Origin of the sequence: Kitasatospora sp. NPDC005751 (genome assembly GCF_040630835.1) — a bacterium.
GTDB lineage: Bacteria > Actinomycetota > Actinomycetes > Streptomycetales > Streptomycetaceae > Kitasatospora.
In genome coordinates, this window is the sequence record NZ_JBEXYC010000062.1 from 1 (window position 1) to 41,095 (window position 41,095).

Genomic DNA, 41,095 nt, shown 5'->3' on the forward strand with positions numbered 1-41,095 from the left:
GGGGCGACGGTGAGTTCGGCCGGGAGGAGGCGGTTGGTGATCCGCCCCGCCGCGTCGATGTCCACGTAACTCGGGGCCCGTCAGCCGGGCCTCGGGGTTACTTGAGCTGGTCTGCGGTGTACTGGCCGCTGTCCACCAGGACCTTCCGGTAGTTGTCCTTGTCGACGCTGACCGGCTGGAGGAGCTGGGCCGGGACGGTCTTGACGCCGTTGTCGTACTGGCTGGTGTCGTTGACCTCGGGCTTGCCGCCGGTCAGCAGTGCGTCGCCCATCTGGACGGCCACCTTGGCGAGTTGGCGGGTGTCCTTGTAGACCGTCTGGGTCTGCTCGCCCGCGATGATCGACTTCACCGACGCCAGTTCCGCGTCCTGACCCGTGACGACCGGCAGCGACTTCCCGGCGCCGTAGCCGACACCCTTGAGGGAGGAGAGGATGCCGATCGAGATGCCGTCGTACGGCGAGAGCACGGCGTCGACGCGGGCGGCGGTGTACGACTTGCTCAGCAGGTTGTCCATCCGGGACTGGGCGAGACCGCCGTCCCAGCGCAGGGTGGCGACCTGGTTGAAGGCGGTCTGGCCGCTCTGGACCACGAGCTTCTTGTCGTCGATGTACGGCTTGAGGACGCTCATCGCGCCGTTGAAGAAGAAGTTGGCGTTGTTGTCGTCCGGCGAGCCCGCGAACAGCTCGACGTTGAACGGGCCCTTGCCGTCCTTGAGTCCGAGCTTGTCGACGATGTAGCCGCCCTGGAGCACGCCCACCTTGTAGTTGTCGAAGGTGGCGTAGTAGTCGACGTTGCCGGTGCCGCGGATCAGCCGGTCGTAGGAGATGACCGGGATGTGCGCGTCGGCGGCCTTCTGCAGCACGTTGGTGAGCGAGGATCCGTCGATGGCGGCGATCACCAGCAGTTTGGCACCCTTGGTGATCATGTTCTCCACCTGGGAGACCTGGTTCTCCACCACGTTGTCCCCGTACTGCAGGTCGGTCTTGTAGCCCTTGGCCTGGAACTCCTTGACCATGTTGGTGCCGTCGGCGATCCAGCGCTCCGACGACTTGGTCGGCATGGCGATGCCGACGAGGCCGCCCTTCGCGTCCCCCTTGGCCGGACCGTCGCCGGCGCCGCTGGCGCTCTGGCCGCAGGCCGCCAACGACAGGATCAGGCCCGCGGCGACGAGGCTCGCCGAAATCTTCCGCACAGTTCCTCCAGTGATGGTTCCGCGACCGGCACAGAGCGACCCTGGCTGGGCGACTGGGAGCGGTCGGGCGGGGCCGGCCGGGGACGGGGCCCTCGTGCTGTGGGGCACCGGGGTTACGGTCGCCGTGGCCTGGCGTGACAAGAGTGTTAACGCTCACATCGGCGGAGTCAAGGGTTGCCGGTGCATCGTTGGATCCCCGGGGCGGGACAACCTCCTCGCCGGGCGTGGAGCCGGGGCCGCGGGCCGTTGCCGACGGCCGTCGGTTGGTCCACGTTCCACCGCCGCGCGGCCGGGGCGGCGGTCAGCGGGTCCGGCGCCCTCTCGGTCCGGCGCCCGGACGCCCGGTGGGGAGGAGCGCCTCCGCCGGCCCGGAGGTGACGCATCGGTGGGGGCCCGGTCGCGTACTGTGGTGCGCAGCCGAGGAAGGGGACTGCGAGTGGGAACCGACAGCACCGGGACGGAACAGCGCCAGCCCGTGATGGCGGATGTGGCGAAACTGGCAGGCGTGTCCCACCAGACGGTGTCCCGGGTGCTCAACGGCGCCCCGCACGTCCGGCCGGACACCCGCGAGCGCGTGCTGGCCGCCATCCGGGAGCTGGACTACCGGCCCAACTCGGCCGCCCGGGCGCTGGTGACCCGCCGCTCGCAGACCCTCGGCGTGGTCAGCTTCGACTCGACCCTCTACGGTCCGGCCTCGATGCTGGACGGCATCGAGCGGGCCGCGCGCAGTGCCGGGTACTTCGTGAGCGTGTCCAGTCTGCGGTCCCTGGACGGCCGTTCGGTCCAGGAGGCCGTCGACCGGCTGCGCGACCAGGGCGTGGAGGGCGTCCTGGTGATCGCACCGCAGACCTCCGGCGTCAGCGCGGTGGCCCGGCTCTCCAGTTCGGTGCCGGTCGTCGCGGTCGGCTCGGGCAACCAGACCCGGGTGCCCATGGTGTCGGTGGGCAACCGCGCCGGTGCCGGGGAGGTCACCGGGTACCTGCTCGACCTGGGCCACCGCACGGTGCACCACGTGGCAGGGCCGGCGAACTGGCTGGAGAGCCAGGACCGCGAGGAGGGCTGGCGCGGTGCGCTGCAGGCGGCCGGAGCCCCGGTGCCGGCCGTCGAACGGGGCGACTGGAGCGCCCGCTCCGGCTACCAGGCCGGCCTGCGGATCGCGGAACTGGCGGATGTCACCGCCGTCTTCTGCGCCAACGACCACATGGCCCTCGGCCTGCTGCGCGCCCTGCACGAGGCCGGGCGGTCGGTGCCGGACGACATCAGCGTGGTCGGCTTCGACGACATCCCGGAGGCCGCCTACTTCATCCCGCCGCTGACCACCGTGCGGCAGGACTTCGGCGAACTCGGCCGCAGAGCCCTGGAGCTGCTCGTCGGAGAGCTGGAGGGCGTCACGCCCGCGCGGGCCCAGGTGAAGATCTCTCCGGAGCTGGTGCTGCGCCGCAGCGTGCGCCCGGTCGCCCGGCGTTGAAGCGGCGGGGGTCCGCGAGCCCCTGACCGCCCGGTGTGCCGGCGCGATCCCGTGAACTTTCCCTTGACACCAGGATTGTGAGCGCTAACAATTCCTGTGAGCGTGAACAACAGCGCCCTTCCCACTCCGCCGGCGAGGCGCTGAAAGCCCCGCTTCCCCGCGCCGCCGGCGGCCACTCGTTCCGTCCTCCTGAAGGCCTCCTGAGGGAGAGGCAGCGGAACGGATCCTGTCGTCGGCGCGCCCTGCCCTGCCCCGGATCTGGGCCGCGCCGGCGACAGGTGACAACACCGGTCGTACGAAGGATGAGGAAGTGACCGTGACTCCTGCCGCCCAGGACTCGGAGAGATACGTCGTAGGCGTCGACTTCGGAACGCTCTCCGGCCGCGCCGTGGTGGTCCGCGTGCGCGACGGTGAGGAACTGGGCACCGCCGTCCACGACTACCCCCACGCCGTCATCGAGGACCGCCTGCCCGGCACCGGCCGCCGCCTGCCGCCCGACTGGGCGCTCCAGCACCCCGAGGACTGGCGCGAGGTGCTGCGCACCGCCGTCCCCGCGGCCGTCGCCGCCGCCGGCGTCGACCCGGCCGCGGTGATCGGCATCGCCACCGACTTCACCGCCTGCACGGTTCTCCCGGTGCTCGCCGACGGCACCCCGCTCGCCGAGACCGGGCACTGGTCCGGCCGCCCGCACGCCTGGCCCAAGCTGTGGAAGCACCACGCCGCCCAGGGCCAGGCCGACCGGATCAACGCGCTGGCCCACGCCCGGGGCGAGAAGTGGATCCTCCGCTACGGCGGGAAGATCTCCGCCGAGTGGCAGTACGCCAAGGCCCTCCAGGTCCTTGAGGAGGACCAGGCCGTGTACGACGCGTGCGCGCGCTGGATCGAGGCCGCCGACTGGATCGTCTGGCAGCTCACCGGCGCCGAGAGCCGCAACGCCTGCACCGCCGGCTACAAGGGCATCCACCAGGACGGCGGCTACCCGGGCGAGGACTACCTCGCCGCCCTGCACCCCGACTTCGCCGACTTCGCCCGCACCCGGCTGGAACACCCGCTCGCCCCGCTCGGCTCCCGGGTCGGCTCGCTCACCGCGCGGGCGGCGGAGTGGACCGGCCTGCCCGCAGGCATCGCGGTCGCTGCGGGCAACGTCGACGCGCACGTCGCCGCCCCCGCCGCGCAGGCGGTCGAGAACGGCCAGCTCCTCGCCATCATGGGCACGTCCACCTGTCACGTGATCAACGGCGCCGCCCTCGCGGACGTCCCCGGGATCTGCGGCGTGGTCGAGGGCGGCATCGTCGAGGGCGCGTACGGCTACGAGGCCGGCCAGAGCGCGGTGGGCGACATCTTCGCCTGGTGGCTGCGCCAGGGCGTTCCCGCCGACTACCTCGCCGAGGCCGAGGAGAACGGCGAGGACCTCCACCAGCTGCTCACCCGGAAGATCGCGGACCAGCCGGTCGGCGGCCACGGCCTGGTCGCGCTCGACTGGATGAACGGCAACCGCTCGACGCTGGTCGACCACCACCTCTCGGGGGTGATCGTCGGCCTCACCCTGGCCACCCGGCCCGAGGAGGTCTACCGCGCCCTGCTGGAGGCCACCGCCTACGGCACCCGCGTCATCGTCGAGGCCCTGGAACAGGGCGGCGTCCCCGTCACCGAGTTCATCGTCACGGGCGGTCTCAAGAAGAACGACCTGCTGATGCGGATCTACGCGGACGTCCTGCGCCGGCCGGTCTCCGTCGCCGCGTCGGAGCAGGGCCCGGCGCTCGGCTCCGCGATCCACGCGGCCGTCGCCGCCGGGGCCTACCCCGACGTACGGGCCGCGGCCGCCGCGATGGGCCGGGTGCGGCGCGGGGCGTACCAGCCCGACCGGGCCGCCGCCGACGTCTACGACCTGCTCTTCGCCGAGTACCGCGCCCTGCACGACCACTTCGGCACCGGGCCCGACAAGCTCCTGCACCGCCTGCGCGACATCCGCAACGCCGCCCTGACCACACCGAGCGAGGCCCCGTGAAAACGTCCATCGACCTCATCCGCCGCCAGGTCAGCGACCTCCACCAGGAGCTGGTCCGGTACAACCTGGTGGTCTGGACCGCCGGCAACGTCTCGGCCCGGGTCCCGGGTGAGGAGCTGCTGGTCATCAAGCCGAGCGGGGTCTCCTACGACGAGCTGACGCCTCAGAACATGATCGTCTGTGACCTGGACGGGAACGTCGTCGAGGGCGGGTACGCGCCGTCCTCCGACACGGCGGCGCACGCCTACGTGTACCGGCACATGCCCGAGGTCGGGGGAGTGGTGCACACCCATTCCACCTATGCCTGTGCCTGGGCGGCCCGGGGTGAGGCGGTGCCGTGCGTGCTGACCGCGATGGCGGACGAGTTCGGTGCGGAGATCCCGGTCGGCCCGTTCGCCCTGATCGGGGACGACTCGATCGGCCGGGGCATCGTGGAGACCCTGGAGGGTCACCGCTCGCCCGCCGTGCTGATGAAGAGCCACGGTGTGTTCACGATCGGCAAGGACGCGAAGGCGGCGGTGAAGGCCGCCGTGATGTGCGAGGACGTGGCGCGGACCGTGCACCTCTCGCGCCAGCTCGGTGAACCGGCGCCGATCGCCCAGGCCGACATCGACCGCCTCAACCACCGCTACCAGAACGTCTACGGCCAGCAGCCCGCCGGCCACCGAGGAGCCGAACCCCGATGACCGAAGCATTCGCAGGCCGCGAGGTCTGGTTCCTGACCGGCAGCCAGGCACTCTACGGTGAGGAGACGCTGCGCCAGGTCGCGGAGCAGTCCCGGCGGATCGCCGACATCCTGGACGGCGACGCAGCCGTCCCGGTGCGGATCGTCTGGAAGCCGGTCCTCACCGGCGCCGACGCGATCCGCCGGATCTGCCTGGACGCGAACGCCACGGACGACTGCATCGGCCTGATCGCCTGGATGCACACCTTCTCCCCGGCGAAGATGTGGATCGCCGGCCTGGACGCCCTGCGCAAGCCGCTGCTCCACCTGCACACCCAGGCCAACGTCGAACTGCCCTGGCAGAGCATCGACATGGACTTCATGAACCTGAACCAGGCCGCCCACGGCGACCGCGAGTTCGGCCACGTCCAGACCCGCCTCGGCGTCCCCCGCAAGACCGTCGCCGGACACGTCAGCGACCCGGCCGTCGCCGCCAGGATCGCCGCCTGGGCCCGGGCCGGTGCCGGCCGCGCCGAACTGAGCACCCTCAGGCTCGCCCGCTTCGGGGACAACATGCGCGACGTCGCCGTCACCGAAGGCGACAAGGTCGAAGCCCAACTGCGGTTCGGCGTCTCGGTCAACACCTACGGCGTCAACGACCTCGTCACCGCCGTCGACGCCGTGGACGACAGCACGGTCACCCGGCTCGTCAAGGAGTACCAGGACAGCTACCACCTCGCCCCCGAACTGCGCGCCGACGGCGAGGAGCACGCGGCCCTGCGCTACGCCGCCCGGATCGAGGCCGGCCTGCGCCACTTCCTCGAACAGGGCGGCTTCCACGCCTTCACCACCAACTTCGAAGACCTCGGCGCACTGCGCCAGCTTCCCGGCCTCGCGGTCCAGCGGCTGATGGCCGACGGCTACGGCTTCGGCGGCGAGGGCGACTGGAAGACCTCCACCCTGCTGCGCACGCTCAAGGTGGTCGGTGCGGGCCTGCCCGGTGGCACGTCGTTCATGGAGGACTACACCTACCACCTGGAGCCGGGGCGGGAGTTGATCCTGGGCGCGCACATGCTGGAGGTGTGCCCGTCGATCGCTGCCGCCAGGCCTTCCTGCGAGGTCCACCCCCTGGGCATCGGCGGCCGGGAGGACCCGGTCCGGTTGGTCTTCGACGCCGAGCCCGGTCCCGCGGTGGTGGTCGGCCTCGCCGACCTGGGCGACCGCTTCAGGCTGGTCGCCAACGAGATAGACGTGGTCGAGCCGCCCGCGCCACTGCCCAACCTGCCCGTCGCCCGTGCGGTCTGGAAGCCGCGCCCTGACCTGCGAACCTCCACCGAGGCCTGGCTGACCGCCGGCGCCCCCCACCACACCGTGCTCTCCAGCGCGCTGGGCACGGAGGAACTCGACGACCTCGCCGAGATGCTCGGCGTGGAACTCCTGGTCATCGACGACGACACGAACATACGCCGGTTCACCAAAGAACTGCGCTGGAACCAGGCCTATCACCGCCTGGCCCAGGGCTTCTGACCCCGCCCGTCCCGACCCCGTCCGTCCCGAAGCCGTCTGCCCCGAAGCCGTCTGTCCCGAACCCGTACGTCCCGAGCCGCCGAACGCCGGTCCGGTGCGTCCGGCGTCCGGCCGCCACCCACCCAGCCGCATGGAACGGAGCAACCCCGTGCCGAGAGAAGCACTCGTCTCCCGCAGCGAGTTGACGGTGTCCCAGGAGGTCGCCGCGATCCTGCCGGACGGGCGACGCGTCATGCGCTGGACCATCGGGTCCCCGGCGGGGGCCACCGCGGAGGTGCTCAGCCTCGGCGCCCGCCTCCAGGCCCTGGACGTGCCCGACCGGGACGGGCGGCGGGCGAACGTCGTCCTCGGGTGCGACGGCGTCGGGGACCTGCTCGGTGAAGCGGCCTACCTCGGGGCGACGGTCGGCCGCTACGCCAACCGGATCGCGGGCGGCACGGTGCCGGTGGACGGTACGACCCACCGGCTGCGGACCCAGCCGGGCGGCCACACCCTGCACGGCGGTCCGGACGGGTTCGCCACCCGGCTCTGGGACGGCGTGCCGGTCCGGGAGGGCCGGCACGCCGGGGTACGCCTGCGCCTGCGGAGCCCGGACGGCGACCAGGGGTTCCCGGGGGAGCTCCGCGCGGAGGTGACGTACCTGCTCGACCCGGCCGGGCAGCTCCGGATCGGCTACCGGGCGCGCGCGGACGCCCCGACCGTCGTCAACCTCACCAACCACGCGTACTTCAACCTGGCGGGCGAGGGCAGCGGGACGGTGCTCGACCACCTGCTCCGGGTGGACGCCACCGGCTACCTGCCGGTGGACGAGGGCCTGATCCCGCTCGGCCCGGTCGAGTCCGTCGCCGGCACGCCCTTCGACCTGCGCGAGGCGGCGGTGATCGGCGAGCGCGTCGCGGTCGAGGCCCCCCAGGTCCGCGCGGCCGGAACGGGCTTCGACCACACCTGGGTGCTCGACGGGACGGGCTTGCGCCGGGTGGCGGTGCTGAGCCACCCGGCCAGCGGCCGGCAGGTCGAATGCCTGACGACGGAGCCGGGCCTCCAGGTCTACACCGGCAACCACTTCGACGGGTCGCTGACCGGCCGCTCCGGCCGTCCGTACCGGGCGTACGCGGGCATCGCACTGGAGACGCAGCACTTCCCGGACTCGCCCAACCGTCCCGAGTACCCGTCCACCGTCCTGCGCCCGGGAGAGGAGTTCCGCTCGACGACGGTGTACCGCTTCTCCGCGGCGTAGCGAAGCCGCGCAGCGGTGAACGGGGGCGGCGGGCCGGACGGGGCTCGCCGCCCCCTTGTCGGCGTCCCACCCCGCGCTGGTCAGGCCGTTGATCCGGCCTCGTGGTTCGCGTGCTCGAAGCGCTCCGGCATCTGCCCGCGCCCGACGACGCCGGAGCAGGGCCGGGTGAGCGGTTCACGGGGTGTTTGGTCGGGTGAACGGGCGGCGAGCCCCTGGCGGGACGTCCGGGCAGCGGGCAGGGCGTTGCCGAGCTGCGTCCAGTTCACCAGGTCGCGGCTGCGGAAGTCGCTGTGGGACGGGGTGGCCGTGAAGCCCGCCGGACGCTCCCGCCCCGCGGGACCGAGCCGTTGACCCGGCCCGCCACCGGTGGAGTCAGCGGGCCCGGAGGAGGTGTTCGAGGGCGAGCTGGTCCAGCTGCTCGGAGGCCATGCCGCGCCGGGCGGCGGCCTCGACGTCGTACTCCTCGAAAGCGGAGCGGTCGGCCAGCAGCCCGGCCAGGCCGTCCTGGGCGGTGGGGAGCGCGAGTTGGGGCAGCCGGGATGCGGCGAGCGCGGTCCGGACGTCCGGGTCGGCCCGGAAGGCGCGGGAGCGATCGGCCAGCAGCAGGTAGTTGCGCATGCAGCCGGCGGCCGAGGCCCAGACGCCGTCGAAGTCCTCGGTGCGCGGCGGCTTGAAGCTGCTGGGCGCGGCGCTGACGACGGTCCGCCCGATCGTGGCGGATCCCACCCTGTTGCTGGCGGGGCGAGCGGGACGCAGGTGACGCCGAGCAGGCCCGGTGCGCCCAGGGCGCCGGCGCGCGCCCCGGCACCGCTGGGTCTCCGCGCGCCCGGGCCGGCGAGGAGCCGGGAAGGAGCCGCTGTCGAGCAGCCGGAAAGCCTTCGAAACATTCGATCGGCCGACCCACCCCGCGGTGCCCGCAGATCCGGCCGACGCTCCGTCAACCGGTCCGGGGCGGCGCGGTGCTGCTGCGCTCGACCAGGCTGGTGGCCAGGTCCACCCGCCGCGTGCCGGGTCGCACCCCGCGCGCCAGGTCGATCACCAGGCGGGTCGCTGTCTCGGCCATCTCGGTCAGCGGCTGGCGCACGGTGGTCAGCGGCGGCCCCACCCAGCGGGCCAGCGGAAGGTCGTCGAAGCCGACCACGCTGAGGTCCTCCGGAATGCGCAGGCCCAGCTCCCTGGCGGCCTCGTAGAGCCCGAGCGCCTGGAGGTCGTTGCCGGCGAACACGGCGGTCGGCCGGTCGGGCAGCGCCAGCAGCTCCAGGCCGACCCGGCGCCCGGACTCGTGGTGGAAGTCGCCCGCCCGGACCAGCTCAGGGTCGTACGGTACGCCCGCCATGTCGAGCGCCGCCCGGTAGCCGTCGGCCCGGGCCCGGCTGCACATCATCCGGGCAGGGCCGCCGATCAGGCCGATCCGGCGGTGGCCGAGGTCGAGCAGGTGCCGGGTGGCGGCCAGGCCGCCGTCCCAGTTGGTGGTGCCGACCGCGGGAACGTCCTGGCCGGGGTCGCCGGCCGGGTCCATCACCACGAACGGGATGTTCCGGCCGGCCAGCTGCTCGCGCTGGGAGCGGTCCAGGTCGGACAGCACCAGCACCACGCCGGTCGGGCGGCGGGCGAGCACCCCGTCCACCCAGGACTGGCCGGGGCTGAGCCGACCGGCGGACTCGGAGAGCACGATGCTCAGACCCTCCTCGCGCACCGCGTTCTCCACGCCGCGGATCACCTCCACCGCCCAGGCGCTCTCCAGCTCGTGGAAGACCAGCTCCAGCAGCGGGCTCACCTGCCGGCTGCCGCGCCGCCGGTAGCCGTGCCGGTGCAGCAGTTCCTCCACCCGCTCCCGGGTGGCCGGGGCGACGTCGGCGCGCCCGTTCAGGACTTTCGAAACTGTCGGCGCGGAGACCCCGGCCTCCAGCGCGATCTCGGCGAGCGTCGCCGCTCTGGTCACGGGTTCCTCCTGCACTGCCCCGGCTGGGCGAACTCCGTCGTGGGTGACCGTACGGCACGGATGCTAGCCCGTCGACCGGCCGGATCCGATTCGGCCGGACCTCTTGACGGAGGGTCAGGACGGTCCTAGGTTTCCCACAACATTCGGCAATATACTCGAAACATTCGATCGAGGCAGGGTATGCGATTGAGATTCGCCGCAGTCATCGCGGCCAGCGCGCTCCTCCTGGGCACGACCGCCGCCTGTGGATCCGGCGAGGCCTCCTCCGACGCGGGCTCCGGGACGATCCACGTGCTCGTCTACGGTGACGCCGCCAACAAGGTCGAGAAGCAGCTCGTCGAGACCTTCAACCGGACCTCCAAGGTCAAGGCGGTGCTCGACACCGTCCCCGGCGCGGACTACCAGCAGAAGCTGCAGACCGTGATCAACACCTCGCGCGCCCCGGACGTCTTCTTCAACTGGGGTGGCGGATCCATCCAGCCGTTCGTCAAGGCGGGCCTGCTGCTCCCGCTGGACGGGTTCATCGCAGCGGACCCGGGCCTGAAGGACAACTTCCTCCCCTCGGTGTTCGACTCGGCGGTGGTGGACGGCAAGCCGTACGGCGTGCCGATGCGCGGCACCCAGCCGGTGCTGCTCTTCCACAACAAGAAGGTGCTGGCGGACGCCGGGCTCACCCCGCCGACGACGTGGGACGACCTGCTCGCCACCAGCAAGGCGCTGAAGGCCACGGGCGTCACCCCGATCGCGCTCGGCGGCGGCGACCGGTGGCCCACCCTGATGTGGTTCGAGTACCTGTACGACCGGATCGGCGGCCCCGGTCTGTTCCAGCGGGCGCTGGGCGGCGACCGCGAGGCCTGGGCGGGCGAGGACAGCCGCAAGGCGCTGGCCGCCCTCCAACAGCTCGTCGACGCCGGCGCCTTCGGGAGCAACGCCGACTCCGTGAAGTTCACCGACGGCGGCTCCCCGGCGCTGGTCGCCAAGGGCAAGGCCGCCTTCGAACTGATGGGCTCCTGGTACTACTCCACCCAGCAGGACGCCCACCCCGACTTCGCCGCGTCCGGCCTCGGCTACACCGGATTCCCGGCCGTGAGCGGGGGGAAGGGCGACCCGGCCGCCGTGGTCGGCAACACCAACAACTTCTACTCGGTGCTCAAGAAGACGAAGCACCCGGAGGCCGTCGCGGCCTTCCTCAAGCTGATGTACTCCGACGAGTTCGTGAAGGCGCAGCTCGCCATCGGGAACCTGCCGACCACCACCAGCACCGCCGACTTCCTCGACCTCTCGGCCAGTCCCGCGTACTCCAGGGCCCAGTACGAGCTGGTCAAGGCCGCGCCGTCGTTCCAGCTCTCCTGGGACCAGGCCTACCCGCCGGCCGCCATGACCCCGATGTACACCGCCGTCCAGCAGTTCTTCGCCGGCAGGACCGACGCCGACGCCTTCATCAAGGCCATGCAGGCCTTGCCGACCTCATGACGCGCGGTGCGAGGTCCGGCCCGGGCGTGACCCGCCCGGGCCTCGCCTGGGCGGTGCCCGCGGGGGTGTTCTTCCTGCTGTTCGCGATCGTGCCGCTGCTGCTGGTCGTGGTGCTCTCCTTCACCAGCTGGGACGGCATCGGCGAGCCGCGCTTCAACGGCCTGGACAACTGGGCCGCCCTGGTCCACGACCCGGTGATGGCCCAGTCCGTCGGGACCACCCTGCTGCTCACCGCCCTCGGGGTGGTGACCCAGACCCCGGTCAGCATCCTGCTCGGCGTCTGGGCCGCCGGGCCGCAGCGCAACCGGGCCGTCCTCTCGGCCGTCTACTTCGTGCCGCTGCTGCTCTCGGCGACCGCCGTCTCGGTGGTGTGGCGGGCCGTCCTCGACCCCAACTTCGGCGTGCCGGCCCAGCTCACCTGGCTGTTCGGCGACGGCAACCTGCTCGGCAGCAGGAGCGGCGCGATCGGGGTGCTGACCTTCGTCGGCATCTGGCAGTTCACCCCGCTGCACGCGCTGCTCTACCAGGGCGGCGCCCGGGCCATCCCGCCGGTGCTCTACCAGGCGGCGGCGGTCGACGGGGCGGGCACCGTGCGCCAGTTCTTCCACATCACCCTGCCGCAGCTGCGCAACACCGTCATCACCTCGGTGATCCTCATGGTGGTCGGCGGCCTGACCACCTTCGACACGGTCCTGATCCTCACCCAGGGCGGCCCCGGCACCGACACCACCGTCACCGCCTACTACATGTACCAGAAGGCTTTCAAGGGCTTCGACTTCGGCACCGGGTCGGCCATCGCGCTGGTCCTCGTGGTGGTCGCCACCCTGATCTCGCTCGCGGTGGTCCGGATCTCCGGCTACGACCGGATGCGCGGCACGGCGGAGGGCCTGTGACGCGCCGGCGCCCCAACCTCCTGGCCGGGTTCGGCTCCCTGGGGTGGCTGCTGGTGGTCGGCCTGCCGCTGTACGTGCTGCTGATCGCCACGTTCCGCACCCGCGCCGACTACTCCACCGAGGGTCCGCTGAAACCGCCGGTGCGGTGGACCCTGCGGAACTACCTGACCGACTTCTCGAACGGCTTCGGCAAGGACTTCCTCAACACCCTGACCGTGACCGCCGGCGTGGTCGCGATCGTGCTGCTGGTCGTCCCGCCGCTCGCCTACGCCATCGTGCGCGCCCGCGGCCGGGCCACCGGCTGGGTGTTCCGGCTGTTCCTGCTGGGCCTGGCGATCCCCGCCCAGGCGGTGATCGTGCCGATGTTCTACGTGATCAGCAAGACCGGCCTGTACGACCGGCTGATCGGTGTCGTCCTGCCGACCGCCGCCTTCTGCCTGCCGGTCTGCACCCTGGTGCTGACCGGCGCGATGCGCGACATCGGCCCCGAGCTGTACGAGGCGATGGCGGTGGACGGCGCGACCCCGGCGCGCGTCTTCCGCCAACTGGTGCTCCCGCTGTCCAGAGGCGGGCTGTCCTCGATCGTCGTCTTCGCCGCGCTCCAGGCCTGGAACGGCTTCCTCTTCCCGCTGATCCTCACCCAGTCCGACTCCACCAAGGTCGTCACCCTCGGCCTGTACGAGTTCCAGACCGAGCACGGCGTGGACGTGCCCGGCCTGCTCAGCGCCGTCGTGCTGTCCATGCTCCCCGTCTTCGTCGTCTACCTGTTCGCCCGCCGCGCCCTGGTCCAGGGCCTGATGGGCGTTGGAGGAAAGTGAACGACCGCCGCACCCCCGAAGCCGTCCCCGCCTGGCGGGACGCCACGCTCTCCCCGGAGGCCAGGGCGGACGCCCTGATCGGGGAGATGACCCTGCGCGAGAAGGCCGCCCAACTGGTCGGGGTCTGGGTGGGCGCCAGCGCCGAGGGTGGCGAGGTCGCCCCGCACCAGCACGACATGGAGCAACCGCCCGACCTCGACACCCTCCTGCCCTACGGGCTGGGCCAGCTGACCCGGCCCTTCGGCACCGCGCCCGTCGACCCGGCGCTCGGCGCGCTCTCGCTGCAGCGCACCCAGCGGCGGATCGCCGCCGCCAACCGCTTCGGCATCCCCGCACTGGCCCACGAGGAGTGCCTGGCCGGCTTCGCCGCCTGGGGTGCCACCGCCTACCCCGTGCCGCTGTCCTGGGGCGCCACCTTCAACCCGGAGCTGGTGCGGACGATGGCCGCGGCCATCGGGCGGGACCTGCGGGCCGTCGGCGTGCACCAGGGCCTCGCCCCGGTGCTCGACGTCGTTCGCGACGCCCGCTGGGGGCGGGTCGAGGAGACGATCGGTGAGGACCCGTACCTGGTCGGCACCGTCGCCACCGCCTACGTGCAGGGCCTGGAGTCGGCCGGGATCGTCGCCACCCTCAAGCACTTCGCCGGGTACTCCGCCTCCCGTGCCGGACGCAACCTCGCCCCCGTCTCGATGGGCCCCCGCGAGCGCGCCGACGTCATCCTGGCGCCCTTCGAGATGGCCGTCCGCGAAGGCCGTCCCCGTTCGGTCATGCACGCCTACACGGACACCGACGGCCTGCCCTCCGCCGCCGACGAGGCCCTGCTCACGGGACTGCTCCGGGACACCTGGGGCTTCACCGGCACGCTCGTCGCCGACTACTTCGGCATCGCCTTCCTCAAGACGCTGCACGGCGTCGCCGAGTACTGGTCCGACGCCGCCGCACTGGCCCTGGCCAGCGGAGTGGACGTCGAACTGCCGACCGTGCAGACCTTCGGACAGCCCCTGCTGGACGCGGTCGGGGCCGGAGCCGTACCGGAGGCGCTGATCGACCGGGCGCTGCGCCGTGTCCTGGTGCAGAAGGCCCAGCTCGGCCTCCTGGACGCCGACTGGGACCCGGTGCCCGCCGCCCTCGCCGGCACCGACCCGGGCGAACCCGAGGCGTTGCGCGGCCTGGTCGACCTCGACCGGCCCGCCAACCGCGCACTCGCCGCCGAACTCGCCGAGCAGGCCGTGGTACTGCTGCGCAACGACGGCCTGCTGCCCCTGCGCGGCCCCGCCCGGATCGCGCTGATCGGGCCGAACGCCGACGAACCCACCGCCGTGCTCGGCTGCTACTCCTTCCCCGTGCACGTCGGCGCGCAGCACCCGCGGACCCCGGCCGGCATCGAACTCCCCACCCTGCGGCAGGCGTTGGAGGCGGAGTTCGCCGGCAGCCAGTTGCGTACGGTGCGCGGGGTGACGGTCGACGGCGAGGACACCGGCGGCATCGCCGAGGCGGTCCGGGCCGCCCGGCGGGCCGACGTGGTGGTGCTCGCCCTCGGGGATCGGGCCGGGCTCTTCGGCCGCGGCACCAGCGGCGAGGGCTGCGACGCCGCCTCGCTCGAACTGCCCGGCAGCCAGCGGAAGCTGCTGGAGGAAGTACTGGACGCCGGCACGCCGGTGGTGGTCACCCTGCTGGCCGGGCGGCCGTACGCGCTCGGGCGCGCGGTCACCGAGGCGGCGGCCGTCGTGCAGTGCTTCTTCCCCGGGGAGGAGGGCACCCGGGCCCTCGCGGGCGTGCTCAGCGGGCGGGTCGAGCCGACCGGACGGCTACCGGTCTCCGTGCCCGCGCACCCCGGCGTCCAGCCCTCCACCTACCTGGCCGCCCGGCTGGCCCAGGCCGGCGACGTCTCCAGCACCGACCCGACACCCGCCTACGGCTTCGGACACGGTCTCGGCTACACCGAGTTCACCTGGGCCGGCCTCACCGTGGAGGTGGCCGAGACCGGTACCGACGGCGAGTTCCGGCTCGCCTTCGAGCTGCGCAACGCCGGCGCCCGGGCGGGCACCGAGGTCGTGCAGCTCTACCTGCACGACCCGGTGGCCTCGGTGGTGCAGCCCGTGCAGCGGCTGGTCGGCTACCGGCGGATCCCGCTCGACGCGGGAGCCGCCTGCCGGGTGGTGCTGGCGCTCCCCGCCGACCTGGCCTCCTTCACCGGCCGCGACGGCCACCGGATCGTCGAACCCGGCGCGCTGGAACTGCGGATCGCCGCCTCCAGCACCGACGCCCGCCTCACCGTGCCGCTGCGCCTGACCGGCCCGGTCCGCCCGTTCGACCACACCCGCCGGCTCCACCCGGCCGTCACCGTCCAGGACCTTCCACCCACCCCCACCCCGTAGCGGAGGAACCACCGTGCGCCGATCGAGCCGCAGGCTGTCCCTGCTCATGGCACCCGCGCTGACCACCGTCCTTCTCGCGCTCGACCCCGGCGGCGCCCACGCGGCCGGACCCGCCCTCACGACCAGCGGCTTCTACGCCGACCCCGACTCCAGCGCACAGCGGTGGGTCAACGCCAACCGGGGCGACGGCCGCGCCGCCGCGATCCAGGCGTCGATCGCCAACGTGCCGTCGGCCCGCTGGTTCGGCAACTGGAGCGGCGCCGTCGGAACGGCCACCGGTGACTACACCCGCGCGGCGGCCGCCGCCGGCAAACTGCCCGTCCTCGTCGCCTACGACATCCCCGACCGGGACATCTGCGCGGGCCAGTCCGGCGGCGGGGCGGGCAGCGCCGCCGAGTACCGGACGTGGATCGCCGCCTTCGCCGCCGGCATCGGCAACCGGCCGGCGGTGGTCGTCCTCGAACCCGACTCGCTCGGCGACGAGAGCTGCATGAGCCAGGCCCAGATCTCCGAGCGCAACGCGCTGCTGAGCGGCGCCGTCGCGCAGTTCAACGCCAAGGCGCCGAACACCCTCCTCTACCTGGAGGCCGGCAACCCCGCCTGGCTGAGTGCCGAGACCATGGCCCGGCACCTGGCCGCGGCCGGGGTGGCCGGAGCCCACGGCTTCTCCCTGAACGTCTCGAACTACCTCACCACCGCCCAGAACGTGGCGTACGGCAACGCGGTCAACGCGGCGCTGAAGTCGACGAAGGGCTTCACCAAGCCGTTCGTCGTCGACACCAGCCGCAACGGCAACGGGTCCGACGGCGCGTGGTGCAACCCGGCGGGACGCCGGATCGGGACCCCCACCGGGTGGGGCGGCGGCGCCGAGATGCTCCTGTGGATCAAGGTGCCCGGCGAGTCGGACGGCAACTGCGGTGTCGGCACGGGATCGACCGCCGGACAGTTCCTGCCCGAGGTCGCCTACAAGATGATCTACGGCTACTGACCGCGGACCGGTGAGGGGCGGCCCCGCGGCCGCTCCCGAGCCGAAGCGCGCGCCGGCACCGGAACCGTTCCCCGGCTCCGGTGCCGGCGCGCACGGCTGCCCGGACCCGGGCGCGGCGGGCGGGCCCCGGCCGGCAGGACGTAGGCGTCGAGGCCTTCCGGCCGCGCGGTCGCCGGGACGGCGCGAGGCGGCGGACGCTTCGAGACCCATGCGGGTGCGAAGCGTCCGCCACCTCGGGGCCGGCGGCGGCCGGCCGTGGCGCAGCGGGGTCAGGCGCAGGCCGCGCCGTTCAGGGTGAAGCCGGTCGGAGCGGCGTTGCTGCCCGAGTAGCCGGCCTGGAAGCCGAGACCCACGGTGGCGCCGGGTGCCAGGGTGCCGTTCCAGCCGGCGTCCCGGGCGGTCACCGAGCCGCCCGACTGGCTGACGGTGGCGTTCCACGCGGTGGTGATCCTCTGGTCACCCGTGAAGGCCCACCCCAGTGTCCAGCCGGAGATCGTCGACGTGCCGGTGTTCCGGACGGTGACCGTCGCGGTGAAGCCGTTGCCCCAGGAGCTGTCCACCCTGTACGCCACCGAGCAGGACGCCGTAGGCGGGGCCGTGTCGTCGTCCGCCTCGGTCGCCGTGAAGGTCGCCGCGGTCACCCCCGTGCCACCGACCCGGAAGACCGCGGCGCCCGCCAGCGCGTCCGCGTCCTGCGCCGCCGTCAGCGAGACCTGCTGGGCCGTCGCCCAGTCGGCCGGGGTGAAGACCAGCGTGGCGCCGGACGCCACCGCCAGGTCCTGGTCACCGGAGGAGCGGGAGACCGTCAGCCTGACGGTCTGCGCGGGCGCCGCCGACAGCCGCACGGCCACCGTCGCCGAGCCGCCCTCCGGAACGGTCACCGCGGCCGGGACCACCTGCACCGCGGGCGCCGTAGGGGTGCTGCGCCGCTCGGCGGCGAAGGCCGCCAGCCACGCCAGCGACGCGTTCCAGTTGATCGCCACCTCGTTGGTGGAGTACGAGCCGATGTCGTCGACGTAGCACGCCGCCGGCGCGCAGCCCGCCAGCCGGGACTTGGCGATCGGGTCCTCCAGCCCGGCGTCCGGGCCGCCCGCGAAGGAGCCGGCCGGCGGGTGCGGCAGCGTCGCGTCGTTCTGGTGCGCCCAGAACCGGTGGTGCTGGTTCTCGGAGGCGCGCTCGCCGTAGCCGGACACGTAGGAGTGGTCCAGGGAGTTGCGGCCCAGCAGGTAGTCCAGCGTCTCCAGCGCCCCGGCGCGGTAGCCCTGCCGGCCGGTCAGCTCGTACGCGACGGCCATCACCATCGCGTCGTTGGCGACCGAGCTGTTGGAGCCCCAGACGTAGGCGTCGGCGGGGATCGGCACCGCGTAGCCCTGGCCGGCCATGGTGGACAGGTGGGTGTCGGCGGCGGCGGTCAGCAGGGAGCGCAACCGGTTGACGTCGTCGGCGGGCAGGGCCACGCCGGGGACGGTCGCCAGGGTGATCCGGCCGAGCGTGGCGGTGCCGCCCCACCAGAAGCCGTCCACCGGCCCGGTGTGGTGCGGGGAGGAGGTGACCGCGTCCCGGTACTGCGACTCGCCGGTGGTGGCGAGGAGTTCGGCCGCCGCCCAGTAGAACTCGTCGGAGACGTCCGCGTCCTCGTACGCGCCGCCCCCCGTGTTGTCGGTCGCCGGGGCGAGCACGTTCGGGTTGGCCCTGGCAGCCGCCCAGGCGCGGCGGGCCGCGTCCAGGCAGCGGGCGGCGAAGGCGCCGTCGTACGGCGCGTACACCCGGGCGCACTGGGCGGCGGTGGCCGCCAGGTTGAGCGTCGCGGCGGTCGACGGCCGGTGCAGCTCGCGCTCCTGGTCGTCGAGGTCGGGCCGGGTCGGCAGGCCGGTCCACTGCGCGTCGTGCGTCTTGTGGAAGGCCATCCCGGCCATCGGCCGGTCCGCGGGGACCTGCATCCGCAGCAGGAACTCCAGCTCCCAGCGGGCCTCGTCGAGCACGTCCGGCACCCCGTTGCCGCGCTCGGGCAGGCGCAGCGTGGAGTCCCCGAGCGCCGCGTCGCCGTTCGACCGGCGGGCCCGCTCGAAGGAGTTGACGAGCTCCCAGGTCGCGATGCCGCCGTTGACCACGTACTTGCCCTGGTCGCCGGCGTCGTACCAGCCGCCGTGCACGTCCAGGCGGTAGTCGCACACGCCGGCCTGGCAGGGCACGCTCGTGTCCCCCTTGTTCGGGGCCACGCCCAGGTGCCCGGCGGGGCGGGCGTACGCGCTGCCGGCCAGCGCCGCGTCGATCGCGATGCCGCTGCGCTGTTGGTAGAAGAACGACATGCTGTCGGCGCGCAGGCCGTCGTAGAGCGAGGCCGAGATGTCGAACGGGTGGCTGGCCTGGCCGCCGACCACCAGGGTGTAGCCGGTGCCGGTACCGGGGTAGCCGCCGAAGTCGACCAGGTGGGTCGACTGGCCGGAGGCCTGGTCGGCGCCGTGCACCGTGGTGGTGCCGGAGGCGACCTGCGCACCGGTGGCGTCGCGCAGCTGCCAGGCCAGGGGGGCGGTGGCGGAGCTGACGACGGTGGCCCGCTTGGGGCCGTCGGGCAGGTAGCCGAGTTGGTTGACCCGGACGGGGGAGTCGGCCACCGCGGCCGCGGGGCCGGCCCCGGGGGACGCGGTGGCGTGGGCGGAGGGCGCGGTGAGCCCGGTGGCGGTCAGGGCGCCGGCGGCCAGGGCGAGGCCGGTGAGTACGGCGGCCGCGCGCCGCGACACGCCGCGGGCGGGGGTGACAGGAGGCACGGGTGGGGCCTTCCTCGGGTGGGGAGGGTGCAGGGGGTGGGCAGCACCTGCTGGGAGCGCTCCCACTCGCCAATCAAGCCAGCTTCGCAATGGCCGCGTCAAGAGACCGGCAGCGAAAGGCCGTTGATCCTGCGGGGCGGGCGATCTGACCCCGGCCGTGCCGACCGGCGACGCTCCCGGGACGGTCGGTGGGCTGCCGAGGTCGCCGGCTCGTCCGTGCGGGGTGTGGGTCGGCGGGGAGCGGACCGGGAGCTCGCCGCGCGTCGGCCTCACGCCCGTCGGCCCCGAACGGGTGGAAGGCCGGCGGTGGAACAGCCCGTGGGTCCGGTACCGGCGCGCCGTCGGTCCCCCTCGGCAGCCACTCCTGCTGCGGGAGCAGCGTCACCGGTCACCGCCGCCGAGGGGAATCGCGTCGCCACCGGCGGCGCCCCCGCGCCCTTCGCCGTTCGGCCCTCGACCACCCGTTCGCGGTCGCGCTCCCGGCGCAGGCCCCCGCCTCGGGTGGCGCGACGTGGCCGGCGTCTGCCCTCTGTCGTCTGTTAACGCTAACATTACACGGCACGGTGTAGGCATGAGACAGTGGCGCCGCCGCACGGCTCGTGGCGGACGGTCGGACCGGGGCACCGGAGGGGACTGCGCGTGGGATCTGAAGCGGTCGGCACAGAGGTGCGACAGCCGGTGATGGCGGATGTCGCGAAGCTGGCCGGCGTCTCCCACCAGACGGTGTCCCGGGTGCTCAACGGCGCCCCGCACGTACGCCCCGGCACCCGGGAGCGGGTGCTCGCCGCGATCCGCGAACTCGACTACCGGCCGAACTCGGCCGCCCGCGCCCTGGTCACCCGCCGTTCGAAGACGCTGGGCGTGGTCAGCTTCGACTCCACGCTGTACGGGCCCGCCTCCATGCTCGACGGCATCGAGCGCGCCGCCCGCACCGCCGACTACTTCGTCAGCGTCGCCAGCCTGCGCTCCCTGGACAGCCGCTCCGTTCAGGAGGCCGTGGACCGGCTGCGCGACCAGGGTGTGGAAGGCATCGTGGTGATCGCCCCGCAGATCTCCGCCGTCGGCGTCCTCGCCCGGCTGTCCAGCTCGGTGCCGGTGGTCGCGGTCGGCTCCGGAAGCCAGTCCCGGGTGCCGATGGTGTCGTTCGACAACCGGGTCGGCGCCGAGGCCGCCACCCGCCACCTGCTCGACCTCGGCCACCGCACGGTGCACCACCTCGCGGGGCCGGCCGGCTGGATGGAGACCCGCGACCGCCAGACCGGCTGGCGGGAGGCGCTGGAGGCCGGCGGCGCCCGGGTGCCGCCGGTCGAGAGCGGCGACTGGAGCGCCCGCTCCGGCTACGACGCGGGCCGGCGGATCGCACATGACCCGGAGGTCACCGCCGTCTTCTGTGCCAACGACCACATGGCCCTCGGCCTGGTCCGCGCCCTGCACGAGGCGGCCCGCGCCATGCCGGGCGACATCAGCGTGATCGGCTTCGACGACATCCCCGAGGCCGCGTACTTCACCCCGCCGCTCACCACCGTCCGCCAGGACTTCGGCGAACTCGGCCGACGCGCCCTCGAACTCCTCCTGGAGGAGCTGGCCGGCGTCGCTCACGCCCGCAACCACGTCCAGATCTCCCCGGAAATGGTCCTGCGCCGCAGCGCCGGCCCCGCCCGCAGCGGCTGACTCGGGGCCGGCGGCTGCCGGATGCGCTCGTCCGGACGGTGCCGGGCCGTCGGGTGCCCGCCGGTCCGACGCGCTGTCGGGTGCCGTCGGGCGGTCGACGCCGGTGCGGACGGCGCGGACGGCGCGGACGGCGCCTCGGCGTGGCCCGGATGGAGCCCGTGCGGACGGGACCGACCCCCGGTCGGGGTCGCGGGAGCGCGTGGCCCGCGCCGGGCTCCACCACGGTCGAGGGAACTCCAGCCCCTTCCGCTCCGGCCGGCACCCCTCGGTGCCGACGGTCGGCGCGCACCGGGGCGGGCGTCCCCGGGGGTCGCTGTCGACGCTCCCGACCCGCGGGTGGCAGCCGACCGCCCGCTCGCCCGCGTCGACGGCTGGTGGCAACCGGCACTTCGGGCAGGTGAGGCCCCCGCACACTCCCGGCGGGAGCACGGCCCGACGGGTGCCGTTCCCGGCCGCACCCGCGTCCGCGTCGGCCGGGTGCGATCCGGTGCTCGCGTCGGACTCTGCCGCCCGCGACGGCTCAACTCCCCGCAGTACGGTCGAGTTGATGGTTCCTCGGGGCGGAGCCAAGGCGCTGGTCAAGATTGGGTAACGGGTCGCGAGGGTCTTGCCGCTGCCGATTGTGAGCGTTAACAATCTGTTTCGAGCGAAACGGTGCCGACACCTCGGGTTCACGTGACCGGTGCCGTCCGCGCGATCGATGATCCCGAGAGGAAGTCCCACCATGTCCAAGAGAGCTGCGGCGGCCCTGGTCGCCGGTGCGATGGTCGCCGTCCTCACCGCGTGCGGTTCCGGCACCGGCGGCGGCTCGGCCGACAAGGGTTCCGGCCACAAGCTCGTCGTGGGCTTCTCGCAGGTCGGCGCGGAGAGCGGCTGGCGCACCGCGAACACCAAGTCGGTCCAGGACTCCGCGAAGAAGGCCGGCATCGAGCTGAAGTTCTCCGACGCGCAGCAGAAGCAGGAGAACCAGATCAAGGCGATCCGCTCGTTCATCCAGCAGAAGGTGGACGTGATCGCCTTCTCGCCGGTGGTGGAGTCGGGTTGGGACACCGTGCTGAAGGAGGCGAAGGACGCCAGGATCCCGGTGATCCTCACCGACCGGGCGGTGGACTCCAAGGACGACTCGCTCTATGTCTCCTTCCTCGGCTCGGACTTCGTCGAGGAGGGCAAGAAGGCCGGCGAGTGGCTGACGAAGGAGTACCAGGGCAAGCCCGACGAGGTGAACATCGTCGAACTGCAGGGCACCACGGGTTCGGCGCCGGCCAACGACCGCAAGGCGGGCTTCGGCGACGTGATCAAGGCGGACGCCAAGTTCAAGGTGGTGGCCTCGCAGACCGGTGACTTCACCCGGGCGAAGGGCAAGGAGGTCATGCAGGCCTTCCTGAAGGCCCAGCCGAAGATCGACGTGCTGTACGCGCACAACGACGACATGGCCCTCGGTGCGATCCAGGCGATCGAGGAGGCCGGCAAGAAGCCCGGCACCGACATCCGGATCATCTCGGTCGACGGGGTCAAGGACGCCTTCACCGCGATGAGCCAGGGCAAGATCAACGTCGACGTGGAGTGCAACCCGCTCCTCGGTGACCAGTTGATGGACCTGGTGAAGAAGGTCAAGGCCGGCGAGCAGGTGCCGAAGCGGATCAAGACCGAGGAGGGTGTCTTCACCCAGGACCAGGCCGCGGCCGCGCTGCCCACCCGCCAGTACTGACAAGCCCCCGCCCGCCCGGGAGCGTTCGGCGGAACGCTCCCGGGCGGACCGGGTTCGCACGAGGAGAGGAGAACCGGGGTGCGTCAGCAACCGGTCCTGGAAGTCCGGGGGATCCGCAAGGAGTTCCCCGGGGTGGTGGCGCTGGACGGGGTCGACTTCCGGCTCTTCCCCGGCGAGGTGCACGCCCTGATGGGGGAGAACGGCGCCGGCAAGTCCACGCTGATCAAGGTGCTGACCGGGGTGCACCCGGCGGACGGCGGCGAGGTGGTGCTGGCCGGGCGGCGGGTGCGGATCGCCGGACCGCTGCAGGCCCAGGAGGCGGGCATCAGCACGGTCTACCAGGAGGTGAACCTCTGTCCGAACCTGTCGGTCGCGGAGAACATCTTCATCGGCCGCGAGCCGCGCCGCCTCGGCCTGATCGACTGGGCCGAAACGCGCCGCCGGGCCGCCCGGTTGGTCCGCACGCTGGAGCTGGACATCGACGTCAGCGCACCGCTGGGCAGCCACTCCATCGCGGTCCAGCAGCTGGTGGCCATCGTCCGAGCGGTGGACGTCTCGGCCAAGGTGCTGATCCTGGACGAGCCGACCTCCAGCCTGGACCGCGACGAAGTCCGCCAGCTCTTCACCGTGATACGGCGGTTGCGCGACCAGGGGGTCGCCATCCTGTTCGTCTCGCACTTCCTCGACCAGATCTACGAGATCTGCGACCGGATGACCGTGCTGCGCAACGGCCGGCTGGTGGGCGAGTACCTGACCGGCGAGCTCGACCAGATCGACCTCATCTCCCGGATGATCGGCTCCGAGCTCGCCGGACTCGACCAGCTCGCCGGCGGCAAACGGCGCGAGCGCTCCGCGCCGGCCACCGGCCGGGCCTTCCTGGAAGCCGAGGGCCTGGCCCGGCGGGGCGCCGTCGAGCCGTACGACCTCGCCATCGGCCCCGGTGAAGTGGTCGGCCTGGCAGGCCTGTTGGGGTCCGGCCGGACCGAGGCCGCCCGGCTGCTGTTCGGTGCCGACCACAAGGACCGCGGCACCGTGCGGATCAACGGCGCCGAGACGGCCCTGCGCGGCCCGCGCGACGCGATCGCCCACGGCATCGCGTTCTGCTCCGAGAACCGCAAGACCGAGGGCCTGGTCGGCGAGCTGACCGTCCGGGAGAACATCGTGCTGGCGCTACAGGCGTCCCGCGGCTGGGCCCGTCCGCTGTCGCGCACCACGCAGGACGAGTTGGCGCTGCGCTGGATCCGCGCCCTGGACATCCGCCCGGCCGACCCGGAGGCGCTGGTCCGCAACCTCAGCGGCGGGAACCAGCAGAAGGTGCTGCTGGCCCGCTGGCTGATCACCGACCCCAAGCTGCTGATCCTGGACGAGCCCACCCGCGGCATCGACATCGGCGCCAAGGCCGAGATCCAGAAGCTGGTCGCGAACCTCGCCGAGAAGGGCATGGCGGTGCTGTTCATCTCCGCCGAACTGGAGGAGGTGCTGCGGCTCAGCCATCGCGTCGGCGTGCTGCGCGACCGCCGGATGGTCGCCCAACTCGACAACGACGGCGAGCTCACCCCGGAGCGCGTCCTGGCCACCATCGCGAGCGGAGCGGAACAATGACCACGGCGCCGACCACCCCGAGGGCCTGGGCGGTGACCCGGCACCGGCTGTTCTGGCCGGCCGCCGTGCTGGCCGTGCTGCTGCTCGCGAACCTCGCCTTCACCTCGGACTTCTTCGCCCTCCACCTCAAGGGCGGTCACCTGTACGGCAGTACGGTCGACATCCTGCACTTCGGCGCGCCGCTGATCCTGGTGTCGCTCGGCATGACCCTGGTGATCGCCACCGGTGGGATCGACCTCTCCGTCGGCTCCACGGTCGCCATCGCCGGCGCGCTCGCCTGCCTCCACATCAGCGAGGCCGCCGACCCGGGGAGCCTCGGCACGGTGCTCGGCGCGGTCGGCATAGCACTCGGCACGGCGGTACTGCTGGGCCTCGCGAACGGGGTGCTGGTGGCCCGGGTCGGGGTGCAGCCGATCATCGCCACCCTGATCCTGATGGTCGCCGGACGCGGCGTCGCCCAGCTGATCACCGACGGCCAGATCATCACGATCACCAGCGAGCCGTACAAGCTGATCGGCGGCGGCTACTGGCTGGCGATGCCGTTCGCGATCCTGCTCAGCGCGCTGGTCGCGCTGCTCACCGCGCTGCTCACCCGCTCCACCGCGCTCGGCCTGCTGCTGGAGGCGGTCGGCGGCAATCCCGTGGCCAGCCGGCTGGTCGGGATCCGGGCGATGCGCCTGGTCGGTCTGGTGTACGTGTTCAGTGCGCTGTGCGCGGCGGTCGCCGGACTCATGGTCTCCTCCAACGTCTCGGCAGCGGACGGCAACAACGCCGGCCTGTGGATCGAACTCGACGCCATCCTCGCGGTGGTGATCGGCGGGACCTCGCTCAACGGCGGCCGGTTCTCGATCGGCGGCACCGTCCTCGGCGCGCTGATCATCCAGACCCTCTCCACCACCGTCTACACCATCGGCATCCCGCCGGAGACCACGCTGGTCTTCAAGGCCTTCGTGGTGATCACGGTCTGTCTGATCCAGTCGCCGAACTTCCGTGCCAAGCTCGCCCGGCGCGGCGCCGGCCGCCGCGGCGGCGTCCGGCCGGGCCCCGCCGCCGCCATCACCAACCGGGAGGTCGGCGCGTGAACGCCAACACCCTGCTGACCAGAGTTCGCGCGCAGATCCCGCTGCTGGTCACCTCCGTGCTGCTGGTGTCGATGTTCACCGTCGGCTCGGTGCGGTACGACGGATTCTTCTCCGGGCAGGTGCTGCTCAACCTGCTGATCGACAACGCCTTCCTGCTCGTGGTCGCGGTCGGGATGACCTTCGTCGTGCTGACCGGCGGCATCGACCTGTCGGTCGGCGCGGTGGTGGCGCTGTCCACCATGGTCTCCGCCTGGCTGGTCGAGCGGCACGGCTGGCCGCCGCTGGTGGTCATCCCGCTGGTACTGCTGATGGGCACGGCTGGCGGCTGGGTGATGGGGTGGGTGATCCACGTCTTCGAGATCCAGCCCTTCATCGTGACGCTGGCGGGCATGTTCCTGGCCCGGGGACTGTGCTACACGATCAGCATCGAGTCGATCTCCATCACGGATCCGTGGTACACCGCGATGGCGCAGACCCGGATCCCGCTCGGCGACCTGTTCGTCTCGCCGAGCGTGCTGATCGCCCTGCTGGTGCTGGCGGCCGGGTTCGTCGTGCTGCACTACACCCGGCTCGGGCGGAACGTGTACGCGCTCGGCGGCAGCGAGCAGTCCGCCCTGCTGATGGGTCTGCCGGTGGGGCGGACCAAGACCACCGTGTACGCGATCAGCGGCTTCTGCTCGGCGCTCGGCGGTGTGCTGCTCACCTTCTACATGCTCTCCGGGTACGGCCTGCACGCGGTCGGCCTGGAGCTGGATGCGATCGCCGCCGTGGTGATCGGCGGCACCCTGCTCACCGGCGGCTCCGGCTACCTGCTGGGCACCGTGCTGGGTGTGCTGGTGCTGGGCCTGATCCAGACCGTCATCAGCTTCCAGGGCACCCTCAGCTCATGGTGGACCAGGATCGTGATCGGCGGGCTGCTGTTCGTCTTCATCGTCCTCCAGCGCCTGAACACCGTCCGTCGTCGGTAGAACACCGCGCCGCCCCGGCCGGCCCGCCCCGGCCGTGCCGGGGTGGGTACCGGACCGCGGCCATCGGCCGAGGTGGGCACCGGGGGCGCCGGGTCGTGCGGCTCGCACGACCCGGCTTCGCCGTGACCGGGGTCAGCGGGCCCGGAGGAGGTGTTCGAGGGCGAGCTGGTCCAGCTGCTCGAAGGCCATGCCGCGCCGCGCGGCGGCGTCGACGTCGTACTCCTCGAAGGCGGAGCGGTCCGCCAGCAGGCCGGCCAGGCCGTCCTGGGCGGTGGGGAGCGCGAGTTCGGGCAGCCGGGATGCGGCGAGCGCGGCCTGCACCTCCGGGTCGGCCCGGAAGGCGCGGGAGCGCTCGGCCAGCAGCAGGTAGTTGCGCATGCAGCCGGCGGCCGAGGCCCAGACGCCGTCGAAGTCCTCGGTGCGCGGCGGCTTGAAGTCGAAATGGCGCGGGCCGTCGTAGCCGGCCGACTCCAGCAGGTCGACCAGCCAGAAGGCCTGCCGGAGGTCGCCCGCGCCGAAGCGCAGGTCCTGGTCGTACTTGATGCCGGACTGGCCGTTGAGGTCGATGTGGAACAGCTTGCCGTGCCACAGGGCCTGGGCGATGCCGTGCGGGAAGTTGAGCCCGGCCATCTGCTCGTGGCCGACCTCCGGGTTGACGCCGACCCGTTCGGGGCGCTCCAGCGCGTTGATGAACGCCAGGGCGTGGCCGACCGTGGGCAGCAGGATGTCGCCGCGCGGCTCGTTGGGCTTGGGCTCGATCGCGAAGCGCAGGTCGTAGCCCTGCTGCTCGACGTACTCGCCCAGCAGGTCGAAGGCCTCCTTCAGCCGGTCGAGCGCGGTGCGCACGTCCTTGGCCGCGCCGGACTCCGCGCCCTCGCGACCGCCCCAGGCGACGTAGACCGAGGCGCCGAGCTCCGCGGCCAGGTCGATGTTGCGGATCGTCTTGCGCAGCGCGTAGCGCCGCACGCCGCGGTCGTTGGCGGTGAAGGCGCCGTCCTTGAAGACGGGGTGGGTGAAGAGGTTGGTGGTCGCCATCGGGACCTTCAGTCCGGCGGCGTCCAGCGCGGCGCGGAAGCGCTTGACGGTCTCCTCACGGGTGGCGTCGTCCGCGCCGAAGGGGATCAGGTCGTCGTCGTGGAAGGTGACGCCGTAGGCGCCGAGTCCGGCCAGCCGCTGCACGGTCTCGACCGGGTCGAGGGCGGGGCGGGTCGCGTCGCCGAAGGGGTCGCGACCCTGCCAGCCGACGGTCCACAGGCCGAAGGTGAACTTGTGCGCGGGGGTGGGGGCGAGCGGGTCGCTGGACATGGAGCGGCTCCGGATCGGTGCGGAGGGTGTTTGTCAGGGCTCTCAACAAATTAGTATGCCGGGGCGTCAGAAGGAACCCCATCGGAGGAACGCATGGCTGAGCAGCGTGTCGTGATCGGCGTCGACAGCTCCACCCAGTCCACCAAGGCCCTCGCCGTCGACATCGACACGGGCACGGTCCTGGGCGAGGGTCGAGCCCCGCACACCGTCAGCGAGGGAGCCGGCCGGGAGAGCGATGCCGAACAGTGGTGGCGGGCCTTCGACGAGGCTGTCTCGGGGACGGGCTGGGCCGGACGCGCGTCCGCCGTCTCCATCGCCGGCCAGCAGCACGGCCTGGTCACCCTCGACGCGGCCGGCGCACCGGTCCGCCCGGCGCTGCTGTGGAACGACGTCCGGTCCGCCCCCCAGGCCGCCGCGCTGCGAGCCGGGATCGGCCCGGCGGAGATCGTCCGGCGCACCGGCAGCCTGCCGACCGCCGCCTTCACCGCTCCCAAGTGGGCCTGGCTGCGCGCCAACGAGCCCGCCGCCGCCGACCGCGTCGCGGCCGTCCGCCTCCCGCACGACTTCCTGACCGAGCGGCTGACCGGGGAGGCGGTGACCGACCGCGGCGACGCGTCGGGGACCGGCTGGTGGGGGCCGGACGGCTACGACGAGGTCGTCCTCGACCGCATCGGCCTCGACCCGGCCCTGCTGCCGCAGGTCCTCGTGCCGGGCGCACCGGCCGGCCTGGTCCGCCCCGGGACGGCGCTGCGCGAGGGGGCCCTGGTGGCCGCCGGAACCGGCGACAACATGGCGGCGGCCCTCGGGCTGGGACTGCGGCCCGGGCAGCCCGTGCTCAGCCTCGGCACCTCCGGGACGGTCTACGCCGTCGGCCGGAAGAGGCCGGTGGACCCGAGCGGGACGGTCGCGGGCTTCGCCGACGCCCTCGGCGGCTGGCTGCCGCTCGCCTGCACGCTCAACTGCACCCTCGCCGTCGACCGCGTCGCCGCCCTCCTCGGACGCGGGCGCGAGGAGGTCGAGGACGGCGGCACCGTGGTGGTGCTGCCCTACCTGGACGGCGAGCGCACCCCGGACCTGCCCGGCGCGTCCGGCCTGGTCCACGGACTCCGTCACGACACCACCCCGGGGGAGGTGCTCCAAGCCGCCTACGACGGCGCCGCCCACGCCCTGCTCACCGCCCTGGACGAGGTGCTGCGCGCGGGCGGCGAGGAGCCGGCGGGCGACGAGCCGCTGCTGCTGATCGGTGGCGGTGCCCGGGGCCGCGCCTGGCAGCGGACCGTCCTGCGGCTCTCGGGCCGGGCCGTGCGGGTACCCGCCGCGCGGGAACTGGTCGCACTCGGCGCGGCCGCCCAAGCCGCCGCGCTGCTCACCGGCGAGCCCGCCGACGCGGTGGCCCGCCGCTGGCGCACCGCCGACGGCCCGGTGCTGGAGCCCGTGGCACGGGACGCGGACGCACTCGAACGGATCAGCGGTACCCTGCGTCGGGCCGGGGCCTTGCAGGGAGCCCCGGCCGAGGACCGGTAGGAGGGGCCCGCGCGTGGGAGTGGTCGGCAGAACGGGGCACAGCCGGGGCTCCGGGCCCGCTTCGCAACAGGACATGCGACGGCGCAACCTCTCGGTGGTCCTCGGCACGGTCGCCGCGCACAACCCGCTCAGCCGCCCGCTGTCCCGCGCGGATGTCGCCGCACGCGTCGGCCTGACCCGGGCGGCCGTCTCCTCGCTGGTCGACGAACTGATCGGGCGGGGTGCGCTGACCGAGACGGATACCGCCCCCGACGGACGGGTCGGCCGCCCCGGACGCGCGCTGTCGGTGAGCGACCGGGGCCCCGCCGGCCTCGGTCTGGAGATCGGCGTCATGCACCTCGGCGCGTGCGTCGTGGACCTGCGCGGAGAACCCCGGGTGTGGCGCCGGGTCGAACGGTCGAACGCCGGCCGGCCGGCCGGGCAGGTGCTGGCGGAGGTCGCCGCGCTGGCCGCCGACGCGGAGGCCGAGGCCCGCGACCTCGGTCTCCGCGTCGAGGGCCGGGTCCTGGCCGTGCCCGGGGTGGTGCCGAACGAACCCGTCGGACAGGTCGATCGCGCGCCCAACCTCGGCTGGCACACCGTCCGCGTCGCCGACCACTGGCCCGATCCGGACACCGCGCCCGAGCCGGAGAACGAGGCCAACCTCGGGGCTCTGGCCGAGTACTGGAACGCCGGCCAGGCCGCGGAGACCTTCGTGCACGTCTCCGCGGACGCCGGGATCGGCGCCGCCCTGGTCATCGACGGGCAGGTGTTCCGCGGCGCCCGCGGCTTCGCCGGCGAACTCGGGCACATCCCCGTGCACCCGGGCGGCCTCCGGTGCGTCTGCGGCGCGCGCGGCTGCCTGGAGCAGTACGCGGGCCAGGCGGCCGTGCTGCGAGAGGCCGGTCTCGCGCAGCACGACCCGGGTCCGGGCGGACCCGCGGAGGCCGGCGACCCGGTCGCCCTGCTGGCCGAGCGGGCCGGTGCCGGGCACCCGCCGACCCTGGCGGCCCTGGACCGCGCCGGCCGTGCCCTGGGCCTCGCCCTCACCTCCGCCGTCGACCTCATCGACCCGGACGGCCTCGTCCTCGGCGGCACCTACGCCGAACTGGCCGCGTGGCTGCTGCCGTCCGTCCGTGCCGAACTCACCGACCGGGTCACCGTCCGGCCCTGGCCCCCGGAGGCGCTGCGCTCGTCCGCCCTGGGACGTCGCGGACCCGTGCTGGGCGCGGCGCAGACCACGATCCGCCGGATCATGGCGGACCCGACCCTGCTGTCCGTCGGCTGACGGCCCCGGGAGCGTCCCGGGGCCGTCACCGTGTCAGTCGTGCTCGACCACGACCATCGCGCGCCCGGCCCGGGTCATGACCTTGGGCTTCTTGGTGGGCAGCGAGAGCCGGAAGACCTTGTGCCACGCGGAGAACACCTGCTCGAGCAGCGGCCCGGTGACGTACTCCAGCTCGTACTTCTCGAAGAGCGCGCGCACCTTCACCGCGACCTCGGCGTACCGGTTGCTCGGCAGGTCCGGGAACAGGTGGTGCTCGATCTGGTGCGACAGGTTGCCGGTCATGAAGTGCATGGCCCTGCTGCCGCTGATGTTCGCCGAGCCCATCATCTGGCGCAGGTACCACTGGCCGCGTGTCTCGCCCTTGATCGACCGGCGCTCGAAGACCTGGACGCCCTCGGGGAAGTGCCCGCACATGATCACCGAGTGTGACCAGATGTTGCGGACCAGGTTCGCGGTGAACGTGGCGGCGAGCGTGGTGAGGAACGACGGGCCTGACAGCAGTGGATGGATCACGTAGTCCTTGAGCACCTGCTTGCGGATCTTGCGGCCCACGGCCTTGGCCCGCGCGCGGAACTCCGGGTCCTTGCGGCGGCGCTTGTGCAGGTTCTTGCCGAGCTCCAGGTCGTACGCCGCGATGCCGTACTCGAAGAAGCAGGCGTTGAGGAAGTTCCACAGCGGCTGGCCGAGGTGGGCCGGGTGCCACTCCTGGTCCTCGTCGACGCGCATGATGCCGTAGCCGAGGTCGTTGTCCTTGCCGATCACGTTGGTGTACGTATGGTGCAACTCGTTGTGCGAGTGCTTCCACTGCTCGGCCGGCGAGACGTGATCCCACTCCCAGGTGGTGGAGTGGATCTTCGGGTCCCGCATCCAGTCCCACTGGCCGTGCAGGACGTTGTGGCCGATCTCCATGTTGTCCATGATCTTCGCCACGGACAGGCCGGCGGTGCCGAGCAGCCACGCGGGCGGGAAGACCGAGAACAGCAGCACGCCCCTGCTGGCCAGCTCGAGCTTGCGCTGCGCCGAGATGACCTTACGGATGTAGGCGGCGTCCTTCTCGCCGCGGTCGGCGATCACCTCGTCGCGGATCGCGTCCAGCTCGCGGCCGAGCTCCTCGATCTGCTGCGCGGTCAGGTGGGCGGTGGGGTCGATGGCGGTCAAGGTGCGTCTACCGTTCGATGTCGCAGGGGCCCGCCGCGGCGGACACGCAGGTCTGGATGAGGACGCCCGGCTCGGCCTCGGTGATCTCGCCGGTGCGCAGGTCGCGGACGGCGCCCGCCTTGAGCGGCGTGACGCAGCCGAAGCAGATGCCCATGCGGCACCCGGAGGGCATGAGCACGCCGGCCTCCTCGCCGATGTCCAGCAACGGCGTGGCGCCGTCCGCGTCGACTGTCGTGCCGGTGGCGCTGAACGTGACCTCGCCGCCGCCGCCGTCGCCGGCGACGACGATGCGGGGTCGGAAGCGTTCGGTGCGCAGGCGATCCCGGACGCCGTGTTCGGTCCAGTACTCCTCCGCGGCGCCGAGCAGACCCGCGGGCCCGCAGGCCCAGGTCTCGCGCTCGGCCCAGTCGGGCACGAGTTCGCCGAGGCGGGCGATGTCGAGCTTGCCGTCCGTGGCGCTGTGCACCTCGACGAGGCGCAGCTTCTTGTCCGCGACCAGGCCGTGCAGCTCGTTGCGGAAGATCACGTCTTGGGGCCGCGGCGCACAGTGGACCATGACGACGTCATCCAACTCGACGTCGCGCAGCATGCCCATCACGGGCGTGATGCCGCTGCCGGCCGTCAGGTAGAGCACCTTGGCGGGCTTGGCAGGCGGCAGCACGAAGTCACCGGTCGGCTGGTCGAGCTGGACCAGCGTGCCCGGTGCCGCCCTGCGGACCAGGTGGTTGCTGACCTTGCCGTCCGGGATCGCCTTCACGGTGATCGTGATCCGGCCGTCCTGGCGGTCCGTCGGTGAGGTGATGGAGTAGGCACGCCACAGGCGCCTCCCGTCGACGTCGACCCCGATCCGCACGTACTGACCGGCCGCGTGGCCGCGCCAGTCCCGTCCCGGCCTGATCACGACGGTCGCGGCGTCACCCGTCTCGGGGTGCACGGCCTCGATGCGCCCGCGCAGGTCGGCGCCCGCACGCAGCGGGCTGACCAGGTCGAGGTAGTCCGACGGCAGCAGCGGCGTCGTGACCATCTCCAGCAGTTTCCACGCCCTCTTGCGGAGGGCTGCACTCGTCATGACTCCAGCTTGCTGCGCCTCAGGGTGTAAAGTCCTGACCGTAGGACGTGAATCTGGTCGACCGAATTGTTCGCAGGGAACAGAAGCGTGAGTCAAGCAATCCGGAGGGCCAGCGAGCTGGTCCTGGATGAGACGACGGTCACCGCGCTTCGGGCCGCGCTGAGGGCCACCGCCGACGAGGTCGTCCAGGCGATCATCGACGAGGTCCCTCCTTACGCGAACGCCCTTTCGGGCCGCATGGGCGGCACCATCCGCCGAGCCGTCCGCACCGCCCTGGGCCACTACCTGGACCTCGCGAGCGGGAATGCCACGGGCGGCGACGCCGGTGACGCAGCCTACGAGCTGGGCCGCGGCGAGGTGCGCGACGGCCGTTCGATGGACGCCCTGCTCAGCGCCTACCGCGTCGGCGCCCGCGTGGCCTGGCGATGTCTGGCAGCGGGTGCCGTGCCCGTAGGTCTGCCCGCCGCCGAGGTCGCCAAGTTCGCGGAGCTGACCTTCGCCTACATCGACGAGCTCTCCGCCGCGAGCGCCGCGGGCCACGCCGACGAACTGGCGGCGCGAGGCAGGGCCCGCGAGCGCCACCTGGAACACCTGGCCCGCGACCTCCTCGCCGACGCGAGCCCGGACGTGCTGCTGGCCTCAGTTCAACGGGCCGGGTGGCAGCCTCCGACTTCGCTCACCGCGGTCCTGCTGCCCGCCGCCCAGGCCCGGCCCGCCTACCGCGCGCTCGACCCGGGCACCCTCGTCCTCGATGATCTGCCGGACGCCACCGGTGTGCTGCTCGTTCCCGATGTCGACCGATCGCATCTCCTGCGGCAGCTGGCCGACCGCACCGCCGTGGTCGGTCCGGCCCGGCCGTGGACTCGTGCGTCCGCCTCGTACGCGCGAGCCGTACGCGCGCGCTCCCTCTCCTCTGGCATCCGCGACACCGAGGCCCACCTGCCCGAGCTGGTGCTGAGCGCCGACATGGACGCGTTCTCAGACCTGCGTGCCCGCGCGCTCGCACCGTTGCGGACCTTGCCCGTCGCGACCGCGCGGCGGCTGGAGGAGACGTTGCGAGCGTGGCTGCTGCACCAGGGCAGACGGGACGAGGTGGCGGCGGCGTTGTTCGTCCATCCCCAGACAGTCCGGTACCGGATGTCGCAGCTGCGGGAGCTGTTCCCGGATCTCGCGTCGCCGTACCGGGTCCTTGAACTGACCCTGGCGGTGGGTCTTCCGGCCCGCTGACGCGTACTCCGGGCGTCCACGACCGCGTCCGTGCGCGGGCCAGGAATCAGAAGCGATTCCCGAACCGCAGGCCGGGCCACGTCTTCCCAGGTGAGGTGCGTGGTCGGCCGCGTGCGGCGCCCGGTGCGGACCCCTGAGTCCGTACCGTCTCCGGTACCGACGACGACGGGAACGGCACGTACGCCGCCGCTCCGGGCGCCGGTGCGCCCGCTCCGACGGTCCCCGGGAAGCCGGCCCCGCCCGCCTCTCCACGGGCCGTCACCCGCGCCCGCGGCCCCTGCCACCGGGGCGGGGATCGCCGTGCGACCCGGTCCGGCCGGTGGCACGGCCCGTGGGCGGCGGCCCGTCGGTGGCGGCCCGTCGGCGCGGCGCGGAACTACAGTGGCAGGTATGACCGATGGCATCTCCGGCATCCCGGCCCTCGCCGCGCTCCGGCGGCGCGCCGGGGCGGAACTGTTCGCCCGGGTGGCCGGGCCGCAGGGCCCGGCCACCCGGAGCCGGATCCACGAGACGCCGGGCCCCCGGTGGTTCGGCCCGGACCGGCCCATCCGGGTCGTCCACGGGGACGCCTCGATGTTCGTCGGCGGACTCCGGGCGCTCCTGCTGCAGTCGCTGCACCCGCTGGCGATGGCCGCCGTCGAGGCGCACTCCGGCTACCGGGGCGATCCGTGGGGCCGACTCCAGCGCACCAGCACCTTCCTCGCGGTCACCACGTTCGGGACGGCGGCCGACGCGCAGCGGGCGGTCGACCACGTGCGGGCGGTGCACGAGCGGGTCCGCGGCACCAGTGCCTCGGGGGAGGCGTACCGGGCCGGTGATCCACACCTGCTCGGCTGGGTGCACGCCGCCGAGGTCGACAGCTTCCTCCGCGCCCACCGGGCCTACGGGGAAGAGCCGTTGGACGACGAGGCCTATGACGGCTACGTGGCCGACGCCGCCGTCGTGGCCGCCGCGCTGGGTGTCGTCGACCCGCCGCGCGACCAGCGGCAGCTCGCTGCCGTCCTCGCGGCGTACCGCGCGGAGTTGCACCGGACCAGGGCAGCCCTCGACGCGGCGCGGTTCATCCTCCTCCGGCCGCCCCTGCCGTGGGTGGTCCGCCCGCCGTACGGGCTGCTCGCGGCCGGCGCGGTCTCGCTGCTGCCGGGGTGGGCGCGGCGGGAACTCCGCCTGCCCTACCTGCCGGTGGTGGAGCAGCCGGCGGTCCGGCTGGGCGCGGCCGGCGTGACCAGGGGGATCAGGTGGGCGATGACCCGCCCGCCCGGGGTGGGCGAGGCGGGTCGGCGGGTGGACCCGGGCGTCCCGACCTGACCAGGACCTCTGACCAGGACCTCTGACCAGGACCTCTGACCAGGACCTCGGTGCCCGAAGGGACGGCCGCCCGGCGTCTCCCAGTAGTGGCGCCGGCCGCCGCCCGGAGGACGACGCCGATCACGGCCAGGACCAGACCGGTGGCCGGGTTCGCTGAACTTCTCCTGCACCAGGCGCCGTACCGGGAGCCCCAGGAAGCGCAGTGTCCGGAGCCCGTCCGCGGCCCGCAGCCGGGCGGCCATCGGCGACCCCCGCCCTGACCCGGGGGAAGGGGTGCACAGCGACGTCCGGAGCTCGGGACAGCAGGGTGGGGACCTCACACCGAAGGACCGGGCGCTGGCCCGCGAGGTGGCCGCCTGCCGGGGGTGGCCGGCCGGGAGGGTGCGGTGGAGCCCCGGCGCCTGGAACGGCGGCGCGAGGCGCTCGCCGTTCCGGTGATCGGCCTGGCCCGCACCCACGGCCGCCTGGCCTGGTTCCTGGCGGGGTGCGGTGCGGCGCTCTCCTCCGTCCTGCACTGGCGGCCCCTGCCGGCGGGGTCGGTCGCCCACCGGTCATCGCCGGCGGCGCGCGGCCGACCGCCCGAACCGATTCGCCAGGCCCGCCACCGCCACGGTGAGACCGAGTCCGGCACTGAAGAGCAGGATCGTCAGAGCCAGCACCGCCACTGTCGCCATCATGAGGATCGCCCTCTCTCGTCCAGCCGTGCGGCGCCGGACCTCGTGTCCGGCGCCGTCCGGGAGCCCGCGTTCCCCGCGCGGCCGGGACCACACGGGCGTCGGCCCGCCGACCGGGGGCGAGATTCAGCCAAGTGGGCCGACGGCCCCGCCCCTCGGAGCTATTCGCCGTCCCACGCGGTGGCGGACAGCAGGGCCCCGGCCGACCAGCGGGCGTAGCGGCAGCTCACCGGCAGCGGGAAGTCGACGGCGGCGGGGCCGGTGACGGACCGCAGATCGGCGAGCAGGGCGTCGTCGGGCAGGGCTGCTGCGGCCTCGCGCAGCAGGGGGTCACCGCTCAACCGGGCCGCCGCGGCGGTGACCGGCTCCACCGTCGTCGCCTCCCGCTCCGGGTCCGGCCACCGATCGCCGAAGTGTCGGCCGAACGTCCTGACCTCGATGGCGGTGCCGGGTCCGGCCTCGGCCCGGGCCGAGGCGAGTGCCTCCTCCAGGCAGTCGGCGAGGCGCTCCAGCCAGGCGGTCAGCGACGGCGCCACGCGCACGGAGTCGGTGGCGTCCCAGAAACGGAAGACCGGGCCCCACGCCCCCGTGACCCGGTCGACGTCCACGTAGGTGTGGCCGTCGCCGTGGTCGAGGTAGACGAACCAGTGGGTGCCGGCGCCGCCGGCGTGCTCCACGTACCAGCTGCTGTCACCGGCCGGGTAGCAGCCCCGGTTGAAGGGGTGACCCAGGTCGACGTGCTCGATCGACAGGTGGCCGTTGACCGCGGACCGCGAGACCGTGATCCGCACGCCCCCGACGACCCGCAGCAGCGCGCGGATCTCCTCGGGCACCGGCGCCGGCCAGCCGTCCATCTCCTCGTCGCTGATCCCCGGGTCCAGGACCACCAGCCCCTCGGAGGACTCCGCCACCCGACGCAGTCGCCCCGCGGTCCGTACGGCGTCGTCGCCGGCGGCGCTGCCGGCGCCCTGGGCCGCGCTGGGCGTGCTCGCGGCGCCGTCGGTCGTGCGGTCGGTCATCAGGGTCCCCCTCGGTCGGTGCGTCGGCGGCACGACCCTACCGCCGGGAGGGGACAGTCCCCGCCGGACGACGGCGTCGAGCCGGGCCGCCCGGCCGGGCGGCCCGGCGGCCGACCGAACGCCGTCGGTTCGATCAGGACCACCGGGATCTCCCGGTCCTTCTTCGCCCGGTACTCCTCGTAGGCGGGCCAGTGCTCCGCCATGAGCGGCCGGGCGGCGGCCCGCTCGGGCCGATATCGGACCTGGACCGGGCGCGAGGCCTTCGAGCGGTCCTGCCGGCCCGCGCTCGGGTCCCTCTTCGACCTCGCCGACTCACGCTGCAAGGCTGATGACGTTCTCGTGTTCCTCTCGGAGGGCGACCCGCCGACGCTCTTGCTGACGCCGCTCCGGCTGAAGCCGCTCTTGCTGACGCTCCGTCAGGGCGAGCGGTACGTGCCGGCGCCGCCGGGTCCGGTCAGTCCTTCCGTCGGCGCAGGGCGGACGGCCGGTGTACGGCCGTCCGCCCGGAGGCGGAGCTGCGCACCTCGTACTGCGGCTCCTCGGGTGAGGCGTCGACCGTCCGGCCCGCAGCCTCGACCTGCGAGGTGATCTCCCGCTCGACCTGGCCGGTCACGGTGGTTCCGTGACTGCGCCAGGAGACGTGGTCGCCTCGCCGCAGCCGCTTCCGCCCGTTCCCGGTGGCGTGGGACTTGGTCGTCATGGTGCGTCCTCCCGGCTCCGGCCGCGTCGTGGGTCCGACCGGGCGTGTGCCCATCCCCGGCCGAAGCGAATCTCGCGGGCCCCGACGGGGAGCGTGGAGCTCCAGCCGTCCGCTGCCCCAGCGCGGCGGTCGGTCGTGAGGCGGTCGGTCGTGAGGCGGTCGGTCGTGAGGCGGGCGGGCGTCGCTCGAAGCGGCGCCCGCCGCCCCGTCTCGGGCCGATCGACCGGCAAGGAAGTGTGGTTCCGCGGGACCCGGGCAGGCGTCCGGGCATGGTGAGAGTCGGCTACACGGTGATGAGCGGGCGGGTCGGCCCCCGGCGCCTGGTGCGGGACGTCGTCCACGCCGAGCAGGCGGGCTACGACTTCGCTGCCATCTCCGACGACTACTCTCCGTGGCTGGACACGTCGCCGAGTCGAGTCCTCGCGGCTCCCTGCCGCGACCGCGTCGAGGGCTTCGTCGAAGCGGTCCGGTCGTACGCCGACGCGGGGTTCGACGAGGTGGCGCTGGTCCAGGCGGCGGTGACCACAGGGAGGTCTTCCTCGACTGGTCCCAGCGCACCCTGCTCCCCGCCCTGCGTGAGCGGTGACGCGGTCCACCTCCCACGCCCGGGCCCCACCGGGCCGCGCCCGTCTGGGAGAGCCTGCCCGTCGGCCCTGCGCTGACGTCAACCGCACGGCCGCCCCTACCCCTGTCCAGCTGACCGCCCCGCCCACCTGACCGACATCGACGAGACTGACACATCGACGTGACCGAGGAGTGTGCCCCCGATGGACGCCGACCACAGCACCAATGAGTCTGCCCGCACCATGGCGGAGCTGAGTTCGCAGGCCGAGGAGGCCCGCGACCGTCTCGCCGACACGGGCGCGGAGCGCGACGCCGGCAGCGACGTCGCAGCCCGGGCGCGCGATGCAGCCGAACAGGCCCGGGAACGCGTGCTCCGAAGCACCGAGCAGGCCCGGGAACGGGTCAGCCACGGTGTGGCCGACGCACGGGAGCGCGTCAGCCACACCGCCGAGCACGCCCGGGAACTCGTCGGCCACGGCGCGGACCAGGCCCGGCACGCCGTGGAGGAGGGACTCGGCGGGGCCACCGACAGCCTGCGCGCCGGGGCGGAGCGGGCGAAGGCGGGTTTCGCGGGTTTCACCGACACGGCCGGGTCGGCGGTCGCGCGCGACGGGGAGGGCCCGGCCCGGGACGTGGTGCTCCAGTCCGCCCGGTACGCCGGGCCGGTACTGGCCGCCGCCGGTGCCGCCATGCTCGTCGCCGCCGCTGTCGTGGCGCTCTCCCGCCGCCGGGCCTGACGCGCGCCCCTGAAGGACCGCCCGGCACCGGCCGCCCGGGGCGCGCGACGCGGTCGCGCTCGCTCCGGGCGGTCTCCGGGGGCCCGCCCGGCAGCCCTGCGGCCCCCACCTGCCGCCGTGGGTCGGCCGGGCGGCCCGCATCACGCCGGGCAGCGGCGGATCGGCGGGGGTCACGCTCCCCACGCAGGCGCTGAGCCCGGGGTACGACGGCATCGCGCTCCAGCGGGTGCTCGTGGCACCCGATCGACTCGCCGAACACCATCATCGGCGACCCGCCCCCCCGGCTCACGGTCTCCATCTCCGACCCCGCCGTCGGCGCGCTGCGACGCGCATCCGGATCACCTCTGACCGGCGATTTCCTGAGCGCGGACAACCGGATCGACGTCCTGGCACACGGCTTCCCGGCCGACGACCCCGCGCGGGCGGCGGTCTGAGTTCCTCCCGAACCGCCCCTGCGCCACACCGGCGGGGGCGGCGCGTGGCTGGGTGATCAGCGGGCGTGCGGCGGGTGATCGACTCCTTGGTGCAGCCGAGGTTGCGCTGAGGGCGCCACCCGCGCCGACGTCACCGTCCAGCTGCCGACCCGGCTCCACCCTCCTGCTCTGCCCTGCTCTGCACCGGCGGGCTGGCCCGACCCCGCCCTCACGCCACGGCTCTGGCCCGCCGCCCGCCGCCCGCTGGGAACGTTCTGCGAACGCCTCCCCGACCACGTCCTCGCCGCACAACCACACGATGTCGCCCCCTTGGCCATGCGCGTGCCCTGCCGCTGGAGAGGAGGTTCAGGGGCCGTCCGTGCCTGCCCGGGCGGCCGGTCGTTCCTGCCACCCGGTGCTCGAATCCGGCCCGTGGAGTGCGGGAGCGGGCCTGCGGTGATCGGGCCGACCGGGACCGGTCGACCGGGCGCCAGGACAGGCCGTAAGGGTGGGTCCCCCGGACGGCCCTGAGGGTCCGGGTCAGATGACCCGTGGTGTCTCGCCCGCCGCCGGGAGGTCGTCCTGCGGCAGGTGGACATCGGTGACGCGGACGTTCACCTCGACCACCTCCAGGCCGGTCATCTGCTCCACTGCGGCGACCACGGCGGCCCGGAGAGCGTCGACCGTGCGCGGGATGGAGAACCCGTACTCCGTCACGACATCGAGGTCGACGGCGGCCTGCCGTTCGCCGACCTCCACCTCCACCCCGCGAGCGGGGTCGTTCCGATCAGCGCCCCCGTGATTGCCATGTGTGAGCGAAGGTCCGCCGCCCAGCCGGTGGACACCCGGTACCTCGCAGGCGGCGGTGGCCACGATCCTTGCCACCGCGCCCTTCAGAACGGTCGTTCTGCCGGCGGGCGGCCCCGAGGCGTCCTGCTGCCGGACCGCGGCCACGGGACCGGGGCGCTTCGGCCCGGGGCGTCCGGGCCCGGTACCGGGCGCCGACGAGGGTTCGGCTGCTGCGGCCGCGTAGTCGCCGGGAGGCGTGGGGGCCGTCGTCGCGGGTTTCTGCACCGCACCGCTGCCCGTCGGGTTGGTGGGATAGGTCATCATCGTTCACCTGCCTGCACCTCGTGGCCGACCGTACCGGCCGACCACCGAGCACCTTCCCACCACCGGGTGGACCAACCCTGGTTCGACCGGCGATCGGGGTGCCGTGGCGCCGGGAGCCGGGCGGGCGGCTGAGGTTCGGCTACTGGAGATGACCGAGCAAGGCCAGCCTCGACTGCTCCGACCGCCGCCTCCCCCGGCTGGACACCCAGGGCCACGCGCCCACGCCTGCGCCGTCCTCGGGGCCATCGCCCAGGACGGACAGCAGGCTCAGGGGCGGGGCCGGGGGGCCAGGCCCGGGCGCCGGCGGTGAGCCGTCAGGTGGACGAGGGCTTCCGACCGCGCGGACGACACGCCGCGAGCCGTCCCGCGGGGCAGCAAGCGCAGGACGGCCGGTGCCGGCTCGTGCTCGACGACCCCGCTTGAGCTTCCCTCCCTGGTGGAACCAGTGGAACCAGTGGAACCAGTGGAACCAGTGGAACCAGTGGAATCGGGTTGGCCCGGTGTCCGGCCGGTGGGGTCGAGGCCCCGTTCACGCCCGGCCCCCGGCCCGGGCTCCACCGCCTGGAGACCCAGGGCGAGGACGACCTGCGGCTCTACCTCGACGACGGCGCGGCCGCGATCCCGCGACTG

At 73.3% G+C, this 41,095-nt stretch carries 30 protein-coding genes and 2 pseudogenes; 21 read left to right on the forward strand and 11 right to left on the reverse strand.

Annotation, left to right across the window (positions count from 1 at the left end; all coding sequences use genetic code 11):
* Positions 1-97 precede the first annotated feature (97 nt).
* Complete coding sequence (gene chvE / locus ABZ497_RS31805) at positions 98-1,192, reverse strand: multiple monosaccharide ABC transporter substrate-binding protein (RefSeq protein WP_359810346.1); 1,095 nt, start codon at positions 1,190-1,192, stop codon at positions 98-100.
* A gap of 478 nt (positions 1,193-1,670) precedes the next feature.
* On the opposite strand from chvE, the gene ABZ497_RS31810 reads away from it, so the two are divergent.
* The 5 genes from ABZ497_RS31810 to ABZ497_RS31830 all read left to right on the forward strand — a co-directional run bounded on the left by ABZ497_RS31810 (position 1,671) and on the right by ABZ497_RS31830 (position 8,096).
* Positions 1,671-2,660 (forward strand): LacI family DNA-binding transcriptional regulator, encoded by a 990-nt coding sequence (locus ABZ497_RS31810; RefSeq protein WP_359810414.1) that lies wholly within the window; start codon positions 1,671-1,673, stop codon positions 2,658-2,660.
* A 310-nt stretch (positions 2,661-2,970) separates the two neighbouring features.
* Entirely contained in the window at positions 2,971-4,668 is a 1,698-nt protein-coding gene (locus tag ABZ497_RS31815; protein WP_329485143.1) for a ribulokinase, read from the forward strand.
* Positions 4,665-5,354, forward strand: a complete 690-nt coding sequence (locus ABZ497_RS31820; protein ID WP_329485142.1) for an L-ribulose-5-phosphate 4-epimerase — start codon at positions 4,665-4,667, stop codon at positions 5,352-5,354. The genes ABZ497_RS31815 and ABZ497_RS31820 overlap by 4 nt, the downstream gene beginning before the upstream one ends.
* Positions 5,351-6,859: an L-arabinose isomerase gene (gene araA / locus ABZ497_RS31825; RefSeq protein WP_359810349.1), complete on the forward strand. Its 1,509-nt coding sequence runs from the start codon at positions 5,351-5,353 to the stop codon at positions 6,857-6,859. Before ABZ497_RS31820 ends, araA begins: the two co-directional genes overlap by 4 nt.
* A gap of 148 nt (positions 6,860-7,007) precedes the next feature.
* Complete coding sequence (locus ABZ497_RS31830; RefSeq protein WP_359810352.1) at positions 7,008-8,096, forward strand: aldose epimerase family protein; 1,089 nt, start codon at positions 7,008-7,010, stop codon at positions 8,094-8,096.
* Positions 8,097-8,176: 80 nt separating this feature from the next.
* Here the strand turns inward: ABZ497_RS31830 and ABZ497_RS31835 are convergent, their stop codons facing one another.
* The 3 genes and pseudogenes from ABZ497_RS31835 to ABZ497_RS31845 all read right to left on the reverse strand — a co-directional run bounded on the left by ABZ497_RS31835 (position 8,177) and on the right by ABZ497_RS31845 (position 10,038).
* Positions 8,177-8,362, reverse strand: coding sequence for a hypothetical protein (locus tag ABZ497_RS31835; RefSeq protein WP_359810355.1), 186 nt, complete (start codon positions 8,360-8,362; stop codon positions 8,177-8,179).
* Between the two features lie 106 nt (positions 8,363-8,468).
* Positions 8,469-8,771 (reverse strand): annotated as a pseudogene (locus ABZ497_RS31840) (xylose isomerase); the annotation flags it as partial.
* Positions 8,772-9,033: 262 nt separating this feature from the next.
* On the reverse strand, positions 9,034-10,038 hold the full coding sequence (locus ABZ497_RS31845) for a LacI family DNA-binding transcriptional regulator (RefSeq protein ID WP_359810358.1): 1,005 nt from the start codon (positions 10,036-10,038) through the stop codon (positions 9,034-9,036).
* Between the two features lie 180 nt (positions 10,039-10,218).
* Between ABZ497_RS31845 and ABZ497_RS31850 the strand changes: the two genes are divergently transcribed.
* From ABZ497_RS31850 to ABZ497_RS31870, 5 genes are all read left to right on the forward strand, one after another.
* Positions 10,219-11,511 carry an extracellular solute-binding protein gene (locus tag ABZ497_RS31850; RefSeq protein ID WP_359810360.1) on the forward strand — a complete coding sequence of 431 codons (1,293 nt, stop codon included), beginning with the start codon at positions 10,219-10,221 and terminating at the stop codon, positions 11,509-11,511.
* On the forward strand, positions 11,508-12,404 hold the full coding sequence (locus tag ABZ497_RS31855; RefSeq protein ID WP_359810362.1) for a sugar ABC transporter permease: 897 nt from the start codon (positions 11,508-11,510) through the stop codon (positions 12,402-12,404). Before ABZ497_RS31850 ends, ABZ497_RS31855 begins: the two co-directional genes overlap by 4 nt.
* Positions 12,401-13,222 (forward strand): carbohydrate ABC transporter permease, encoded by an 822-nt coding sequence (locus tag ABZ497_RS31860; RefSeq protein WP_359810364.1) that lies wholly within the window; start codon positions 12,401-12,403, stop codon positions 13,220-13,222. Before ABZ497_RS31855 ends, ABZ497_RS31860 begins: the two co-directional genes overlap by 4 nt.
* An 86-nt stretch (positions 13,223-13,308) precedes the next feature.
* Positions 13,309-15,600 (forward strand): glycoside hydrolase family 3 N-terminal domain-containing protein, encoded by a 2,292-nt coding sequence (locus tag ABZ497_RS31865; protein WP_359810417.1) that lies wholly within the window; start codon positions 13,309-13,311, stop codon positions 15,598-15,600.
* Positions 15,601-15,646: 46 nt separating this feature from the next.
* Positions 15,647-16,588, forward strand: coding sequence for a glycoside hydrolase family 6 protein (locus ABZ497_RS31870; protein WP_359810420.1), 942 nt, complete (start codon positions 15,647-15,649; stop codon positions 16,586-16,588).
* Between the two features lie 269 nt (positions 16,589-16,857).
* On the opposite strand, the gene ABZ497_RS31875 is transcribed toward ABZ497_RS31870, so the two are convergent.
* Positions 16,858-19,356 (reverse strand): glycoside hydrolase family 9 protein, encoded by a 2,499-nt coding sequence (locus ABZ497_RS31875; RefSeq protein WP_359810367.1) that lies wholly within the window; start codon positions 19,354-19,356, stop codon positions 16,858-16,860.
* Between the two features lie 681 nt (positions 19,357-20,037).
* Here ABZ497_RS31875 and ABZ497_RS31880 point away from each other — a divergent pair.
* From ABZ497_RS31880 to yjfF, 5 genes are all read left to right on the forward strand, one after another.
* Positions 20,038-21,027, forward strand: coding sequence for a LacI family DNA-binding transcriptional regulator (locus ABZ497_RS31880; protein ID WP_359810369.1), 990 nt, complete (start codon positions 20,038-20,040; stop codon positions 21,025-21,027).
* 724 nt (positions 21,028-21,751) lie between these two features.
* Positions 21,752-22,735 carry an ABC transporter substrate-binding protein gene (locus ABZ497_RS31885; RefSeq protein WP_359810371.1) on the forward strand — a complete coding sequence of 328 codons (984 nt, stop codon included), beginning with the start codon at positions 21,752-21,754 and terminating at the stop codon, positions 22,733-22,735.
* 78 nt (positions 22,736-22,813) lie between these two features.
* Entirely contained in the window at positions 22,814-24,337 is a 1,524-nt protein-coding gene (locus ABZ497_RS31890) for a sugar ABC transporter ATP-binding protein (RefSeq protein ID WP_359810374.1), read from the forward strand.
* Complete coding sequence (locus ABZ497_RS31895) at positions 24,334-25,419, forward strand: ABC transporter permease (RefSeq protein ID WP_359810376.1); 1,086 nt, start codon at positions 24,334-24,336, stop codon at positions 25,417-25,419. The genes ABZ497_RS31890 and ABZ497_RS31895 overlap by 4 nt, the downstream gene beginning before the upstream one ends.
* Positions 25,416-26,387 (forward strand): galactofuranose ABC transporter, permease protein YjfF, encoded by a 972-nt coding sequence (gene yjfF / locus ABZ497_RS31900; RefSeq protein ID WP_359810379.1) that lies wholly within the window; start codon positions 25,416-25,418, stop codon positions 26,385-26,387. Before ABZ497_RS31895 ends, yjfF begins: the two co-directional genes overlap by 4 nt.
* Positions 26,388-26,519: 132 nt before the next feature.
* Here the strand turns inward: yjfF and xylA are convergent, their stop codons facing one another.
* A complete protein-coding gene (xylA, locus tag ABZ497_RS31905; protein ID WP_359810381.1) occupies positions 26,520-27,692 on the reverse strand; it encodes a xylose isomerase in 1,173 nt (390 codons plus the stop codon).
* 93 nt (positions 27,693-27,785) lie between these two features.
* Here xylA and xylB point away from each other — a divergent pair, with 93 nt between their 5' ends.
* Positions 27,786-29,216 carry a xylulokinase gene (xylB, locus tag ABZ497_RS31910; RefSeq protein WP_359810384.1) on the forward strand — a complete coding sequence of 477 codons (1,431 nt, stop codon included), beginning with the start codon at positions 27,786-27,788 and terminating at the stop codon, positions 29,214-29,216.
* 73 nt (positions 29,217-29,289) lie between these two features.
* Positions 29,290-30,483 carry an ROK family transcriptional regulator gene (locus ABZ497_RS31915; RefSeq protein WP_359810387.1) on the forward strand — a complete coding sequence of 398 codons (1,194 nt, stop codon included), beginning with the start codon at positions 29,290-29,292 and terminating at the stop codon, positions 30,481-30,483.
* Between the two features lie 33 nt (positions 30,484-30,516).
* Here the strand turns inward: ABZ497_RS31915 and ABZ497_RS31920 are convergent, their stop codons facing one another.
* Positions 30,517-31,641 carry an acyl-CoA desaturase gene (locus tag ABZ497_RS31920; RefSeq protein WP_359810390.1) on the reverse strand — a complete coding sequence of 375 codons (1,125 nt, stop codon included), beginning with the start codon at positions 31,639-31,641 and terminating at the stop codon, positions 30,517-30,519.
* 7 nt (positions 31,642-31,648) lie between these two features.
* A complete protein-coding gene (locus tag ABZ497_RS31925; protein WP_359810393.1) occupies positions 31,649-32,710 on the reverse strand; it encodes a ferredoxin reductase in 1,062 nt (353 codons plus the stop codon).
* An 87-nt stretch (positions 32,711-32,797) separates the two neighbouring features.
* Between ABZ497_RS31925 and ABZ497_RS31930 the strand changes: the two genes are divergently transcribed.
* Together ABZ497_RS31930 and ABZ497_RS31935 are read left to right on the forward strand one after the other, a co-directional pair.
* Complete coding sequence (locus ABZ497_RS31930) at positions 32,798-33,937, forward strand: helix-turn-helix domain-containing protein (protein WP_359810396.1); 1,140 nt, start codon at positions 32,798-32,800, stop codon at positions 33,935-33,937.
* 390 nt (positions 33,938-34,327) lie between these two features.
* On the forward strand, positions 34,328-35,245 hold the full coding sequence (locus ABZ497_RS31935) for an oxygenase MpaB family protein (RefSeq protein ID WP_359810399.1): 918 nt from the start codon (positions 34,328-34,330) through the stop codon (positions 35,243-35,245).
* Positions 35,246-36,080: 835 nt separating this feature from the next.
* Here the strand turns inward: ABZ497_RS31935 and ABZ497_RS31940 are convergent.
* Entirely contained in the window at positions 36,081-36,938 is an 858-nt protein-coding gene (locus tag ABZ497_RS31940) for an SMI1/KNR4 family protein (RefSeq protein ID WP_359810402.1), read from the reverse strand.
* 454 nt (positions 36,939-37,392) lie between these two features.
* Positions 37,393-37,638, reverse strand: a complete 246-nt coding sequence (locus tag ABZ497_RS31945) for a DUF2945 domain-containing protein (protein WP_359810405.1) — start codon at positions 37,636-37,638, stop codon at positions 37,393-37,395.
* Between the two features lie 422 nt (positions 37,639-38,060).
* Between ABZ497_RS31945 and ABZ497_RS31950 the strand changes: the two are divergent.
* Together ABZ497_RS31950 and ABZ497_RS31955 are read left to right on the forward strand one after the other, a co-directional pair.
* Positions 38,061-38,224 (forward strand): annotated as a pseudogene (locus tag ABZ497_RS31950) (LLM class F420-dependent oxidoreductase); the annotation flags it as partial.
* Between the two features lie 181 nt (positions 38,225-38,405).
* On the forward strand, positions 38,406-38,939 hold the full coding sequence (locus ABZ497_RS31955; protein ID WP_359810408.1) for a hypothetical protein: 534 nt from the start codon (positions 38,406-38,408) through the stop codon (positions 38,937-38,939).
* 953 nt (positions 38,940-39,892) lie between these two features.
* Here ABZ497_RS31955 and ABZ497_RS31960 read toward each other — a convergent pair.
* The gene (locus ABZ497_RS31960) at positions 39,893-40,465 is read right to left on the reverse strand and encodes an Asp23/Gls24 family envelope stress response protein (protein WP_359810411.1); all 573 of its coding nucleotides are present in this window, start codon (positions 40,463-40,465) and stop codon (positions 39,893-39,895) included.
* Between the last annotated feature and the right edge of the window lie 630 nt (positions 40,466-41,095).

Excerpts from the sequence above, each read along its gene's own strand:
- ABZ497_RS31955 (WP_359810408.1), top strand. The coding sequence starts at position 38,406 with ATGGACGCCGACCACAGCACCAATGAGTCTGCCCGCACCATGGCGGAG.
- ABZ497_RS31865 (WP_359810417.1), top strand. The coding sequence starts at position 13,309 with ATGACCCTGCGCGAGAAGGCCGCCCAACTGGTCGGGGTCTGGGTGGGC.
- ABZ497_RS31885 (WP_359810371.1), top strand. The coding sequence starts at position 21,752 with ATGTCCAAGAGAGCTGCGGCGGCCCTGGTCGCCGGTGCGATGGTCGCC.
- ABZ497_RS31850 (WP_359810360.1), top strand. The coding sequence starts at position 10,219 with ATGCGATTGAGATTCGCCGCAGTCATCGCGGCCAGCGCGCTCCTCCTG.
- ABZ497_RS31810 (WP_359810414.1), top strand. The coding sequence starts at position 1,671 with ATGGCGGATGTGGCGAAACTGGCAGGCGTGTCCCACCAGACGGTGTCC.
- ABZ497_RS31895 (WP_359810376.1), top strand. The coding sequence starts at position 24,334 with ATGACCACGGCGCCGACCACCCCGAGGGCCTGGGCGGTGACCCGGCAC.
- xylB (WP_359810384.1), top strand. The coding sequence starts at position 27,786 with ATGGCTGAGCAGCGTGTCGTGATCGGCGTCGACAGCTCCACCCAGTCC.
- ABZ497_RS31960 (WP_359810411.1), bottom strand. The coding sequence starts at position 40,465 with ATGATGACCTATCCCACCAACCCGACGGGCAGCGGTGCGGTGCAGAAA.
- ABZ497_RS31915 (WP_359810387.1), top strand. The coding sequence starts at position 29,290 with ATGCGACGGCGCAACCTCTCGGTGGTCCTCGGCACGGTCGCCGCGCAC.
- ABZ497_RS31855 (WP_359810362.1), top strand. The coding sequence starts at position 11,508 with ATGACGCGCGGTGCGAGGTCCGGCCCGGGCGTGACCCGCCCGGGCCTC.
- ABZ497_RS31870 (WP_359810420.1), top strand. The coding sequence starts at position 15,647 with ATGGCACCCGCGCTGACCACCGTCCTTCTCGCGCTCGACCCCGGCGGC.
- ABZ497_RS31925 (WP_359810393.1), bottom strand. The coding sequence starts at position 32,710 with ATGACGAGTGCAGCCCTCCGCAAGAGGGCGTGGAAACTGCTGGAGATG.
- xylA (WP_359810381.1), bottom strand. The coding sequence starts at position 27,692 with ATGTCCAGCGACCCGCTCGCCCCCACCCCCGCGCACAAGTTCACCTTC.
- ABZ497_RS31935 (WP_359810399.1), top strand. The coding sequence starts at position 34,328 with ATGACCGATGGCATCTCCGGCATCCCGGCCCTCGCCGCGCTCCGGCGG.
- ABZ497_RS31945 (WP_359810405.1), bottom strand. The coding sequence starts at position 37,638 with ATGACGACCAAGTCCCACGCCACCGGGAACGGGCGGAAGCGGCTGCGG.
- ABZ497_RS31880 (WP_359810369.1), top strand. The coding sequence starts at position 20,038 with ATGGCGGATGTCGCGAAGCTGGCCGGCGTCTCCCACCAGACGGTGTCC.
- araA (WP_359810349.1), top strand. The coding sequence starts at position 5,351 with ATGACCGAAGCATTCGCAGGCCGCGAGGTCTGGTTCCTGACCGGCAGC.
- ABZ497_RS31940 (WP_359810402.1), bottom strand. The coding sequence starts at position 36,938 with ATGACCGACCGCACGACCGACGGCGCCGCGAGCACGCCCAGCGCGGCC.